This window comes from Nocardioides dokdonensis FR1436, from assembly GCF_001653335.1.
Classification (GTDB): Bacteria; Actinomycetota; Actinomycetes; order Propionibacteriales; family Nocardioidaceae; genus Nocardioides; species Nocardioides dokdonensis.
In genome coordinates, this window is record NZ_CP015079.1 from 1,589,560 (window position 1) to 1,645,457 (window position 55,898).

Annotated in this window: 56 protein-coding genes, 2 tRNA genes and 1 other RNA gene (2 of these 59 only partly in view); 34 read left to right on the forward strand and 25 right to left on the reverse strand. The window is 73.8% G+C overall.

The window, feature by feature from the left end; genetic code table 11:
• Window positions 1-573: the 5' end (the start) of a type VII secretion protein EccCa gene (gene eccCa, locus I601_RS07515; RefSeq protein ID WP_068107883.1), read on the reverse strand. It extends 3,453 nt beyond the left edge of the window; 573 of the gene's 4,026 nt are visible here — the first part of the coding sequence; its start codon is at window positions 571-573; its stop codon lies beyond the left edge, outside the window.
• 196 nt (window positions 574-769) lie between these two features.
• On the opposite strand from eccCa, the gene I601_RS07520 reads away from it, so the two are divergent.
• From I601_RS07520 to I601_RS07545, 6 genes are all read left to right on the forward strand, one after another.
• A complete protein-coding gene (locus tag I601_RS07520) occupies window positions 770-2,179 on the forward strand; it encodes a ubiquitin family protein (protein ID WP_068107885.1) in 1,410 nt (469 codons plus the stop codon).
• Between the two features lie 149 nt (window positions 2,180-2,328).
• Window positions 2,329-2,652 carry a WXG100 family type VII secretion target gene (locus I601_RS07525; protein WP_084527303.1) on the forward strand — a complete coding sequence of 108 codons (324 nt, stop codon included), beginning with the start codon at window positions 2,329-2,331 and terminating at the stop codon, window positions 2,650-2,652.
• Window positions 2,653-2,701: 49 nt separating this feature from the next.
• Window positions 2,702-2,995 carry a WXG100 family type VII secretion target gene (locus I601_RS07530; protein ID WP_068114545.1) on the forward strand — a complete coding sequence of 98 codons (294 nt, stop codon included), beginning with the start codon at window positions 2,702-2,704 and terminating at the stop codon, window positions 2,993-2,995.
• A 137-nt stretch (window positions 2,996-3,132) separates the two neighbouring features.
• Window positions 3,133-4,509: a type VII secretion integral membrane protein EccD gene (eccD, locus tag I601_RS07535; protein WP_237089581.1), complete on the forward strand. Its 1,377-nt coding sequence runs from the start codon at window positions 3,133-3,135 to the stop codon at window positions 4,507-4,509.
• A gap of 6 nt (window positions 4,510-4,515) precedes the next feature.
• Complete coding sequence (locus I601_RS07540) at window positions 4,516-5,964, forward strand: type VII secretion protein EccB (protein WP_068107886.1); 1,449 nt, start codon at window positions 4,516-4,518, stop codon at window positions 5,962-5,964.
• Complete coding sequence (locus tag I601_RS07545) at window positions 5,961-7,355, forward strand: S8 family serine peptidase (protein ID WP_157519955.1); 1,395 nt, start codon at window positions 5,961-5,963, stop codon at window positions 7,353-7,355. Before I601_RS07540 ends, I601_RS07545 begins: the two co-directional genes overlap by 4 nt.
• A 121-nt stretch (window positions 7,356-7,476) precedes the next feature.
• Here the strand turns inward: I601_RS07545 and I601_RS07550 are convergent.
• A tRNA-Ser gene (locus tag I601_RS07550) sits at window positions 7,477-7,564 on the reverse strand.
• Between the two features lie 115 nt (window positions 7,565-7,679).
• Between I601_RS07550 and ffs the strand changes: the two genes are divergently transcribed.
• The 7 genes from ffs (at window position 7,680) to I601_RS07585 (ending at window position 14,328) form a co-directional block, all read left to right on the forward strand.
• Window positions 7,680-7,769: signal recognition particle sRNA small type (gene ffs, locus I601_RS07555), an RNA gene on the forward strand.
• Window positions 7,770-7,859: 90 nt separating this feature from the next.
• On the forward strand, window positions 7,860-10,127 hold the full coding sequence (locus I601_RS07560) for a DNA polymerase III subunit gamma and tau (protein WP_068107890.1): 2,268 nt from the start codon (window positions 7,860-7,862) through the stop codon (window positions 10,125-10,127).
• Window positions 10,128-10,223: 96 nt separating this feature from the next.
• On the forward strand, window positions 10,224-10,616 hold the full coding sequence (locus I601_RS07565) for a YbaB/EbfC family nucleoid-associated protein (RefSeq protein WP_068107892.1): 393 nt from the start codon (window positions 10,224-10,226) through the stop codon (window positions 10,614-10,616).
• 9 nt (window positions 10,617-10,625) lie between these two features.
• On the forward strand, window positions 10,626-11,222 hold the full coding sequence (gene recR / locus I601_RS07570) for a recombination mediator RecR (protein ID WP_068107894.1): 597 nt from the start codon (window positions 10,626-10,628) through the stop codon (window positions 11,220-11,222).
• On the forward strand, window positions 11,219-11,881 hold the full coding sequence (locus tag I601_RS07575) for a DUF5063 domain-containing protein (protein WP_084527307.1): 663 nt from the start codon (window positions 11,219-11,221) through the stop codon (window positions 11,879-11,881). The genes recR and I601_RS07575 overlap by 4 nt, the downstream gene beginning before the upstream one ends.
• A 69-nt stretch (window positions 11,882-11,950) precedes the next feature.
• Window positions 11,951-13,285, forward strand: coding sequence for an aspartate kinase (locus I601_RS07580; RefSeq protein WP_418303089.1), 1,335 nt, complete (start codon window positions 11,951-11,953; stop codon window positions 13,283-13,285).
• Window positions 13,282-14,328 (forward strand): aspartate-semialdehyde dehydrogenase, encoded by a 1,047-nt coding sequence (locus I601_RS07585; RefSeq protein WP_068107898.1) that lies wholly within the window; start codon window positions 13,282-13,284, stop codon window positions 14,326-14,328. The genes I601_RS07580 and I601_RS07585 overlap by 4 nt, the downstream gene beginning before the upstream one ends.
• A gap of 146 nt (window positions 14,329-14,474) precedes the next feature.
• Here the strand turns inward: I601_RS07585 and I601_RS07590 are convergent, their stop codons facing one another.
• From I601_RS07590 to I601_RS07600, 3 genes are all read right to left on the reverse strand, one after another.
• Window positions 14,475-15,332 carry a hypothetical protein gene (locus I601_RS07590; protein WP_068107900.1) on the reverse strand — a complete coding sequence of 286 codons (858 nt, stop codon included), beginning with the start codon at window positions 15,330-15,332 and terminating at the stop codon, window positions 14,475-14,477.
• Between the two features lie 76 nt (window positions 15,333-15,408).
• A tRNA-Pro gene (locus tag I601_RS07595) sits at window positions 15,409-15,482 on the reverse strand.
• A 125-nt stretch (window positions 15,483-15,607) separates the two neighbouring features.
• On the reverse strand, window positions 15,608-16,546 hold the full coding sequence (locus I601_RS07600) for a metallophosphoesterase (RefSeq protein ID WP_084527309.1): 939 nt from the start codon (window positions 16,544-16,546) through the stop codon (window positions 15,608-15,610).
• A 26-nt stretch (window positions 16,547-16,572) separates the two neighbouring features.
• Between I601_RS07600 and I601_RS07605 the strand changes: the two genes are divergently transcribed.
• On the forward strand, window positions 16,573-17,031 hold the full coding sequence (locus tag I601_RS07605; protein WP_068107902.1) for a GatB/YqeY domain-containing protein: 459 nt from the start codon (window positions 16,573-16,575) through the stop codon (window positions 17,029-17,031).
• 43 nt (window positions 17,032-17,074) lie between these two features.
• Here the strand turns inward: I601_RS07605 and I601_RS07610 are convergent, their stop codons facing one another.
• On the reverse strand, window positions 17,075-19,447 hold the full coding sequence (locus I601_RS07610; RefSeq protein WP_068107904.1) for a penicillin-binding protein: 2,373 nt from the start codon (window positions 19,445-19,447) through the stop codon (window positions 17,075-17,077).
• A gap of 258 nt (window positions 19,448-19,705) precedes the next feature.
• On the opposite strand from I601_RS07610, the gene I601_RS07615 reads away from it, so the two are divergent.
• Window positions 19,706-20,002, forward strand: a complete 297-nt coding sequence (locus I601_RS07615) for a WhiB family transcriptional regulator (protein ID WP_068107906.1) — start codon at window positions 19,706-19,708, stop codon at window positions 20,000-20,002.
• Window positions 20,003-20,057: 55 nt separating this feature from the next.
• Here I601_RS07615 and bagB read toward each other — a convergent pair whose 3' ends face one another.
• Both bagB and bagA read right to left on the reverse strand, forming a co-directional pair.
• Entirely contained in the window at window positions 20,058-21,242 is a 1,185-nt protein-coding gene (bagB, locus tag I601_RS07620; protein WP_084527311.1) for an ArsA family ATPase, read from the reverse strand.
• Window positions 21,239-22,240, reverse strand: a complete 1,002-nt coding sequence (bagA, locus tag I601_RS07625) for an ATPase BagA (protein ID WP_068107908.1) — start codon at window positions 22,238-22,240, stop codon at window positions 21,239-21,241. Before bagA ends, bagB begins: the two co-directional genes overlap by 4 nt.
• Before the next feature lie 186 nt (window positions 22,241-22,426).
• On the opposite strand from bagA, the gene I601_RS07630 reads away from it, so the two are divergent.
• From I601_RS07630 to I601_RS07645, 5 genes are all read left to right on the forward strand, one after another.
• Window positions 22,427-24,154 carry a BCCT family transporter gene (locus I601_RS07630; RefSeq protein ID WP_068107910.1) on the forward strand — a complete coding sequence of 576 codons (1,728 nt, stop codon included), beginning with the start codon at window positions 22,427-22,429 and terminating at the stop codon, window positions 24,152-24,154.
• Between the two features lie 158 nt (window positions 24,155-24,312).
• A complete protein-coding gene (locus I601_RS21345) occupies window positions 24,313-24,471 on the forward strand; it encodes a DUF4177 domain-containing protein (RefSeq protein ID WP_169834669.1) in 159 nt (52 codons plus the stop codon).
• A complete protein-coding gene (locus tag I601_RS07635; RefSeq protein ID WP_068107911.1) occupies window positions 24,471-24,947 on the forward strand; it encodes a RidA family protein in 477 nt (158 codons plus the stop codon). Before I601_RS21345 ends, I601_RS07635 begins: the two co-directional genes overlap by 1 nt.
• Complete coding sequence (locus I601_RS07640) at window positions 24,947-25,816, forward strand: NUDIX hydrolase (protein ID WP_068107913.1); 870 nt, start codon at window positions 24,947-24,949, stop codon at window positions 25,814-25,816. The genes I601_RS07635 and I601_RS07640 overlap by 1 nt, the downstream gene beginning before the upstream one ends.
• The gene (locus I601_RS07645; protein WP_068107915.1) at window positions 25,813-26,640 is read left to right on the forward strand and encodes an MBL fold metallo-hydrolase; all 828 of its coding nucleotides are present in this window, start codon (window positions 25,813-25,815) and stop codon (window positions 26,638-26,640) included. The genes I601_RS07640 and I601_RS07645 overlap by 4 nt, the downstream gene beginning before the upstream one ends.
• Here the strand turns inward: I601_RS07645 and I601_RS07650 are convergent.
• The 3 genes from I601_RS07650 to I601_RS07660 form a co-directional block, all read right to left on the reverse strand.
• Window positions 26,619-27,995: a hypothetical protein gene (locus I601_RS07650; RefSeq protein WP_068107918.1), complete on the reverse strand. Its 1,377-nt coding sequence runs from the start codon at window positions 27,993-27,995 to the stop codon at window positions 26,619-26,621. The genes I601_RS07645 and I601_RS07650 overlap by 22 nt on opposite strands.
• Window positions 27,992-28,531: a SigE family RNA polymerase sigma factor gene (locus tag I601_RS07655; RefSeq protein WP_068107920.1), complete on the reverse strand. Its 540-nt coding sequence runs from the start codon at window positions 28,529-28,531 to the stop codon at window positions 27,992-27,994. The genes I601_RS07650 and I601_RS07655 overlap by 4 nt, the downstream gene beginning before the upstream one ends.
• Before the next feature lie 107 nt (window positions 28,532-28,638).
• Complete coding sequence (locus tag I601_RS07660) at window positions 28,639-29,316, reverse strand: Crp/Fnr family transcriptional regulator (RefSeq protein WP_068107922.1); 678 nt, start codon at window positions 29,314-29,316, stop codon at window positions 28,639-28,641.
• A 161-nt stretch (window positions 29,317-29,477) separates the two neighbouring features.
• On the opposite strand from I601_RS07660, the gene nth reads away from it, so the two are divergent.
• From nth to I601_RS07680, 4 genes are read left to right on the forward strand one after another with little or no spacing between them, the layout of a single operon-like run.
• A complete protein-coding gene (nth, locus tag I601_RS07665) occupies window positions 29,478-30,182 on the forward strand; it encodes an endonuclease III (protein ID WP_068107924.1) in 705 nt (234 codons plus the stop codon).
• Window positions 30,179-30,796: a TlpA family protein disulfide reductase gene (locus tag I601_RS07670; protein WP_068107926.1), complete on the forward strand. Its 618-nt coding sequence runs from the start codon at window positions 30,179-30,181 to the stop codon at window positions 30,794-30,796. Before nth ends, I601_RS07670 begins: the two co-directional genes overlap by 4 nt.
• The gene (locus tag I601_RS07675; RefSeq protein WP_169834670.1) at window positions 30,793-31,548 is read left to right on the forward strand and encodes an NUDIX hydrolase; all 756 of its coding nucleotides are present in this window, start codon (window positions 30,793-30,795) and stop codon (window positions 31,546-31,548) included. Before I601_RS07670 ends, I601_RS07675 begins: the two co-directional genes overlap by 4 nt.
• A 6-nt stretch (window positions 31,549-31,554) precedes the next feature.
• The gene (locus I601_RS07680; protein WP_068107928.1) at window positions 31,555-32,727 is read left to right on the forward strand and encodes a MarP family serine protease; all 1,173 of its coding nucleotides are present in this window, start codon (window positions 31,555-31,557) and stop codon (window positions 32,725-32,727) included.
• 209 nt (window positions 32,728-32,936) lie between these two features.
• On the opposite strand, the gene I601_RS07685 is transcribed toward I601_RS07680, so the two are convergent.
• The 5 genes from I601_RS07685 to I601_RS07705 form a co-directional block, all read right to left on the reverse strand.
• On the reverse strand, window positions 32,937-33,341 hold the full coding sequence (locus tag I601_RS07685) for a phage holin family protein (RefSeq protein ID WP_068107930.1): 405 nt from the start codon (window positions 33,339-33,341) through the stop codon (window positions 32,937-32,939).
• Between the two features lie 88 nt (window positions 33,342-33,429).
• Window positions 33,430-34,773: a Na+/H+ antiporter NhaA gene (gene nhaA, locus I601_RS07690; protein ID WP_068107932.1), complete on the reverse strand. Its 1,344-nt coding sequence runs from the start codon at window positions 34,771-34,773 to the stop codon at window positions 33,430-33,432.
• A gap of 168 nt (window positions 34,774-34,941) precedes the next feature.
• Complete coding sequence (gene acs, locus I601_RS07695) at window positions 34,942-36,927, reverse strand: acetate--CoA ligase (RefSeq protein WP_068107934.1); 1,986 nt, start codon at window positions 36,925-36,927, stop codon at window positions 34,942-34,944.
• Window positions 36,928-37,083: 156 nt separating this feature from the next.
• The gene (locus I601_RS07700; RefSeq protein ID WP_068107936.1) at window positions 37,084-38,751 is read right to left on the reverse strand and encodes a sodium:solute symporter family protein; all 1,668 of its coding nucleotides are present in this window, start codon (window positions 38,749-38,751) and stop codon (window positions 37,084-37,086) included.
• The gene (locus I601_RS07705) at window positions 38,748-39,026 is read right to left on the reverse strand and encodes a DUF4212 domain-containing protein (RefSeq protein ID WP_068107939.1); all 279 of its coding nucleotides are present in this window, start codon (window positions 39,024-39,026) and stop codon (window positions 38,748-38,750) included. Before I601_RS07705 ends, I601_RS07700 begins: the two co-directional genes overlap by 4 nt.
• 310 nt (window positions 39,027-39,336) lie before the next feature.
• On the opposite strand from I601_RS07705, the gene I601_RS21115 reads away from it, so the two are divergent.
• A complete protein-coding gene (locus I601_RS21115) occupies window positions 39,337-39,774 on the forward strand; it encodes a hypothetical protein (protein ID WP_157519957.1) in 438 nt (145 codons plus the stop codon).
• Window positions 39,775-39,781: 7 nt separating this feature from the next.
• Here the strand turns inward: I601_RS21115 and I601_RS07715 are convergent, their stop codons facing one another.
• The 7 genes from I601_RS07715 to I601_RS07745 form a co-directional block, all read right to left on the reverse strand.
• Window positions 39,782-40,297 carry a metallophosphoesterase family protein gene (locus tag I601_RS07715; protein WP_068107942.1) on the reverse strand — a complete coding sequence of 172 codons (516 nt, stop codon included), beginning with the start codon at window positions 40,295-40,297 and terminating at the stop codon, window positions 39,782-39,784.
• 74 nt (window positions 40,298-40,371) lie between these two features.
• Window positions 40,372-41,112, reverse strand: coding sequence for a fibronectin type III domain-containing protein (locus I601_RS07720; RefSeq protein ID WP_068107944.1), 741 nt, complete (start codon window positions 41,110-41,112; stop codon window positions 40,372-40,374).
• A 200-nt stretch (window positions 41,113-41,312) separates the two neighbouring features.
• Window positions 41,313-42,857 carry a sodium/solute symporter gene (locus I601_RS07725; protein WP_068107946.1) on the reverse strand — a complete coding sequence of 515 codons (1,545 nt, stop codon included), beginning with the start codon at window positions 42,855-42,857 and terminating at the stop codon, window positions 41,313-41,315.
• Window positions 42,854-43,261 (reverse strand): hypothetical protein, encoded by a 408-nt coding sequence (locus I601_RS07730; RefSeq protein WP_068107948.1) that lies wholly within the window; start codon window positions 43,259-43,261, stop codon window positions 42,854-42,856. The genes I601_RS07725 and I601_RS07730 overlap by 4 nt, the downstream gene beginning before the upstream one ends.
• Before the next feature lie 10 nt (window positions 43,262-43,271).
• Window positions 43,272-44,018: a LytR/AlgR family response regulator transcription factor gene (locus I601_RS07735; protein WP_237089582.1), complete on the reverse strand. Its 747-nt coding sequence runs from the start codon at window positions 44,016-44,018 to the stop codon at window positions 43,272-43,274.
• Entirely contained in the window at window positions 44,015-45,139 is a 1,125-nt protein-coding gene (locus I601_RS07740) for a sensor histidine kinase (RefSeq protein ID WP_068107949.1), read from the reverse strand. Before I601_RS07740 ends, I601_RS07735 begins: the two co-directional genes overlap by 4 nt.
• 12 nt (window positions 45,140-45,151) lie before the next feature.
• Window positions 45,152-46,078 carry a class I SAM-dependent methyltransferase gene (locus I601_RS07745; protein WP_084527317.1) on the reverse strand — a complete coding sequence of 309 codons (927 nt, stop codon included), beginning with the start codon at window positions 46,076-46,078 and terminating at the stop codon, window positions 45,152-45,154.
• 35 nt (window positions 46,079-46,113) lie between these two features.
• Between I601_RS07745 and I601_RS07750 the strand changes: the two genes are divergently transcribed.
• On the forward strand, window positions 46,114-46,845 hold the full coding sequence (locus I601_RS07750) for a Fic family protein (RefSeq protein ID WP_068107952.1): 732 nt from the start codon (window positions 46,114-46,116) through the stop codon (window positions 46,843-46,845).
• Between the two features lie 316 nt (window positions 46,846-47,161).
• Here the strand turns inward: I601_RS07750 and I601_RS07755 are convergent, their stop codons facing one another.
• A complete protein-coding gene (locus I601_RS07755) occupies window positions 47,162-47,947 on the reverse strand; it encodes an HAD family hydrolase (protein ID WP_068107955.1) in 786 nt (261 codons plus the stop codon).
• Between the two features lie 161 nt (window positions 47,948-48,108).
• Here I601_RS07755 and ssd point away from each other — a divergent pair, with 161 nt between their 5' ends.
• The 7 genes from ssd to I601_RS07790 all read left to right on the forward strand — a co-directional run bounded on the left by ssd (window position 48,109) and on the right by I601_RS07790 (window position 53,077).
• On the forward strand, window positions 48,109-49,239 hold the full coding sequence (gene ssd / locus I601_RS21560; RefSeq protein WP_157519959.1) for a septum site-determining protein Ssd: 1,131 nt from the start codon (window positions 48,109-48,111) through the stop codon (window positions 49,237-49,239).
• Window positions 49,236-50,420, forward strand: coding sequence for a TadA family conjugal transfer-associated ATPase (locus tag I601_RS07765; RefSeq protein WP_068107957.1), 1,185 nt, complete (start codon window positions 49,236-49,238; stop codon window positions 50,418-50,420). Before ssd ends, I601_RS07765 begins: the two co-directional genes overlap by 4 nt.
• Entirely contained in the window at window positions 50,417-51,274 is an 858-nt protein-coding gene (locus I601_RS07770; protein WP_084527321.1) for a type II secretion system F family protein, read from the forward strand. The genes I601_RS07765 and I601_RS07770 overlap by 4 nt, the downstream gene beginning before the upstream one ends.
• A 28-nt stretch (window positions 51,275-51,302) precedes the next feature.
• Window positions 51,303-52,031: a type II secretion system F family protein gene (locus I601_RS07775; RefSeq protein ID WP_237089583.1), complete on the forward strand. Its 729-nt coding sequence runs from the start codon at window positions 51,303-51,305 to the stop codon at window positions 52,029-52,031.
• A gap of 157 nt (window positions 52,032-52,188) precedes the next feature.
• Window positions 52,189-52,374, forward strand: a complete 186-nt coding sequence (locus I601_RS07780) for a DUF4244 domain-containing protein (RefSeq protein ID WP_068107959.1) — start codon at window positions 52,189-52,191, stop codon at window positions 52,372-52,374.
• Entirely contained in the window at window positions 52,371-52,730 is a 360-nt protein-coding gene (locus I601_RS07785; RefSeq protein WP_068107960.1) for a TadE family type IV pilus minor pilin, read from the forward strand. The genes I601_RS07780 and I601_RS07785 overlap by 4 nt, the downstream gene beginning before the upstream one ends.
• A complete protein-coding gene (locus tag I601_RS07790; protein WP_068107962.1) occupies window positions 52,727-53,077 on the forward strand; it encodes an Rv3654c family TadE-like protein in 351 nt (116 codons plus the stop codon). Before I601_RS07785 ends, I601_RS07790 begins: the two co-directional genes overlap by 4 nt.
• On the opposite strand, the gene I601_RS07795 is transcribed toward I601_RS07790, so the two are convergent.
• Window positions 53,050-55,428 (reverse strand): DEAD/DEAH box helicase, encoded by a 2,379-nt coding sequence (locus I601_RS07795; protein ID WP_068107964.1) that lies wholly within the window; start codon window positions 55,426-55,428, stop codon window positions 53,050-53,052. The two genes, I601_RS07790 and I601_RS07795, sit on opposite strands and share 28 nt — an antisense overlap.
• Before the next feature lie 185 nt (window positions 55,429-55,613).
• Between I601_RS07795 and I601_RS07800 the strand changes: the two genes are divergently transcribed.
• On the forward strand, window positions 55,614-55,898 hold the 5' portion of the coding sequence (locus tag I601_RS07800; protein WP_068107966.1) for an anti-sigma factor antagonist. The gene runs 54 nt beyond the window's last position; the window shows 285 of its 339 coding nt (coding positions 1-285); its start codon is at window positions 55,614-55,616; the stop codon falls past the right edge of the window.

Consider the following 55,898-nt stretch of genomic DNA (forward strand, 5'->3'; position numbering starts at 1 on the left):
CAGCGCGGAGGCGGCCACCGGGTCGACCTGGTCGATGGGTGCGCTGTCGGGCGGCACCAGGCTCAGCGCCAGCTCCTGGCTGCAACGCCCGTACCGCACGTGCAGGAACTCGGCGTCCCCCACGCCGTGCTCCCAGACCCGCGAGCGGTCCTCGGCCAGCGCCGGGAGCGCGGAGGGGTCGGGGTGGTGCCAGGTCAGCGCCTGGCGCTGCTGCTCGGCGGCGTCCCGGGCGACCTGGCGCACGGTCCCGAGGTAGCGCAGGTACTCGGTGCGCGAGCCGGTCACGCTCTGGGCCCGCTGTTTCCGCTGCCGGTCGATCTGGACCACGATGAAGCCGAGGGTGGCGAAGAGGAACATGCCCGCGGCGATGAAGCTGCGCCCGCCGTTGCCCGAGGACTGGCCCATGGTGGCGACCAGGACGATCGAGCCGAGGCTGCCCAGCATCGGGATGGCATTCATCAGCACCCCGGCCGCGCCCTCCGAGCGGTCGAGCTCCGGTGGCGGCTGGAGCCGGATCTCACCGGACGGCATCTCCGGCTGGTCGAGGCGCTGGCCCCGCAAGGTGGTCGTCACTGCTCTCCTCGTCGGTGCTCACGGGGGGGGTGCCCGGCCGGCAGCAGCCCGGCTACAGGGTGGCCCCGGCGCCCGCGCCAAGCACTACCCTGCCTCACCACGGGCCAAACCGGGCGTCTTCCCGCGCTCGCCGCGCCCTCGGTACAGACTCGGCACAGACTCGCGCAGACATCGGGGCAGGGAGCAGGAGGCGGTCATGACGGTGGGCAGCGAGGCCCCCGACCGGGTGGCCCTGACGGTGCACGGTCCGGCCGGCGCCGTGGACCTCCTCGTCCCGCTCGGTGCCAGCGCCGCCGACGTCGCGCTCGAGTACGCCGCCCAGGCCGGCCTGCCGGGCACCCCCGCGCTCGGCACGAGTGCGGGCCGCCGCCTCGACCCGGACGCGCCCCTCGCCGCGGCCGGGGTGCGCAGCGGGTCCCTGCTGGTCGTGCTCGACCTCGGCGGGCCCGACGGGCCTGACGGGCCCGGCGGCCCGGGTGGTGCCGTGGGCCCGAGCGGCCCCGGCCGCCGTCGCCGCACCCGCCCCGAGGTCGCGGCGACCGCGCCGGGCCCGGGCGCCGGGGCCTGGACGGGCGTCGCTGCGGGCCTCGCAGGCCTCGCCGGGTGGAGCGCCGCACAGGTCGACGGGGCGTTGCACCAGGCCAGCGTCGTCGTGCTGGTCGTCGCCGCGGTCCTGGGGGTGGTCCCGGTCGGTCGCCTGGCGGCGTACCGGGTGCTGGCCGCGCCGGCCTTCGCCGCCGCTGCCGCCTTCGCCGTCGTCTGGCAGCCCGACCTGGTCCTGCGGCCCACCGTGGTGGGGGTGACCGCTCTGGTGGCGGCCCTGGCCGCCGCGGTCGGACGGGCGCTGGGCCGGGCCCAGGAGGAGGCGCTGCGGGTCTGGGTGGTCGTCGGCACCGCCGTCTTCGTCGTCACCGTCGCCGGTGCCCTCGTGGGCGCGCCCACCCAGCTGGTCTGGGGGGTGCTGCTGGTGCTGGCGGTGCTCGCGCCCCGGTTCGTGCCGGGGCTGGCCGTCGACGTGCCCGACCAGCTGCTGCTCGACCTCGAGCGGCTCGCCGTGACCGCGTGGTCGGCGCGGGAGCGCCCGGCAGGTCGTCGGGGTCGCACGATCGTGCCCCAGGCCGCGGTGGCCGCGGTGGCCACCAGCGGTGCCCGCACCATCACCGCGGCCTGCGCCGGTGTGCTGCTGGTCGTGGCGGTGGCCGCGCCCAGCCTGCTCAGCGCCGCCGACGTCACCGTCGACGTCATCGGGGCGCGGGTGATGGTGCTGACGTCCGGCGCCGCGATCCTCCTGGCCGCCCGCAGCTACCGCCACCGTCCCGCCCGGGCCCTGCTGCGCCTGGCCGGCCTCGTGTGCTGGGCGGCCCTCGGCGCCTCGATGGCACCGGCGCTGCGCGAGGGCGCCGGGCTGGCCCTGGCCGTGGCGGCCGTCGTGGTCGCCGCGCTGGTCGTGCCGGTCGCCGTGGCGACGGGACGCGGGTGGCGCTCGGCCTGGTGGGCGCGGCGCGCCGAGGTGGCCGAGGGGTTGTCCTCGGCCCTGGCGCTGGCCTCCCTGGTGGTGGCCTCCGGCTTCTTCCGGAGCCTGTGGGAATCCATCCCGGATGTTTAGCAGGTAAAGACAGGGGTACACCTTGGGCTGTACAGCACCTTGCCGGGTCCGCGATCACGTCACGTACTGGCCCGCAGGCTGACGAGACCGAAGCGATTCCACGCAGATTCTCGTGGGCGGCAGCCGCCGCGGCGAGGAAGGAGCAGGCAGTGAGCAACGAGTACGGACAGGGCGAGAAGACCCTCTCGAGGGCAGCGGGCATGGTCAACCAGGCCCGCGGCGAGTTCGACACCATCAGCAAGAACCTCATGGGCAACGTCGAGGGACTGCGCTCGCAGTGGGGCGGCCAGGGATCGGTGGCCTTCCAGGCGCTGGCCATGGCGTGGAGCGAGAAGCAGCAGAAGATCGTCAGCGCCCTCAACGAGTTCGAGTCCAACCTCATCACCACCGAGAAGGACAACATGGCCACCGACGACTCGCAGTCGACCGCCATGACCTCGCTGCAGAACAGCCTCGGCCAGCTCCCCGGCTGACCGGCACCGCTCGCCACGCACGCACTTCGACGGACCTGGAGACAAGATGATGAACGACGGCATCCGCGTCAACCACGCGGGACTCGACACCGGCTCGAACGACCTCGCCACCGGGGTCAAGCAGATCGAGGACCGGATGAACCGCCTCGAGGACGACCTCAAGGAGCTCAAGGGCGCCTGGGTCGGTAGCGCCAAGGACTCCTACACGGTCGCCAAGGCCAAGTGGGACCAGGCGATCCTCGAGATGAAGGACCTCCTGCAGAAGACCAGCGTCGCCGTGGCGCAGGCCAACCAGGACTACCGCTCGGCCGACCAGCGCGGCGCCGCGCTGTTCAACGGCTGACCCAGCACGCCCAGCACGACCCAGCACGACCCCGAGCACCACGAGACCAGGGGGCCGGCACCGCGAGGTGTCGGCCCCCTGGTCTCGCAGCGCAGTAGCATCGCCGTCCGGTCGAGACCTCCGATGAGGAAGACGAGATGAGCCCCCAGATGAGTCAGGCACCCACGCGCGCAGCCGGCCTGGTGCGGGTCACCGTCGCCTCCGGCACCCGACGGGTCGACCTGGTCCTGCCGGGCTCGGTCCCGGTCGCCGAGCTGGTGCCCGAGCTGGCCCGCAGCGTCGGCGTCCTGGACGCCCTGACCGTGCACGGCGGCTACCGCGTGGTCACCTCCGACGGGCGGCTGCTGGCCACCGACGTCGGACTGGTCGTCCAGGGGGTCGAGGACGGCGCCCTCCTCACCGTCACCGCCGGGGTCGACGAGGAGGCTCCCCGCGTCTACGACGACGTCGTCGAGGCGATGACCGACGTGGTCGAGCGCGACCTGCGCCCCTGGTCGCCCGCCTCCGGTCGGCGTACGGCGCTCGGCGCCGCCGGGCTGCTGATGGCCCTGGGGGCCGCGGCCCTGCTGGTCCAGAGCGACACCCGCCTGGCCGGGACCGCCGCCGCCGTCGTGGCCGCGGTGCTGGTCGCGGGCGGCATCGTGCTCTCGCGCGCCCAGGACGAGCCGGAGGCCGCGGTCGCCGTCGCCTGGATGGGCACGGCGTACGCCGCTGTCGCGGGCCTGCTGCTGGCCCAAGACGGCGACCCGCTCGCGGGGCTCGCCGGCCTGCCGGTCGCGAGTGCCGGTCTCGGCGCGGTGCTCGCGGGGCTGGTCGCCCTGCTCGGGCTCGGCGACGGGCGCGCCCTGGTGCTGCCCCCCGTGGTGGTCGGTGCCGCGTTCTGCGTGGTGGGCCTGGTGCTGCGCACCGGCGACGTCGACGCGGGCGTCGTGCTGGCCACGGTCCTGGTCCTGGTCGTGCTGATGGGCAGCCTGTTCCCGTGGCTGGCGCTGGGCGTCACCGGGGCCCGCGTGGAGCAGATCTACAGCGTCGCCGACATCACCGCCGACCCCGAGACGATCGACGCCTCGGAGGTCGGGCGAGAAGCGCGGCTGGCCCACGAGATCCTGCTGGCGATCACCGCGACCGTCGGTCTGCTGCTCGTCCTGGTCGCGCCGGTCGCGGTCGGGCTGGGCCTGTCCGGCACGCTCCTGGCGCTCGTGTGCTGCCTGGTCGTGATGCTCCGCACCCGGCAGTACCGCACCGGCAGCGAGGTGCTGGTCGGCCTCGTCTCGGGCATCGCCGGTCTGGTCTCGGTGGCGCTCGCGCTGCTGTGGGTCCAGCCGCAGTGGCGACCCACCACCGCCGTCGTGCTCGCAGTCGCCGGGGCCGTGCTGCTCGCCGTGACGCTGCTGCCGTCGGCCCCCTCGGTGCGACGGGGGCGGCTCGGCGACGTCGCCGAGAGCATCTGCCTCCTGGCCCTGGTCCCGCTCGCCCTGGTGGCGACCGGCGTCTTCTCGGCGATCGCGGGCTGAGCCCCGGTGGCCACCAAGCGCGACCTCGTCGAGGCCCACGCCTTCAGCCGCCGCCGCCTGGTGACGGCCTTCGTCTCCGGCGCGCCCGGCGGGCGCGAGGTCGAGCCGGCGCGGCCGGGTCGCACCATCGTCGGGGGGGTCGCGCTGGGGGTCCTCCTGGTCGCGGGCGCGGCGATCACCGGTGTCTTCACCGGCAACGCCCCGACCGACTGGGACGAGCCCGGGCTGATCATCAGCAAGGAGCAGGGGGCGGCCTACGTCATCCTGGACGAGGGCACCGAGGACGAGGGCCCCGAGCTGCGGCCCGTCCTCAACATCACCTCGGCCCACCTCATCCTGGGCGCCGACGGCCTCGAGCCCCGGATCGTGTCGCAGGAGACCCTCGAGACCCGTCGCCTGGGTGCCGACATCGGCATCCTCGACGCGCCCGCCAGCCTGCCCGGGACCGACTCCCTGGTCGAGACCGGCTGGTCCGCCTGCACCGGTGACGGGCTGGGCCTGAAGGTCGCGATGACCACGGACCCCGAGGTCACCCCTGCGCCCGGCACCGCGTTCGTGGTGAAGGTCGCCACGAAGAGCCGCACCGACCCGGCGTACTGGGTCGTGGGCACCGCCGAGCGCACCATCGACGAGGAGGCGCAGGCCTACCGCTACGCCCTGACGATGCCGGGACAGGTGCAGCGCAACGCGTTCCTCTCCGCCCTCGACCTGCCGCTGCTCGACACCGCCACCAAGGTCCCCACCGAGTGGCTGTCCCTGTTCCCCCGGGGCGCCGACCTCGACGTCGGGAGCTTCGACGTGCCCGACCTCGGCGAGCCGCTGCCCGGCGGTGCGGGCCGCGTCGGCGACTACGTCCTCGACGAGGGCGGCGGTGGCTTCCTGGTCACCGCCGACGGCGCCGAGCAGCTGTCCGAGTTCGCCCTGCGGGTGCTCGTGAACGCCGAGCGTCGCGACGGACGGTTGCCCGAGCAGCTCGACGAGCTGCCCTTCGGGAGCACCGGCTCGTCACTCGTGAGCGGCAACCACTGGCCCGAGGACGTCCTCGACAGCGAGCCCGGCCAGCACTGCGCCCTCCTGGAGGCCGCGGCGGGGGAGCGCCCGCGGGCCCAGATCGCGCTCAACCCGGTCGGGGAGGCCTCGGCGACCGAGGTGGGCGCGGCCTCGCAGCGCGACGTCTTCGTCGAGTCCGGGGGCGGCGCCTACGTGATGAGCGGCGACTGGGGCGACACCGAGAGCGGCAGCCGCTGGGCCCTGGACCAGAAGGGCCGCGCCAACGCCCTCGTCGGCGCCGAGACCCCCGAGCTGCTCGGCTACGGCGACTACGACCCGGTGCTGGTGCCCGACGCCTGGCTCGAGCTCTTCACCACCGGCGTGCCGCTCTCGCAGGCCGCCGCCCTGTGTCCGCCCGACCGGGGCACGGGTGCGGACCCCGACCCCGGTGCGGACTGCTCGTGAGCGCTCGTACGTCGCCCCGGCGCGACGTCCGCGTCGGGTGGGCGGGACTTCCGGGCCGGCTCGGCGCAACATCTGGGCCGGGTCGCGGGGCGCTGGCGGGGGGACTGCTCGTCCTCGCGGTGAGCGCCGGTCCTGCGCTAGCGGCACCTGCCCTCGCCGCGTCGGGCGCCGCTCCCGAGACCCGGGCGTGCACCGAGATCGCCTTCACCGACCCGCCGGCGGGACCGTGGGCCGCGACCAGCGCCCCGCTCGAGTCGATGGGGGTCGTGGCCGCCCAGCAACGCCTGGCGCGCCGCGGCCTGCTCCCCGGGGCGGGCGTCACCGTCGCGGTGCTCGACACCGGCATCTCCTCGAAGGCTGGCCTGCGCGTGGCGGCCGGGGTGCGGCCCTCCGGCCCGTCCGGGCCACCGGTCGACCCGCACGGCACGATCGTGGCCGGGCTGGTCGCGGCCCCGGCCCGCCCCGGCGGCGAGCCGGTCGGCGTCGCGCCGGGCGCGAGCCTGGTCGACGTACGGGTGCTGGACTCCTTCGCTCCCCAGGAGGGCCAGGCGGGACCGTCCGCGGTCCGGGTGGCCGAGGGGCTGGAGCACGTGCTGGCCGAGGTCCGCGGGGCCGGCGGCGGGGGCGGGCCGGTGGTCGACCTCGTCAACGTCTCGCTCGCCGTGCCGGCCGACCCGCGCATCGATGCGGCGGTCGCGGCGCTGTGGCAGGAGGGCGTCGTCGTGGTGGCCGAGGCGGGCGACCGGCCCGCCGACGAGTCCGACCCCCTCTTCACCGAGCTGGGGGCCTGGTCGGTCTCGGAGGACGCTGCGCCCCTCGTGCACCCCGCGGGCGCCCGCGGCGGCCCCGACGACGAGCCGGGACACCACGTCGTCGGCGTCGGCGCCGTGCTCGACGGCACCGACCCAGGCAGCCGCGAGCTGCTGAGCAGCAGCGCCGTCGACGTGGCCGCCCCCACCGGCGGCGCGGTCTCGCTGGGCCTGAACGGCGGCAGCTGCGGGGTCAGCGCCGTCTCGACCTCCTGGGCCGCCGCCGAGGTCACCGGGGTGCTGGCGCTGCTGATGTCGGCCTACCCCGACGACAGCCCGGCGCAGGTCGTGGACCGCCTCGTCGGCACCGCCGACGGCCGCCCCGACGTCCGCTCGCCGCTGCTCGGCGCCGGGGTGGTGCAGGCCGAGGAGGCGCTGGCCCGCGGGCTGCAGCAGATCGGGCCCGACGGCACCGGCAGCACCCGTGCCGAGGTCGGCGGCGACCCCGCCTCGGCCCCCCGGCCCGAGCCGGACCTCCTGGCAGCGATCCGCGACGACGCGGTGTGGTGGGGCGTGCTCGGCGGCGGGGCCCTCCTGCTGGCGCTCGTGCTGCGCCCGGTCCTGGCCCGCCGCACCCCCTGACCCGGCGCAGATGTCTCGCCGACCCGGCCCGGATCTCTCGCCGACCCGGCCACAATGTGCGGTCCGGGCGAGGGCAGGCTGGGAAAACACGGACGGCGCCGCTCTCGCGACGCCGTCCGGTTGGCGGAGGATAGGGGATTCGAACCCCTGAGGGCGTTAACCCAACCCGCTTTCCAAGCGAGCGCCATAGGCCACTAGGCGAATCCTCCGCCGAGGAGCGTACCGGTGCCCTCGCGCGCCGCGAAATCGCCCCTCGAAGGTCACCGCGGAGCCGCCTGCGAGTCCCGTGTTGGTGGCCCCGGCTCCCTCACCTACACTCGTGCCAACCCCCCGTGTGGCGACATCTTGCCCAATCCCCCAGGGCCGAAAGGCAGCAAGGGTCAGCGAGCTCTGTCGGGTGCACGGGGGGCCTTTTCATGTCCTGGCGCGGTCGTGGACGGGTGCTGCTCCCCAGGTCCGGTCCTGGCGATGGCCAGTGTCGGACCTGCTGGTTAGGGTCACTGTGTGGAGTCCCCCCTAGCCCTGTACCGCCGCTACCGGCCCGAGACGTTCTCGGAGGTCATCGGGCAGGACCACGTCACCGAGCCCCTGCGCGCCGCGCTGGCCAACAACCGCGTCAACCACGCCTACCTCTTCTCGGGGCCGCGCGGCTGTGGCAAGACCACCTCGGCGAGGATCCTGGCCCGCGCGCTCAACTGCGAGCAGGCGCCGGTGGCCGACCCGTGCGGGCAGTGCGACAGCTGCCGGGACCTGGCCCGCGGGGGACCGGGCTCGATCGACGTCATCGAGATCGACGCCGCCAGCCACGGTGGCGTGGACGATGCGCGGGACCTGCGCGAGAAGGCGTTCTTCGCCCCGGTCCGCAGCCGCTACAAGGTCTACATCATCGACGAGGCGCACATGGTGACCACGCAGGGCTTCAACGCCCTGCTCAAGCTCGTCGAGGAGCCACCTCCGCACCTGCGCTTCATCTTCGCCACCACCGAGCCGGAGAAGGTGCTGCCGACGATCCGCTCGCGCACCCACCACTACCCGTTCCGGCTGATCCCGCCGCGTCTGCTTTCCTCCTACCTGACCGAGCTCTGCGAGCTCGAGGGCGTGCCGATCGCCCAGGCCGCGTTGCCGCTCGTGGTGCGCGCCGGCGCCGGCTCGGCTCGCGACACGCTCTCGGTGCTCGACCAGCTCCTCGGCGGCGCCGGGTCCGAGGGGGTCACCCACGCCCTGGCCACCGGCCTGCTGGGCTACACCCCCGACTCGCTGCTCGACGAGGTCGTCGACGCCTTCGCCGCGGGTGACGGTGCTGCGGTGTTCGGGGTGGTCGACAAGGTGATCGAGACCGGCCAGGACCCGCGCCGCTTCACCGAGGACCTGCTGCGTCGGTTGCGCGACCTCGTGATCGTGGCGGCCGTGCCCGACGCTCCGGCCACCGGGCTCATCGACGTCAGCGAGGACGCCGGCGAGCGGCTGGTCGCCCAGGCCGCGCGCTTCGGCGCCACCGAGCTGACCCGCGCCGCCGACCACGTGGCCGCGGGTCTGACCGAGATGCGCGGTGCGACGGCGCCCCGCCTGCTGCTGGAGCTGATCTGCGCCCGGGTGCTGCTGCCCGGTGCCGACCACTCCACCGACGGGCTCACCGCGCGGCTGGACCGGATCGAGAAGCGGATGTCGGTGTCCGGAGTGCCCGCCAGTGCCCCGGCCCGTCCGCAGACCCAGGTGCCCGGCCAGGACCGCCCCGCCCCGACGTCGACGACCCGGGCGCCCGAGCAGGTCGCCGAGGCCCCTGCGGGCGCCGCGGTCGCCCCCTCGGCGACCGCCCCCACCGCGACCCCTGCACCCGAGCCGGTGCCGGCCCCGGCGCCCCGGGCGACGCCGCCGACCGCGTCCCCGGTCCAGCCCGACACCCCGCAGCCCGCCTCGCCGCCCGCCCAGCAGCCTGCGGCACCGGCCGCCCAGGAACCGGCCCGGGAGCGCCCGGCGCCGGAGCCCGCCCCGGCCGCGGCGGCCGAGCCCGCGCCCGGCGCGCTGAGCCTGGTCGACGTACGCCGCCTGTGGCCGGACATCGTGGAGGCGACCAAGGTCCGCCGGCGCGTCACCTGGATCCACCTGACGCAGAACGCCCAGGTGGTGGCCGTCGACGCCAAGACGCTGACCCTCGGCTTCGCCAACGCGGGGGCGAGGGACTCCTTCGACGGCAACGGAAGCGCCGAGATCGTGCGCCAGGCGGCCATCGACGTCGTCGGCTCCGACTGGCGCATCGAGACGATCGTCGATCCCGGCGCCACCCCCGACTCCACGCCCGTCGTGACCCGACAGGCAGCCGCGCCCGCGGCCCCGAGTCCGGCCCCGAGCCCGGTCCAGAGCGCGGAGCAGGGTGCGGCACCGGCCGAGCAGGCGCCGGCGGCACCACGGCCCCCCACGAGCCAGGTCGAGGCCCCCGCACCGCCCTCCGCGGTCGAGCGGCCGCCGGCCTGGGCCGACGAGGCGCCCCCCGACGACGACCCCGGCGAGCCCGGGGCGCCGTCCGCGGCAGCCGGCGAGGGGGCGCTCCCGCCCCGCCCGCAGGCCGGGCCCGGCTCGATCGCGGCCGCTCGGGGCGCGATCCAGCAGACCCGCGTGGGCGGACCCGACACCTCGCGCTCCGACGGTCTCCGGGAGGCTGACGCCGACGCGCACCCCGACGACCTCGACGTCGAGGACGATCCGCTCGCGGGCGCGGCGCTGCTCGAGCGCGAGCTCGGTGCCCGTGTCATCGAGGAGATCCGGCACCAGTGACCACCGGCAGGACACACTGGCTCCCGTCCGGCCCCCAGCCACAGACCCAGATCCAGACCCACGACATCCCGCACCACGACACCCAGAGGTGACCCCATGAGCCAGAACCCCTTCGAGGCCCTCGGCGGCGCAGGCGGCGGCCTCGACATGAACGCCCTGCTCCAGCAGGCCCAGCAGATGCAGGAGCAGCTCCAGCAGGCCCAGGAGCGTCTCGCCGAGGCCGAGGTCGAGGGCACCGTCGCCGGCGGCACGGTCACCGTGCGCGTCAACGGCGTGGGCGAGCTGACCGGCGTGAACATCAAGACGGGCGGCTTCGACGGCACCGACGCCGACGACCTCACCGACCTCGGCGACATGATCGTCGCGGCCTACCGCGACGCCAAGTCCCAGGCCGACGCCATGGCCGGTGAGGCCCTGGGGCCGCTGGCCGGCGGCGGGCTGCCCGGCGCGGGCGGGTCCGGCGACCTGCCGGGCCAGCTCGGTTTCTAGGCCGCGACCTTGTACGAAGGCGTCGTCCAGGACCTCATCGACGAGCTCGGGCGACTGCCCGGGGTCGGGCCGAAGGGCGCCCAGCGCATCGCGTTCCACCTGCTCCAGGCCGACCCCACCGACGTACGCCGCCTGGCCGACGTGCTGATCGAGGTCAAGGCCAAGGTCAAGTTCTGCGAGGTGTGCTTCAACGTCTCGCAGGACGACCGGTGCCGGATCTGCCGCGACCCGCGCCGCGACCCCTCCGTGCTGTGCGTGGTGGAGGAGTACAAGGACGTCGTGGCGATCGAACGCACCCGGGAGTACCGCGGTCGCTACCACGTGCTGGGCGGGGCGATCAGCCCCATCGACGGCATCGGTCCCGACCAGCTGCGCATCCGTGAGCTGATGGCTCGCCTGGCGAGCGCGGAGGTCACCGAGGTCATCCTGGCCACCGATCCCAACCTCGAGGGCGAGGCCACCGCGACCTACCTGACCCGGATGCTGAGGGTGATGGACTTGCGCGTGACGCGGTTGGCGAGTGGACTGCCGGTGGGTGGGGACCTGGAGTACGCCGACGAGGTCACCCTCGGTCGGGCTTTCGCAGGAAGGCGGGCAGCAGAATGACCAGCAGCGCGACAGGCGGCACCGGCACGGACGAGACCGGCTCGCTCGAGCCCGCGGAGGCCGCGGGCGGCGATCCGCTCGCCGCGCTCGAGCTCGACGCCGAGACCGAGGAGTTCGCCCAGCAGATCGCCGACCAGGTGGCCAGCTTCCTGCTGGCACTGCGCGCGATCGCCCGCGAGGCCGACGGTGGCAGGGCGATCTCGCTGCTGCTGCTCGAGATCAGCCAGGTCCTGCTGGCGGGAGCCCGTCTCGGCGCCCAGCAGGACTTCACGCTGCACTCGCGCTACCAGCCCGACGTGGGCCCGGAGCCGGACCTCGACGAGATGCGCATGCGCCTGGCGCTGATGCTCGACAACATCGACACGTACAGCTTCGTCTTCGATCCCTACGTGCCCGAGGTGGTCGAGAGCCAGCTCTCCGACGACCTCGCTGCCATCGCCACGGACCTCGACACCGGTCTGCGCCACTACCGCCTCGGCAACGTGGGTGAGGCGCTGTGGTGGTGGCAGTTCTCCTACGTCTCCTCGTGGGGCAACCTCGCCGGCGCCGCGCTCAACGCGCTGCTCTCGGTGGTCGCCCACGACCGGCTCGACGTCGACCTGGACCTCGACGCCGACCAGGTCGCCGCCGCCGACGCGATGCTCTCCGACCCGGAGTAGGAGCCGAACCCGGCCGGTGAGATGGGCCCGCAGGTCCTGGAGGGCCCCCGGTAGACTCTGGCTCCGGTCATGGTGCGCCGTTCGCGGCCACACTCCTCACACCGGAACGGGACTCTTGTCGTGGGCATTGTCGTGCAGAAGTACGGCGGTTCGTCGGTCGCTGACGCCGAGGCCGTCAAGCGAGTGGCCCGTCGCATCGTGGAGGCCAAGAAGGCCGGCAACGACGTGGTCGTAGCGGTCTCCGCCATGGGTGACACCACCGACGACCTGCTGGAGAAGGCGCAGGCGGTCAGCCCGCTGCCCCCGGCGCGCGAGCTCGACATGCTGCTCACGGCCGGTGAGCGGATCTCGATGGCCTTGGTGGCGATGGCGATCTCCGACCTCGGCTACAGCGCGCGCTCCTTCACCGGTTCGCAGGCCGGGGTCATCACCGACTCGGTGCACGGCAAGGCGAAGATCATCGACGTCACGCCGGGGCGCATCACGACCGCGCTCGAGGAGGGCCACATCGTCATCGTGGCCGGCTTCCAGGGCGTCTCCCAGGACACCAAGGAGATCACCACCCTGGGGCGGGGCGGCACCGACACCACCGCCGTCGCGCTGGCCGCGGCGCTCCAGGCCGACGTCTGCGAGATCTACACCGACGTCGACGGCGTCTTCACCGCCGACCCCCGCATCGTGCCCACGGCTCGCAAGCTCGACCGCGTCACCTACGAGGAGATGCTCGAGATGGCGGCCAACGGCGCGAAGATCCTGCACCTGCGCTGCGTGGAGTACGCACGGCGCTTCAACATCCCGATCCACGTCCGGTCCTCGTTCAGCAAGCTCGACGGCACCATCGTCAGCGGCAGCATCGACGACCCCGCGCCCGAGGAGGGCACCATGGAGCAAGCGATCATCGCCGGCGTCGCGCACGACCGCAGCGAGGCCAAGATCACCGTCACCGGCGTCCCGGACAAGATCGGTGAGGCGGCGCGGATCTTCGTGGCCCTCGCCGAGGCGCAGATCAACCTCGACATGATCGTGCAGAACGTCTCCGAGGCGGCCACCAACCGCACCGACATCTCCTTCACCCTGCCGCACACCGACGGCCAGACCGCGATGAAGACCCTCGCGGCCCTGAAGGACGAGATCGGCTTCGAGTCGCTGCTGTACGACGACCGGGTCGGCAAGGTCTCGCTGATCGGCGCGGGCATGCGCAGCCACCCGGGCGTGACGGCCAAGTTCTTCTCGGCCATCGCCGAGGCCGGGGTCAACCTCGGCATGATCTCCACCTCCGAGATCCGGATCAGCGTGGTCGTGGCCGACGTCGACGTCGACGCGGCCGTCATCGCCACCCACACCGCCTTCGACCTCGACGCCGACGACGTCGAGGCGGTCGTCTACGGCGGTACCGGGCGATGAGCGGCCTGCGCGTCGGCATCGTCGGCGCCACCGGTCAGGTCGGGGTGGCCATGCGCCAGATCCTGGCCGAGCGCGGCTTCCCCGTCGAGGAGATCCGGTTCTTCGCCTCGGCCCGCTCGGCCGGCAGGATCCTCGACTACGACGGCCGCGAGGTCGTCGTCGAGGACTCCGAGACCGCCGACCCCCGGGGGCTCGACATCGCCCTGTTCTCCGCCGGCGCCACCGCGTCGCGGGCCCTGGTGCCGCGGTTCGTGGAGGCCGGGGTCATCGTGGTCGACAACTCCAGCGCGTTCCGCAAGGACCCGGCGATCCCGCTGGTCGTCTCCGAGGTCAACCCGGAGGCAGCCGCGGAGGTCATCACGGCCGGCCGCGGGATCATCGCGAACCCGAACTGCACCACGATGGCCGCGATGCCGGTCCTCAAGCCGCTGCACGACGAGGCCGGCCTGGTCCGGATGATCGCGTCGACGTACCAGGCCGTCTCCGGTTCCGGCGTCGCCGGCGTGGAGGAGCTGGCCGGGCAGGTCGAGACGGCCGGCGAGAAGGCGCGCGAGCTGGCCTACGACGGCCGGGCTGTCGACTTCGGTGAGCCCGGCGTCTACCGCCGCACCATCGCCCACAACGTGCTGCCCTTCGCCGGCAGCCTGGTCGACGACGGGCTCGGCGAGACCGACGAGGAGCAGAAGCTGCGCCACGAGTCGCGCAAGATCCTCGGACTGCCCGACCTGGCCGTCTCCGGCATCTGCGTGCGGGTGCCGGTCTTCACCGGTCACTCCCTGGCGCTCAACCTCGAGTTCGCCTCCGAGCTGAGCGTCGCGCGCGCCACCGAGCTGCTGGGTGCGGCCCCCGGGGTCGAGCTCAGCGAGATCCCTACGCCGTTGCAGGCCGCCGGCACCGACCCGTCGTACGTCGGGCGCATCCGGCAGGACGAAGGTGCTCCCGCCGGTCGGGGCCTGGCGCTCTTCGTCTCCAACGACAACCTGCGCAAGGGTGCGGCCCTGAACACCGTGCAGATCGCCGAGCTGGTGGCCGCGGCCCGCTGATCCTCGGCCTCGGCTGCCCCCGCAGGGGTGATTCCGGTTGCCGTTTGGTCACCAACCACAACGGATCACCCCTCGGCGGTGCCGTTTGGTCACCAACGGCAGGACCCCGTCGGCCACGTCAGTCGACCCCGGGCGGGGTCGGTAGGTCAGTCGCGGGCCGGCTCGATCACCGCGGTGGTGAGCCAGTGCGAGAGCAGGAACGTGCCGATGGCGACCAGCGGGATGACCAGGGCCATCCACGGCGACATCAGGGCGTCGACCAGGAACAGCAGCGCGATCACGCAGAGCAGGCCGACGGCCAGGAACGCCGTGCTGGTGGGGTCGGGGACGCCGAAGGCACGCAGCAGCGCGCCGCCCAGCACGACCATCGAGACCATGATGGCCAGCAGCAGGAAGAAGCCGGGGTTGCCGCACGAGGGAGTGCCCTGCAGGACCTCGCACAGGCGCAGCGAGAGCCAGGTCAGGATCACGACTAGCACTCCGACCACCAGGCCGGTGACGACGGCGGCGGTGCGGCCCTGGAGGCCGGTCAGCGTCGTGCGCACCCGTGAGGGGCTGCGCGGTGCGGGCTCGGCCCCGACAGCCTCGGTGTCGGAGGGCGGGCGTACCTCAGGGGCCGAGATCACGGTCGTGTCGTCCCGGGCCGGCCGCGGCGTGGGCTCCGGCGCCGGGCGGCGCACGCGGACGGGGGCCGGCGCGGCCACGGGAGCGGGCTCCGAGGTCGGCTCGGTCTCGACCACGGGTTCGGTCTCGACCACGGGAGCGGTCTCGACGGCGGGCTCCGGCTCGTCCTCGACCTCGGGCACAGGGGCGACCAGGGGTGCGGCCTCGACCACGGGTTCGTCGACCGGGTCCGTCAGCGGCAGCGTGGTCGTCGGGTCCGTTGAGGCGGTCTCGGGGGCCGGCTCAGCGGCGGTGTTCCTCTTCTTGCGTCCCCAGCGGCCCAGTCCCAGCGAGGGCGGCTCCAGGGACGGGGTGTCCGCGGAGCGGTCGTCGTCTGCCATGGCTGCAGTCTGTCACGGGAGGACCTCCCAGGAGACGGCTGAGGCCCGGATCCGCTGGGGATCCGGGCCTCTGCTGTCGGGCTGACAGGATTTGAACCTGCGGCCTCCTCGTCCCGAACGAGGCGCGCTACCAAGCTGCGCCACAGCCCGATGTGAGGCTCAGCCAAGGCTGACCCCACGAGCACCGGAGCATACCGGAGCCCGCGGGACGTGCCCCAATCGGGTCTGGCTGCCGGACCCGCAGCGCGATCCGAGGAGCGACCCGCGGCGGGGCGTCAGGGCGCGAGCGGCAGGAACGTGAGCAGCGTGGCCTCGGGGCGGCAGGCGACACGGACCTGCGCGTAGGGGCTGGTGCCCAACCCGGCGCTCACGTGCAGCCACGCGGCGCCGCGGTCGCCCGGCTCCGAGTCGGCGGGGTGGCGGTGCAGGCCCCGGGCCCGCTCGGGCTCGAGGTCGCAGTTGGTGGTCAGCGCCCGTCCCCCGGGCAGGCAGACCTGGCCGCCGTGGGTGTGGCCCGCCAGGATCGCGTCGTGGCCGTCGGCGGCGAACTGGTCCAGGACGCGCAGGTACGGCGCGTGCGCGACCGCGAGGCGTACGTCGGCCCCGGGGTCGGCCGGTCCGGCGACGGCCGCCAGGTCGTCGTACTCGAGGTGCGGGTCGTCGACGCCCACGAACGCCAGGTCCAGGCCGTTGACCTCGAGCCGCCCGCGGGTGTTGGTCAGGTCGAGCCAGCCGTGCTCGACGAAGCGGGCGGTGAGGTCGCGCCACGGCAGCTGGGGCACGTCGGTGTGGCGAGTGCCGTCGTCGGGCAGCACGTAGCGCAGCGGGTTGCGCAGCCGCGGCTCGTAGTAGTCGTTGGACCCGTGCACGAACACGCCGGGCACGTCGAGCAGCGGCCCGAGGGAGTCGGTGACCGCCGGCACGGCGCCCTGGTGGGCCAGGTTGTCCCCGGTGTCGACCACGAGGTCGGGCCGCAGCGTCGCCAGCCCGGCCAGCCACTCCTGCTTGCGGTGGTGGCGCGGGGTCATGTGCACGTCGCTGAGGTGCAGCACGCGCAGCGGGTCCGCGCCGGGGGGCAGGAGGGGCACCTCGACCCGCCGCAGCGTGAACTGCCGGGTCTCACGCACGGCGTACGCCGTGACGGCGGCACCGCCGACGGCCGCGGCCCCGAGGAGGGCGGCGCTGCCACGGGCGAGAAGCGGGGTCAGGCTCACCGGGACAGGCTGTCACAATGTCGGGCATGAGCACCCTCAAGGACCAGCTGCGCGCCGACCTGACCACTGCGATGAAGGCCCGGGACCAGGTGCGTTCCTCGACGCTGCGGATGGTCATCTCCGCGATCTCGAACGCCGAGGTCGCCGGGAAGACCGCGCGCGAGCTCTCCGACGAGGAGGTCGTGGCCGTCCTGGCCGCCGAGGCCAAGAAGCGCCGCGAGGCCGCGACCGCGTTCGCCGACGGCGGTCGCGAGGAGAGTGCCGAGAAGGAGCGCGTCGAGGCCGAGGTGATCGCGGTCTACCTGCCCGAGCAGCTCGACGCCGCCGAGATCGAGCGGATCGTCACCGAGGCGGTCGCCTCCACCGGCGCCGCCGGCGAGGGCATGAAGGCGATGGGCAAGGTGATGGGCGTGGTGCAGCCCCAGGTCAAGGGTCGCGCCGACGGCGGCGTCGTGGCGGCCGAGGTCCGTCGCCAGCTCGCCTGAGCCCGCTCACGCGCCCCGGCGGGCCGGTCCAGCGGTGGGGCGGTCAGCGCCGCCCGTTCCCGTTCCCGGTGCCGTTGCCGTTCTTGTTGTTCTTGCCGCCGCCGTTGCCGCCCCCGTTGCCGCCGCCACCACCGTTGTTGCTGGACGGCGGGGGCGGGGGAGGCACCGGGGTCCCGTTGGACTGGTAGAGCGTGATCTGCGATCCCGAGGGCGCGGTGCCGCTCGGCGAGCTGTAGGCGACGGTGCCGGAGGAGTACGAGGAGTTCACGTAGCCGCCGTAGCTGACGCCGAAGCCGGCGTCCTCGAGCACCTGGCGGGCGCCCTCGACACTCATCCCGCTCACCGCAGGCACCGAGATCGTCACGCCGTTGACGACGGTGGCGTCGGGTGAGGAGAAGGGCGTGTTGGCCAGGTCGTCGTCGATGGCCTTCATCGCATCGCCCCAGATCGGGCCGGCGTACCCGGAGCCCGAGGCGGCCGAGATGTACTGCCCGCCGACGAACTGACCGGTCAGGCTGATCGGGGTGCCGAGCTGGTTGGCGCCGGCGATCATCGCGGCAGCGGCCATCTCGGGGGTGTAGCCCACGAACCAGACGGAGCGCCCGTTCTGCGTGGTGCCGGTCTTGCCGCCCGCGGGGCTGTCCAGCGCCTCGTTCTGGGCGAAGCCACCCGGGGCGATCACGCCGGTCAGGATGTCGTTGACCGCGTCGGCCGTGGAGGTCTTGAGGACCTGGCGGCACTTGGCGGGGTACTCCTTGAGCACGTTGCCGTTGGCGTCCTCGATCGAGGTGACCGGTCGCGAGGCGCAGTGCTGACCACGCGCAGCGAACGTCGCGTAGGCCTCGGCCATCTCCAGCGGGCTCACGTCGGCGACGCCGAGCGGGAAGGAGGGCACCATCTCGCGGGACTTGTCGGTGAGCTGGATGCCCATCTTCTTGGCCAGCTGGTAGGGCTGGCACAGGCCGGTGCGCTGGGCCAGCTGGATGTAGAAGGTGTTCACCGACTTCTGGGTGCCGGTGTAGAGGTCGAAGGTGCCCTCGCCGGTGGAGTTCCCGACGGGGTAGGTGTCGGTGGACTGGTAGCTCTGCCCGCCGCACACCCGGAACGAGCTCTGCGCCACCTCGATCTGCTGGGGGCTGTTGATCTGGGTGTTGAGCGGGATGCCCTGCTCGATGGCGGCCGCGAGCACGAAGACCTTGAAGGTCGAGCCCGGCTGGAAGCCGCCCGAGTCGCCGTACTTCTGCGGCACCACGTAGTTGAGGTAGGTCTGCCCCGGGCCCTTGCCGATCGGGCGCGACTGCGCCAGCGCCCGCACCTGGCCGGTGCCCGGCTCGACCATCGCGAGGCCGCCGATGGCCTGGTCGGTGGGGTAGACGTGCGCGCTGACGGCCGCATCGGCGGCGCTCTGGTAGTCCTGGTCGAGCGTGGTGCGGATCGTCAGGCCGCCGGACTCCAGCAGCGAGCGACGCTCCTTCTTGGTCTCGCCCAGGGCCGGGTCGGTGACCAGGTAGCGCAGCACGTAGTCGCAGAAGAAGGGGGCGGCGGTGAACACGCACCCGTTGGAGGTCTTCTGCGTCTTCAGGGCCAACGGCTTGTCCTGCAGGCGCCGGGTCCGCTTGTCGTTGAGGACCCCCAGGTCCGCGAGGCGGCCCAGCACCACGTTGCGGCGCTCGGTGGCCCGCTCGGGGTTGTCGGTGGGGTCGTAGCCGTTGGGGTTCTTCACCAGGCCCGCGAGCAGCGCCGACTGCTGCATGTTCAGCTTGGAGGCGTTGACGCTGAAGTAGTGCTGCGCCGCGGCCTGCACGCCGTAGGCACCGTCGCCGAAGTAGGCGATGTTGAGGTAGCGCTCGAGGATCCAGTCCTTGGAGTGGCGCTGCTCCATGGCCACGGCGTAGCGCAGCTCCTTGAGCTTGCGGGCGTACGTCGTCGCGGTGGCCGCCTTCAGCTCCTCGGGGGTCTTGGCCTGGGTCACGAGCGTCTGCTTGACCAGCTGCTGGGTGATCGAGGAGCCGCCCTGGACGTCGCCGCCCTCGGCCTGGTTGGTCACGAAGGCGCGCAGCGTGCCGCGCACGTCGAGCGCACCGTGCTCGTAGTAGCGCGCGTCCTCGACCCCGACGATGGCCTTCACCATCTTGCGGGACACCTGGGCCAGCGGCACCTCGACCCGGTTCTGGTCGTAGAGCGTGGCCAGGGTGCCGCCCGAGGCGTCGAGGATGGTGGTCTTCTGGGCCAGCGTCTCGGTCTCGAGCTCGGCGGGCAGCTGGTCCATGGTGTCGGCGATGTTGCGCGCGCCGATGCCGACGATGCCCGCGAACGGGATCGCGAGGCCGGCGACCACGACGCCGAGCACGGCGGAGATCGCGACCATCACCGCGAGGTGGGAGAGGACGCGGCTGGCTGGGCGGGGCGCGGGCATGGCTCCCAGAGTACGGGAGCGGCCGAGGCCGGCTCCATCGCCGCGACCCCGCCCCCATACACCCGATCCACGCCCCGGATGGTCCGGACCACGCGCATCTAGTCATTTTGGACTACGTCTTAACAGTCGAAATGACCTGTCCCCCTGCGAGCTGCACCCCTTTACTGTCTACAGGGACATGAGATCGCGATCACACCGACCCCAAGGACGTCTGGGAACGAGGTGGTCCGGTCTCGCGACAAGGATGGGGACATTGTCATGTGGGTTGAAGACTGGACTCCGCGCGCCGCCTGCAGGGCGGCGCAGCCGGATCAGCTGTTCGTGCGAGGCGCCGAGCAGAACAAGGCCAAGCAGCTGTGCCAAGGCTGCCCGGTGCGCACCGAGTGCCTCGCCGAGGCGCTGGACAACCAGATCGAGTGGGGCGTGTGGGGCGGCATGACCGAGCGTGAGCGCCGAGCGCTGCTGCGCCGGCGTCCGGCCGCCTCGTGGCGCTCGGTGCTGGAGAACGCCCGCACCCGGGGCACGGTCGAGGCGGCGCCGGTCAGCGCCCGCTGAGGCGCCTCGAGCAGCACGGGACCCAGCACCGGGCCCAGCACGGGGCCCGATCCACCTAGGCCGACGTCGGCTCGCTGCCCAGCAGCGAGCCGATCCGGCGCAGTCCGTCCAGGTCGTGCACGTCCCCTGCGAGCGCAGGGACCACGGTGGTGGCCACGTCGGGGTGCGCCGCTGCGAAGCGACCGCACAGCTCGGCCTCGCGCTGCACCAGGCGCACGCGATCGGCGTGCAGGCGCAGCAACCCCGCGCCGAGGTCATGCGAGTCGTCGGCGCGCAACCGCTCGGAGGCGGCCATCGCCTCGTCGGCCGACAGGTCGCCGCACGCCGCCGGGCTCGCGCGGTTGACCACCAGCCCGGCCAACGGCATGTCGTCGCCGCGCAGCCGCTCGACGAAGTACGCCGCCTCGCGCAGCGCGTCCGGCTCGGGCGCGGCGATCACCACGAACGCGGTGCCCTCGGCCTGCAGCAGCGCGTAGGTGCGCTGCGCCCGCTGGCGGAACCCGCCGAAGACCGTGTCGAGGGCGGTGACAAAGGTCTGCAGGTCGGTGAGCACCTGGGCGCCCAGGATCTTGGTCAGCGCCCCGGTCACCACACCCAGGCCGGCGGTCACCAACCGGGCCGGGCCCTTCGCGGGCATCAGCATCAGGCGGATGAAGCGACCGTCGAGGAAGCGGGAGAGCCGCTCGGGGGCGTCGAGGAAGTCCAGCGCCGAGCGCGAGGGCGGGGTGTCGACCACGATCAGGTCGTAGGTGCCGTCACGCCGGGCGGCGGCGTGGATCTGGCCCAGCTTCTCCATCGCCATGTACTCCTGCGTGCCGGCGAACGAGCTCGACAGGGCGACGTAGAAGGGGTTCTCGAGGATCTGGCGGGCCTTCTCGGGGGTGGCCTGGCTCTCCACCACCTCGTCGAAGGTGCGCTTCATGTCGAGCATCATCGCGTCGAGGTGGCCCTCGCCCTCGACGCCGGCCACCGGGCGCGGGGTGTTGTCGAGCTCCTCGATGCCCATCGACTGCGCCAGGCGCCGGGCCGGGTCGATGGTCAGCACCACGACCTTGCGACCCCGCTCGGCGGCCCGCAGCGCCAGCGCCGCCGAGGTCGTGGTCTTGCCCACCCCGCCGGAACCGGTGCAGACGATGATGCCGGTCGTGGGGTCGTCGAGCAGGGCGTCGACGTCGAGGTGGGGGGCCTGGGCGGGGTGCGCGGCCAGCGGACCCACGCGGGGGCGCGGTCGTGGGCTCATCCGAGACCCTGCTCCTTCAACGTCGCGGCGAGGTCGTAGAGCCCGCCGAGGTCCACGCCGCCGGGCAGCCGGGGGAGCTCGACCGACGGCAGCCCGAAGTCGGCCACCAGGGCGCGCTGGGCGTCCTCGAGCGCACGGCGCTCGGCGTGGTCGTGCGCCTCGGTGACCAGACCGTCCAGCAGGCTCGGCGTCGGCAGCACGCCGCCGGCCTCGAGGTCCGCGGCCAGCACCTGCCGGTCGAGCCGGCCCGCCAGGGCGGCGGCCAGGTGGTCCTCGTCGAGGTCGCGGGGCCGGACCCGGTTGACCACGACCGCGCCCACGGGCAGCCCGGCCGCGCGCAGCTGGGCGATCCCGTCGGCCGTCTCCTGGACCGGCATCTCCTCCAGCACCGTCACCAGGTGCACCGCCGTGCGCGGGGAGCGGAACAGGGTCATCATCGTGTCCGCCTGGGTGCGCACCGGGCCGACCTTGGCCAGACCGGCCAGCTCGTCGCTGACGTTGAGGAACTGGGTGATCCGTCCGGTCGGCGGGGCGTCGAGCACCACGGCGTCGTACTGCTGGGCGCCCTTGTTGCGGCTGTTGCGCTGCACCGCCTCGTAGACCTTGCCGGTCAGCAGCACGTCTCGCACGCCGGGCGCGATGGTCGTCGCGAACTCGATGACACCGAAGCGGTCGAGGGCACGTCCGGCCCGACCCAGCCGGTAGTACAGCGCCAGGTACTCCAGGAGCGCGGCCTCGGGATCGATGTGCAGCGCGTGCACCGTCCCGGGCGTGCCGTCCCCGGTGAGACCGGTGGCGATGCGCCGCTCGGCGTAGGGCAGCGGGTCGACGTCGAACATCCGGGCGATCCCCTGGCGGCCCTCGACCTCGCACACGAGGACGTGGCGGCCCTCCGAGGCCAGCGCGAGCGCGAGCGCCGCCGCCACCGTCGACTTGCCGGTGCCGCCCTTGCCGGACACCACGTGCAGCTGCACGCGGGAGAGGTCGGGGGCGTCCACGGCGACAACCCTAGTGCGCCCGCGCCCACCCGTCCGGCCTCCGGGCGAGGCGAAGGTGTGACGTGCGGGCGTGGCTACCGGTAACGTCGATCCCTGCTTCCGAACCGGCCTCGGGGTCCGGGCGACCCCACGTGGCCGCAGCCGGCAGCACGACCGACTCACCACGATCCCGATCGAGAGGCAGTCATGACGTCCAGCCCGCCCACTGAGCGATCCCCGCAACCGGGCCAGCAGCCCACCGGGTCCCAGTCCGGTGCTTCCCGGCTGCGCAGCACCTTCCCGATGGCCACCCCCCGGGTCTTCATCCCTGCCGCCGTGCTGGTGGTGCTCTTCGTCGGCGTCGCCGCGATCTTCCCGACCAGGATGGGCGACTGGCTGGCCTCGGCCAACAGCACCGTCGTCGGCAGCCTCGGCTGGTGGTACATCGCGGTGGTGACGTCGTTCGTCTTCTTCTCGATCTGGATGGCGCTCTCCCCGATGGGCGCCATCGTCCTGGGCAAGGACGACGAGGACCCCGAGTTCAGCCTGAAGTCGTGGTTCGCGATGCTCTTCGCCGCGGGCATGGGGATCGGCCTGGTCTTCTGGGGCGTCGCGGAGCCGCTCAACCACTTCGCCAGCCCGCCGCCGGGCACCGACGTGGCGGCCGGCCAGGAGCAGGTGGCCCGCACCGCGATGGACACCACGTTCCTGCACTGGGGTCTGCACGCCTGGGCGATCTACGTGGTCGTCGGACTGGCGATCGCGTACGCCGTGCACCGCAAGGGCCGTCCCGTCTCGATCCGGTGGGCCCTCGAGCCCCTGCTCGGCAAGCGCATCCTGGGCTTCTGGGGTGACGTCGTCGACGTCGTCGCCATCATCGGCACCCTCTTCGGCATCGCCACCTCGCTGGGCTACGGCGTCAAGCAGGTCGGTGCCGGCCTCGGCTTCCTGGGCATCGTCGACGAGGCGTCCACGCCGCTGCTGCTGATCCTGATCACGGTCATCACCGCGATGGCGCTGGTCTCGGTCGTGACCGGGGTCGACAAGGGCATCCGGATCCTCTCCAACCTCAACATGGGTCTGGCCGCACTCCTGCTGGCCGCGGTCCTGGTCCTGGGCCCGACGGTGTTCCTGCTCAGCGACTTCGTGACCCAGATCGGGTCCTACCTGCAGAACTTCTTCCGCCTCGCCTTCGACGTGCGCCCCTTCCAGGGCCAGGCCGGCGAGGACTGGCTCGGCGGCTGGACCACGTACTACTGGGGCTGGTGGATGAGCTGGGCACCGTTCGTCGGTGTCTTCATCGCTCGCATCTCCCGGGGCCGCACCGTCCGCGAGTTCATCCTCGGGGTGCTGCTGGTCCCCACGATGGTGACCTTCCTGTGGTTCTCGGTGCTGGGCGGGACCGCGATCTGGACCGAGATGTTCGGTGGTGGCGGCCTGGTCGGCGAGGACGGCGTGAGCACCGACCTCGCGCTCTTCCAGCTGTTCGACACGCTGCCGTTGAGCGCCGTGCTGAGCGTCGTCGCCATGGTCCTGGTCGTGGTCTTCTTCGTGACCAGCTCGGACTCGGGCTCGTTCGTGGTCGGCATGCTGGCCGAGGGCGGCGACCCGAACCCGCCGGTGTGGAGCCGCGTGTTCTGGGCCGCGCTCGAGGGCATCGTCGCGGGCGTGCTGCTGCTAGCGGGCGCCGGCGGGCTGGCGGCCCTCCAGACCAGCGCCATCCTGGTGGCCGCCCCCTTCAGCGTCATCATGGTGCTGATGATGATCGCCACCGCGAAGGCGCTGCTCGCCGAGAACCGCGTCATCCAGCGCAAGAAGCGTCAGTGGCTGGCCTCGCAGATCGCCGACGAGGTGACCGAGGGGCTGCACGAGACCGGGGTGGTGGTGGCCGCCGAGGGCGACCGCACCCCGCGGGCGGGCCGCCGCAAGCGCTGACCCGCTCCCGCTCGCACGACGCCGCACGACGACCGACCCCGCACGCGCACCGCGCCTGCGGGGTCGGTCGCGTCGGTGGTCGCAGCGTCCGCCACCGGGGTCGGCGGGGTCGCGGTGGTCCCCGTGAGAAGCGGCGGCGCCGCGAGTAGGGTGCCGACATGACCAAGTGGGAGTACCTGACAGCGCCGATCCTGACGCACGCCGCCAAGCAGATCCTGGACAACTTCGGTTCCGACGGGTGGGAGCTGGTGCAGGTCGCGCCAGGGATGAACCCCGAGAACCTCGTGGGCTACTTCAAGCGCCCGGTGCAGGGCTGATGGCCGCCGAGCACACCGAGCACCCCGAGGAGCGGCTGGCCGCGCTCGGCCTCTCGGTGCCGGAGGTCGCCGTCCCGGTGGCGGCGTACGTGCCCGCCGTCCGCTCGGGGCAGCACGTCTACACCTCGGGCCAGCTGCCGATGCGCAGCGGCGAGCTGATGGCCACCGGCAAGGTCGGGGGTGAGGTCACCGCCGAGGAGGCCCAGGCCTGCGCGCAGCAGTGCGCGCTGAACGCCATCGCCGCCGTCAAGGCCGAGATCGGCGACCTCGCCCGGGTCGTGCGGGTCGTGAAGGTCGTCTGCTTCGTCGCCTCCACCCCCGACTTCACCGGTCAGCCCGGGGTCGCCAACGGCGTCTCGGAGCTGCTGGGCAAGGTCTTCGGCGAGGCCGGCGTGCACGCCCGCTCGGCCGTCGGCGTGCCGGTGCTCCCGCTCGACGCGCCCGTCGAGGTGGAGCTGCTGGTCGAGGTCGGCTGATGCAGGTCCCGCTGCCGCCGGTGCCGCTGCCGGCCCAGGTGGTCACGCTGGCGCAGGAGTTCGCCGACGGTGCCCGTGAGCCCGCCGAGCCGCGCAACGCGGCCACGGTGATCCTGATGCGTGCCGGAGCCGCCGGGCCGGAGGCCTACTACCTGCGCCGCCAGTTCTCGATGGACTTCGCCGCCGGGATGGCGGTCTTCCCCGGGGGCGGGGTCGACAAGCGCGACTTCGACGCCGAGGTCGGCTGGGCCGGGCGTACGCCCGCGGAGTGGGGCGAGCGCCTCGGCTGCGACGAGGAGACCGCCCGGGCGCTGGTGTGCGCCGCGGTCCGCGAGACCTACGAGGAGTCCGGCGTGCTGCTGGCCGGGCACTCCGACGGCGAGGTGGTCGCCGACACCACCGGCGCCGACTGGGAGGCCGACAGGGTCGCCCTGGAGACCCGTGAGCTGGCGATGACCGAGTTCCTCAACCGCCGCGGGCTGGTGCTGCGCACCGACCTGCTCGGCGTCTGGGACGCGTGGCTGACCCCGGCGTTCGAGCCCAAGCGCTACCGCACCTGGTTCTTCGTGGCCGAGCTGCCCGACGGGCAGCGCACCCGCGACGTCTCCACCGAGTCGTCGTCGGTGCACTGGCTGCCCGCTCGGGTCGCCGCGGACCAGGCGGAGGCGGGCGAGCTGGCGATGATGCCACCGACCTACCTGACCTCGATCGAGATCGGCGCCCACGACGACCCGGCGGCGGTGCTCGAGACCGCGCGGGGACGCTCGGTGCAGATGTTCACCCCCACCGTGGAGCCGCTCGGCGACGGGTGGACGCTCACGATGCCCGACCGGCTGCGCCCGCTGCTGGCCCAGCGCAGGCAGGCATGAGCGTGGTGGCGCCCTCGGGCTGGACCGGTGGCACCTTCGGCGAGCGGGCCCGCTGCGTGCTGGCTCCGAACGCCGACCACATGACCCTCGACGGCACCAACACCTGGGTGCTGCGCGAGCCGGGCGCCCGCCGCTCGGTCGTGGTCGACCCGGGCCCCTCGATCCTGAGCCACCTCGACGCGGTGGCCGACGTGGCCGGCGAGGTCGCCGTGGTGCTGCTGACCCACCACCACCACGACCACGCCGAGTCGGCCCGCGAGTTCGCCGAGCGCGTGGGCTGCGGCGTACGAGCCCTGGACCCGGCGCACCGCCTGGGCTCCGAGGGTCTCGACGACGGCGACGTCGTCGAGGTCGACGGGCTCGAGGTGCGCGTGGTCGGCACCCCGGGTCACACCGCCGACTCGCTGTCGTTCGTGCTGCCCGCGGAACGGGCCGTCCTGACCGGCGACACCGTCCTGGGGCGAGGCACCACGGTCGTGGCGCACCCCGACGGCCGGCTCGGGGCCTACCTCGACTCCCTGGGCCGGCTGCACGCGCTCGCCGAGGCGCAGGAGGTCGGGACCATCTGGCCGGGCCACGGGCCGGTCATCGACGACGCCGTCGGTGCGCTCACCTACTACCAGGACCATCGCCGCGAGCGGCTCGAGCAGGTCGAGGCGGCGGTCGACACGCTGCGCCGGGCACCGCACCCCGAGGGGATCGCGGTCGAGGAGCTGCCCCAGCGCGTCGTCGAGGTCGTGTACGCCGACGTCGACCCGGTGCTGTGGGGCGCCGCCGAGATGTCGGTGCGCGCCCAGCTGGCCTACCTGGCCGAGCGCCGCTGACGCCAGCGCGCCAGTCCACCGGCGAGTGCGCCCAGGACGAGCAGCACCCCGCCGACGTACCACCACGTCCACGACCGGCGGGCCTCGGCGAACGCGGGGAGCGGACGCTCGACCGCGGACGCCCCGTCGGTGAGCAGGCCGGTCGCCACCGTGACCGGGCCGGGCAGCTCGCCGGGGTCGCTGCGCGCCACCTGCTCGTAGGTGGCACCGTCGCCAGCGAGGGTGACGACGCCGATCTGCGTCTCGACGGTGGTCTCGTCGTCGGAGATGTCCGCACCCACCACGGCGTGGGCGGCGTCGATCCACTCCAGCACCCGCCAGTCGGTGCCCGCCAGCGGTGCAGGTGTGGCGAGCTGTCGCAGGGGCGTGTCCGGCTCCGTGCGGCTCGCTGTCACCCAGCGCAGGGAGTACGCGCGGTCGTCGCCGGGGGTCCAGGTGTTGACCAGGCTGCTGACGGACCGGGCGTCGAGGCCGCCGCTCAGCACGACACCCCGGGTGGCCGGGACGGTGAGGGTGTCGGCACCTGCACGCAGCAGGCGGGTCGAGCGGCTGCCGACCCGCGCGACGGTGGCATCGTCGTCCACGGCCACCGCCAGCGTCTCGTCCTGTCGCCGGCCCGGGAGCGGCGCCGACCTCGACGACCCCGGGGCGATGAGGCCGCCCGCGGTCTCGTCGCCGTAGGAGCGGCCGCCCCCGTCGTCGCCGAGGACGGGCTGACCCGTCCAGAGGACGGTGCGTCCGTCGGGGGAGAACCACACGCTGCGCACCAGCACGGGTCGGCCGGCGTCCTCCAGGGGGATCTCCCGCACCTGGCCCGTGCCCAGGTCGACGAGACCGAGCCCGGTGCGCAAGGTGTCCACCGAGCGCCGGCCGCGCACCCGCGGGTAGGCCAGGGTGGTCCCGGCCGGGGACAGGGCCAGCGGGTGGACGGTCCCGGTGAGGTCCCGGCCGGTCGCGGCGCCGAAGTCGGGCAGGAGCAGCCGCTGGTACGCCCCGGTGCGGGCGTCCACCACGACGACCCGCCGCTGGCCCACCACGCTCCTCGGGGCCATCGCGACCGCCTGTGCGCCGACGGCGAGGCCGTCGGTCGGGTTCATCGGCTCGCCCTCGCCCGGGACCGGCAGGTACGCCGGCAGCGCACCCCGGTCGCCGTCGGCCGGGGCGACCCCGTCCCGGTCGGGCAGCCACGCGAGCGCACCCGCGACCAGGGCGACCACCACGGCCACGGCCGCCACGACCGCGGCGGTGTCGCGCCGCACGCTGCGCCGGGCGCGGTCCCAGGTGTCGGCCGGCACTCCGGCCACGGGCGCGCCCTCGGCGATGCGAGCCAGCTCGGACCGCAGCTGCTCGCTCATCGGGCCACCCCCTCGTTGCCGACGGCCCCCGGGTGCCCGGCGGGCCCCACCAGCTCGGCGAGCTCGGGGGCCAGCGTGCGGATCCGCGCCAACGCCTGCCGGGTCAGCGACTTGGCGGTGCCGGGGCGGATGCCCAGGGCGGCGGCGGTCTGCACCTCGGTGAGGTCCTCGAAGTAGCGCAGCACCAGCACCGTGCGCTGGCGGCTGGTCAGCCGGGCCAGCGCCTGCTCGAGGGTGAGGCGCAGGTCGGGGTCCGAGCCGCCCGGCGCGGGGGCGTCGTACGCGCCGAGCGCCTGCTCGGTGAGGTGGCGCCGGGAGCGCCACCACGAGACGTTCTGCGTGTAGAGGATGCGCCGGACGTAGGGCTCGGGGTCACCGGCCAGGCGCGGCCAGGCGCGGGCCGCCTTGAAGAGCGCTGTCTGCACGAGGTCCTCCGCGAGGTGGGCGTCCCCCGTGAGGAGGTACGCGGTCCGGGAGAGGGCCGGTGTGCGGGCGCGCACGAACGACTCGAAGTCCACGTCCGGTCCCGAGATCACCCGATCACCCCTCTCTCACCCAGGCATACGCGCCGGAGGCAGGGTGCGGGGGTCGGTCGGCCCGGACTTTCTCGACGGAGGCGGTGTCGCTCCTGCAGGGGGACGCGTCAGCGGGCCCGGCGCGACATCCGCTCGACGTCCATGATGACGACCGAACGGGGCTCCAGGCGCAGCCAGCCGCGCGAGGCGAAGTCGGCGAGCGCCTTGTTGACCGTCTCGCGGGAGGCGCCGACCAGCTGGGCGAGCTCCTCCTGGGTGAGGTCGTGGTGGACGTGCACGCCGTCGTCGGCGGTGCGCCCGAAGCGGTCGGCGAGGTCGAGCAGCGCCTTGGCGACCCGGCCGGGCACGTCGGAGAAGACCAGGTCGGCCACGACGTCGTTGGCCTTGCGCAGTCGGCCGGCGAGCTGGTTCAGCAGGCCGCGGGCCACGACGGGGCGCCCCTCGAGCCAGCGCAGCAGGTCCTCGTGGGACAGCGAGGCGAAGGAGGCGTCGGTGACCGCAGTGACGGTGGCCGAGCGCGGGCCCGGGTCGAAGAGCGACAGCTCGCCGAACATCTGGCCGGGGCCGAGGATCGCCAGCAGGTTCTCGCGCCCGTCGGAGGACGTGCGGCCCAGCTTCACCTTGCCCTCGAGCACGACGTAGAGCTTGTCGCCGGAGTCGCCCTCGCGGAACAACACGTCACCGCGACGCAACCGGCTCTCGGTCATGGACGTGCGCAGCGCGGACGCGGCCTCGTCGTCCAGAGCGCTGAAGAGTGGTGCCTGACGCAGTACGTCGTTGTCCACCGGACCTCCTGGAGTACGTGCGGTGATGTGCCGTCACCCGCGCAGGATGCACGGACCTGGGCATCCTATCCAGTGGACTTGGTCACACGTGCCACCGGGACGGTCGTGGCGCGGCGACCGCGGCGGCCACAGGTGTCGGTCTCGTCTCGTACCCTTGCCGCGTGCCCGACCCCGAGACCCCCACCGCGCTCGTGCGCCGCGCGCGCAAGACGGACCGGGTCCTGGCCGAGACCTACCCCGAGGCGCGCTGCGAGCTCGACTTCGAGGACCCCTTCCAGCTCCTGGTGGTCACCGTGCTGTCCGCCCAGACCACCGACCGACGGGTCAACGCCGTGCGGCCCACGCTCTTCGCGGCCTACCCCGACGCCCCGTCGATGGCGGCCGCAGACAGGGCCCGGCTCGAGGAGATCGTCGGTCCCCTGGGCTTCTTCCGGGCCAAGACCGAGTCCCTCCTCAAGCTCTCGGCCCACCTCGTCGAGCACCACGACGGACAGGTGCCGCCGCGGCTGGTCGACCTGGTGAAGCTGCCCGGCGTGGGGCGCAAGACCGCCAACGTGGTGCTCGGCAACGCCTTCGACGTCCCCGGCATCACCGTCGACACCCACTTCGGTCGCCTGGCCCGGCGGCTGGGCTGGACCGAGGAGACCGATCCGGTCAAGGTCGAGCACGCCGTCGGGGCGCTGTTCCCGAAGAAGGACTGGACGATGCTCAGCCACCGCCTGATCTGGCACGGACGGCGGCGCTGCCACGCCCAGCGTCCTGCGTGCGGTGCCTGCCCGGTGGCGCGCTGGTGCCCGTCGTACGGCGAGGGCCCGACCGACCCCGAGACCGCGGCGAAGCTCGTGAAGACCGAGGCGCGCCGATGACCCGACGTCCCCTCGCGATCGTCCTGGCGACGGCCGCGCTGGTGCTGGGCGCCTGCGGGGGAGGGGACGGCTCGTTCGTCCCCGCCCCGGGTCCGGCCCGGATCGACGTCGAGACCCCGGCCCTGCGCGACATGAAGGCCGAGGCCGGGATCGAGGACTGCCGACCGGGCACCGGCGCGCCGGTCGAGGGAGGGCTCCCCGAGCTCGAGCTGGCCTGCTTCGGCGGCGGCCCGGGCGTCGACCTGTCCGCGCTGCGCGGACCGCTGGTCCTCAACGCCTGGTTCGCCACCTGCGCCCCCTGCAAGCGCGAGCTGCCGGTGCTGCAGGACTTCTACGAGCAGCACGGCGACGAGGTGGACGTCCTCGGCGTCGACTACGCCGACCCGATCACCGAGGGCGCGATGCAGCTGCTGACCCGCAGCGGCGTGACCTACCCCCAGGTGGCCGACACGCAGGGAGACCTCAGCGTCGACCCGGTCGTGCGTGCCGTCGCCTTCCCCACCACGGTCCTGGTGGGCGCGGACGGCACCGTCGAGGCGGTGCTGCCGATGGAGATCCGCAGCGTCGAACAGCTCGAGGACCTCGTGGCCGAGCACCTCGGGGTGCGGCTGTGAGCGGCCACAGCGGTTCTGTGGCCCCGCTGCCGCAGTGGCTGCTGCCGGTGCAGGAGGGCGCGCAGGCGATCACCGCCGACCGCCTCTCCCGCTTCACCCCGCCGGCCGACGGCAGCGCCCGGCCCGGGGCGGTGCTGATGCTGTTCGCGGAGGGACCGGCCGGTCCCGAGCTGCTGCTGACCGAGCGTGCCCACGACATGCGCTCCCACCCCGGCCAGGTCTCGTTCCCCGGCGGCGGGGTGGACCCCGGCGAGACCGCGGTGCAGGCGGCGCTGCGGGAGGCGGAGGAGGAGGTCGGCCTCGAGCCGGCCGAGGTCCGGGTCTTCGCCACCCTGCCCGACCTGTGGCTGCCCCCCAGCAACTTCGCGGTCACCCCGGTCCTGGGCTGGTGGGCGCACCCCAGCGGCGTGCACATCGCCAGCAGCGCCGAGGTGCACGCGATCCACCACGTGCCGGTCAGCGAGCTGCTCGCCGCCGAGCACCGCGTCACGGTGCGCCACCCCCGGGGCTTCGAGAGCCCCGGCTTCCTCATCGGGCCCGACAACGACGTGATCCTGTGGGGCTTCACCGGCGGCATCATCGCCAAGCTCTTCGACTTCCTGGGCTGGACCACGCCGTGGGACGAGTCGCGGATCTGCGAGCTGCCGGACTACATGCTCGCCGCCGACCCACGCCCCCGACCGGACCACCCCACGACCGGTGGGCTCCTCGACATCGAGGACGTCCCCGACCGACCCGACGAGGACATCTGAGGCCCGATGAACCTGCTCGACTGGCTGCTGGCCCTCCTCGTCCTCGCCTACGCCCTCTCCGGCTACTGGCAGGGCTTCATCACCGGTGCCTTCGCGACCGCCGGGCTGCTGGCCGGCGGGCTCTTCGGGATCTGGCTGGCACCGATCGCGCTCGGTGACGCCAACCCGTCGCTGCTGGTCACGCTCGGCGCGCTGTTCATCGTCATCCTGGCCGCCTCGCTGGGCCAGGCGACGCTGCAGTACGTCGGCGCCCGCCTGCGCTCGCGCATCACCTGGCAGCCGGTGCGCGCGCTCGACGCCGTCGGCGGGGCCGCGCTGAGCGCCGTGGCGGTGCTGCTGGTGGCCTGGGCGCTCGGGGTCGCCGTCTCGGGGTCACGGATCGCCGGGGTGACGCCGATGGTGCGGTCCTCGACGGTGCTGGCCAAGGTCGACAACGCCCTGCCGCAGTCGGCCGGCGGCCTGCTGCAGGCCTTCAACACCGTGGTGGGCACCAGCTTCTTCCCCCGCTACCTCGAGCCGTTCGCCCCCGAGCGCATCATCGAGGTCGCGCCCGGTGACGAGCGGATGCTGCGCCGTCCGGCGGTGCAGCGGGCAGCCCCCAGCGTGCTCAAGATCCGGGGCGCCAACTCCTGCGGCAACGGGGTCGAGGGCAGCGGGTTCGTCTACGCCCCCGACCGGTTGATGACCAACGCCCACGTCGTCGCCGGCGTGGACGCCCCACAGGTCCAGCTCGAGTCCGGTCCCGTCGAGGGGCGCGTCGTCTACTACAACCCCGACGTCGACGTGGCAGTGGTGTCCTTCGACTCCGGGTCGCTGCCGGCGCTCGAGTTCGCCCAGGCGGCCCCCAAGGACGCCGTGGCGGTGCTCGGCTACCCCCTGGACGGTCCCTACGACGTCCGCGCCGCCCGAATCCGGGCCGAGCAGCGGCTGCGCTCACCCAACATCTACGGCGACGGGGCCGTCATCCGCGAGGTGTTCTCGCTGCGCGGCCTGGTGCGCCCGGGCAACTCCGGTGGCCCGATCATCTCGACGCGCGGCGACGTGGTCGGGGTGGTCTTCGCGGCCTCGGTCACCGACGGCGACACCGGCTACGCGCTGACCACCGACCAGGTCGAGCAGGCCGCCGACCAGGGCCGCGCGGCGACGTCGCCGGTCTCGACAGGCGCCTGCGCGGGGTGAGCGCGCCGCCCTGACCGAGGAAGGAGGTCAGGGCGGCGCGCGAAGGTCGAGCAAGCCCCGCGTCCGAGGAACGAGGGCGCGCAGGGGCGGGTCGAGACCCAGCCGGGCCGGGGGGCGAGCCGGCGAGGTGGCGGGCGTACCCACAGGCGGCCGTGAGCAGCCCGGACACCCACGGCGATCCGAGCGCCAGGCGATCGAGCGATGAAGCCTCAGGCGGTGTGCTGGCCCTTCAGGGCGGACGGGATCTGCTTGCCCTGGGCGATCGCCTTCTCCGGCGCACGCACCTGCTTGACCTTCTTGATGCCGATGAGCACGAGCAGGCCGGCGAGGGCGACGTACAGGCCGAAGACGATCAGGAAGGACCAGTGCAGCCCGAGGCCGGCCCAGTGGATGAAGTAGGCGATCGCGACCGAGAGCATGATGATCGCGAGCACACCCAGGAACCCGGCGGCGGCGAAGAGCCCGGCGCCGATGCCGCCGGCCTTGACGCTCACCTTGAGCTCGGACTTGGCGAGCGCGATCTCCTTCGAGATCAGGCTGGAGATGTCGCGGCTGGCGTCGGTGACCAGGCGTCCGATGGTGGGATCGGTGTCCTTGACCGGCTCGATGGCCATGCGGTTGCTCCCCTGGTGGTGTGTGCGTGCTCCGGGCTCCGACCCTACAAGCCCGTAGCCCCACCCGCGCCGCCAGTGGGGGTGAGCCTCAGTAGGGCGGGGTGGCGGGGTCGTTGTCCCCGGCCTGGTAGACGTCGGGGATGTCGTCGCGGTCGGTGTCGACCTGCTCGGCCTCCCACAGCTTCTTGTAGACCCGGTTGCGGGAGCGGAGCACGATCGTGGCCAGGACGACCGCCAGGGCCGAGCCGATCAGCACCCCGACCTTGACGTGGTCGTCACGCTCGGAGCCCTGGCCGAAGGCCAGCTCGCCGATCAGCAGCGAGACGGTGAACCCGATGCCCGCCAGCATGGACAGCCCGATCACGTCGATCCAGGCCAGGTCGTCGTCGAGGTCGGCCTTGGTGAACTTCGACAGCAGCCACGTCGAGCCGGTGATGCCGATGGCCTTGCCGGCCACGAGACCGGTGACGATGCCCAGCGCGACGGGGTCCTTGAAGGAGTCGACCAGGCCGCTGAAGCCGCCGACGGTGACGCCGGCGGCGAAGAAGGCGAAGACCGGGACCGCGATACCCGCTGAGATGGGTCGCACCAGGTGCTCGAGGTGCTCGGCGAGACCCGGCTTGTCGGAGTCCTTGTCCTTGCGCAGCACCGGCACCGTGAAGCCCAGCAGCACACCGGCGACGGTGGCGTGCACGCCGGACTCGTGCACCAGGACCCAGGCGAGGAGCGCCAGGGGGATGAGCAGGAAGCCGGGGAAGATCCGCTTCTGGGCCAGGAACCCGAACACCAGGATCGGCAGGATGCCCAGCGCCAGGAAGAGCAGGTCGAGGTCCTCGGTGTAGAAGATCGCGATGATTGTGATGGCCAGCAGGTCGTCGACGACGGCCAGGGTCAGCAGGAAGGTGCGCAGGCCCGAGGGCAGGTGGGTGCTGATGACCGCGAGGATCGCGACCGCGAAGGCGATGTCGGTGGCCGTCGGGATCGCCCAGCCCCTCGGCGCGCCGTCGGCGGCGGCGAAGTTCCAGGCCAGGTAGAGCAGCGCCGGCACGGCCATGCCGCCGACCGCGGCGGCCATCGGCAGCGCCGCCCGCTTGGGGTCCCTCAGGTCTCCGGCGACGAACTCACGCTTGAGCTCGAGGCCGACGACGAAGAAGAAGATCGCCAGCAGCCCATCGGCGGCCCAGGTGCCGATCGAGAGGTCGAGGTGCAGGGTGAAGGCACCGAGATCGAGGGGCGCGGAGAGCGGCTTGAAGTCGCGGATCGCCTCGTAGGTGCCGGCGAAGGGGGTGTTGGCCCACACGATCGCGATCAGGGCACCGACGATGAGCAGCAGACCGCCGGTGGTCTCGGCGCGCAGCACCCCCGCGATGCGGGAGTCCTCGAGGAAGCTCCCTCGGGAGAAGAGGCGGGGTGAAGAGGTGCTGGAGTTCACGAGGGCTCCTCGGATCGATCAGCGGTCATGAGCGAGGTCGTCGACAGGGGTCGACAAGACAGTTGCCGACCAGACTTCCCGGCGCACCAGTCAGTCATCGTAGCGGCGCACGCGCTCACCCCGCACGGTCGACCCGGCCGGAGAGGACCGGCCGGGTCGCCACCGGGACTACTCGTCGCCCCGGCCTCCGGAGACGCCCGAGGAGATCAGGTCCATCACCGAGGAGTCGGCCAGGGTCGTGACGTCCCCGACCTCGCGGTTCTCGGCGACGTCGCGCAGCAGGCGGCGCATGATCTTGCCGGAGCGGGTCTTGGGCAGCTCCGGCACGATCATGATCTGGCGCGGCTTGGCGATCGGGCCGATCTCCTTGCGCACGTGGGCGCGCAGCTCCTCGACGATGTCCGCGCCGCCGTCGCCGGCCTCGTCGCGCAGGATCACGAAGGCGCACACGGCCTGGCCGGTGTCCTCGTCCTGGGCGCCGACCACCGCCGCCTCGGCCACCTTGGGGTGCGAGACCAGCGCCGACTCGATCTCGGTGGTGGAGAGCCGGTGGCCCGAGACGTTCATGACGTCGTCGACGCGGCCGAGCACCCAGAGGTCACCGTCGTCGTCGAGCTTGGCGCCGTCCCCGGCGAAGTAGTAGCCGAGCTTCTCGAAGCGCGCCCAGTAGGTCTCCTTGTACCGCTCGTCGTCGCCCCAGATCGTGCGCAGCATCGCGGGCCACGGCTTGGTGAGCACGAGGTAGCCCCCGCCGCCCTTGGCGACCTCGCGGCCCTCCTCGTCGACCACGGCCGCCGAGATCCCGGGGATCGGCACCATCGCCGACCCGGGCTTGCCGGCGGTGACGCCGGGCAGCGGCGAGATCAGGATCTGGCCGGTCTCGGTCTGCCACCAGGTGTCCACGACCGGGGTGCGGTCGCCGCCGATGACGTGGCGGTACCAGACGTAGGCCTCAGGGTTGATCGGCTCGCCGACCGAACCCAGCAGGCGCAGGCTCGACAGGTCGTGGCGGTCGGGGATCTCTCGCCCCTGCTTCATGAACGAGCGGATCGCCGTGGGCGCGGTGTAGAGGATCGTGACGCCCTGCTGCTCGATGATCTGCCACCAGCGGCCCTTCTCCGGTGAGTCCGGGGTGCCCTCGTAGAGCACCTGGGTCACGCCGTTGGCGAGCGGGCCGTAGACGATGTAGGAGTGGCCGGTGACCCAGCCGATGTCGGCGGTGCACCAGAAGACGTCGTCGGGCTTGATGTCGAAGACCGCCCAGTGCGTGTACGCCGCCCCGGTGAGGTAGCCGCCGGTGGTGTGCAGGATGCCCTTGGGCTTGCCGGTGGTGCCCGAGGTGTACATGACGTAGAGCGGGTGCTCGGCGTCGAAGGCCTCGTGGGCGTGCTCTGTCGAGGCCCGGTCCACGCTCTCGTGCCACCACACGTCGACGGCGTCGTCCCAGCTGTCGGCGCCGAGGTCCTGGCCGGTGCGGCGCACCACCAGGACCTTCTCCACGGTGTGCCCCAGGCCGGCGGCCTTGACGCGGGCCTCGTCGACGGCGGGCTTGAGCGCGGAGGGTGCCCCGCGGCGGTAGCCGCCGTCGGCGGTCACGACGACCTTGGCCTGGCAGTCCTCGAGCCGGGACGCGAGGGCGTCGGAGGAGAAGCCGCCGAAGACCACGGTGTGCGGGGCGCCGATGCGGGCGCAGGCCAGCATCGCCACGACGGCCTCGGGGATCATCGGCATGTAGATCGCGACCCGGTCGCCTGTCTGCACGCCCAGGTCGATCAACGTGTTCGCGGCCTGGCAGACCAGGTCCTGGAGCTCGGCGTAGGTGATGTCACGCGTGTCGTCGACGGGCTCGCCGACGAAGTGGAACGCGACCTTGTCGCCGCGCCCGGCCTCCACGTGGCGGTCCACGCAGTTGTACGCCGCGTTGAGGCGACCGCCCTCGAACCACTTGGCGAACGGCGGGTCGTCCCAGTTCAGGACCCGGTCCCAGGGGGTGGCCCAGGTCAGGCGCCCGGCCTGCTCGGCCCAGAACGCCTCCGGGTCGGCCGCGGCGGCGTCGTACGCCTCCGCGGTGACGTTGGCGTTCGCCGCGAGCTCGGCGGGCGGCTCGAACCGGCGGTCCTCCTTGAGCAGGTTCGACAGGGTCTCGTCGCTCACGGTCTCTCGTCTCCTGGGTCGGGGTGCAGTGAAGGGGTGAAGGGTGGTGCAGGTGGTGTCGGCCACACTAGGCCGCGGCGGGGAGCAGCGGAACGGCCCCCGGTGCGCGGGTGCCGGGTCGGCGCCCGGTGGCGCCGACCCGGCGGGTGCGGCGTCTCAGATCTCGCCGGCCTGGTGCTGGGCGACGAGCTTGGTCTTGCCGGGGTAGCGGATCTCCTCGACGAGCTCCTGCATCAGCGGGGAAGGCTTCGCGGTGAACTGCGAGACCGCGATCGTGACCGCGAAGTTGATCAGCATCCCGATCGTGCCGAAGCCGGTCTCGGGGATGCCGAGGAGGCCGTCGGAGTTCCCGTAGATGTCGATGGTCCAGATCATGTAGGCCATCGTCACCGTCAGTCCGGTCACCATGCCGGCCACGGCGCCCTTCGCGGTGCAGTTCTTCCAGAAGATCCCGAGCACCAGGATCGGGAAGAAGCTGGCCGCGGCGAGCCCGAAGGCCAGCGCCACCACCTGCGCCACGAAGCCGGGCGGGTTGATGCCGAAGTAGCCGGCGACCAGGATCGCGCCGCCCATGGCGATGCGACCGACCAGCAGCTGCTTGGCCTCGGTGGCCCGCGGGTTGATCTTCTTGTAGTAGACGTCGTTGGCCACCGACGAGGAGATCACCAGCAGCAGCCCGGAGGCCGTCGACAGTGCCGCCGCCAGGGCCCCCGCCGCGACCAGGCCGACGATGGGGGCCGGCAGGCCGCCGATCTCGGGGCTGGCCAGCACGATGATGTCGTTGTTGATGACCGTCTCGGTGGCGAAGTCGATGATGCCGTTGCCGTTGGCGTCGGTGGCCGAGACCAGCCCGACCTCCGACCAGGTGTTGAACCAGCCCGGCTCGGAGCCGATCGCGGTGCCGTTGAGGTCCTGGAGGATCTGCAGCTTGGTGAACGCCGCCACCGACGGGGCGGTGGTGTAGAGCAGGGCGATGAAGAAGATCGCCCACAGCGCGCTGTAGCGCGCCGCCCGCACGCTCTTGGCGGTGTAGAAGCGCACGATGACGTGCGGCAGGCCGGCGGTGCCGAACATCAGCGCGGCGGTGATGAGCACCATGTTGGGCATCGAGGTCTGCGTGAAGGCCTCGCTGTACGCCGCCAGGCCGAGGTCCTGCTGCAGCCCGTCGAGCTCGGCGAGGATGTCACCGAACCCGATCTGCGGCAGCGGGATGCCGGTGACCTTCGTCGAGACCGCGAACGCCGGGATCATGTAGGCCACGATCAGCACGGAGTACTGCGCGACCTGGGTCCAGGTGATGCCCTTCATGCCGCCGAGCACGGCGTAGAAGAACACGATCGTCATGCCGATGATGACACCGGTCGTGGTGCCCACACCCAGGAAGCGGGTGAAGACCAGCCCGGCGCCGGCCATCTGCCCGGCGACGTAGACGAACGACACGACGATCGCGGCGAGCACGGCGACCAGCCGCGCGGTCTCGGAGTACCGGTCGCCGACGAAGTCGGGGAGCGTGTACTTGCCGAACTTGCGCAGGTACGGCGCGAGCAGCAGCGCCAGCAGCACGTAGCCGCCGGTCCACCCCATCAGGAAGACGCCCCCCGCGTAGCCGTTGTAGGCGAAGGCCACGATGCCGGCCAGCGAGATGAACGACGCGGCGCTCATCCAGTCGGCCGCGATCGCGGCGCCGTTGGCCACCGCCGGGATGCCGCCGCCGGCGACGTAGAAGCCGGAGGTGGTGCTGACCCGGCTGGCGTAGGCGATGTAGATGTAGACGCTGAAGGTGATGACCGTGAAGATCAGGGTCCAGAGCTGGATGTCGCTCACGAGTGGTGCACCTCCTGCTCGTACTCCTCCACGCCGAACTCCGCGTCGAGCTTGTCCATCCGCCACACGTAGACCGCGATGATCGCGACGAACGTGAGGATCGCGCCCTGCTGGGAGAACCAGAAGCCGAGCGGGAACCCGGCGACCACGATCTTGTTGAGCGGCTCCACGAACAGGATCCCGGCGCCGAACGACACCAGCGCCCAGATCGTCAGCAGCACGGCCATCAGCCGCAGGTTCCGGCGCCAGTACTGCTGGCGCGCTGCGTCATCCATCGCTTCCTCCTCGTCTCGACGTCGCGAGCGGTGGACCCCGCGGCGATAGCGTCAGGACGGGATGCAAACGCCTCGGTACGGGCCGCGACAAGAGGTCGAGGTGACCCCGGTCACACTGTGCGGCGAGTGGTGGGCGGGGTGCGACGAGCGGCGGCCGCTCGCCCACCGCGGCGCGTCGATCGGGCTCTCGAGCGCCCGGTGGACCGCTCGTCGTGGCTGGCCGACCGCTCGGCGCACGGCGTACGACGCTCGGCCGGTGGCCGCCGGCCGAGCCTGCCGTGACGGGGGTCACCCGCCCTACTGTCGGCGCATGGCCACCTCGACCCGCCCCACCCCAGCCCCCGCAGGCACCGCCCCTCGGGCGGGCGTCGGCCCCCGTCGGGGCGCCGAGCCCGGGCGGCGGATGCTCCTGGGAGCCAGCTTCCTGGTGCTGGTCGGCTCCTTCATGCCGTGGATCGACACACCTCTCGGCACCGTCCTCGGCGCGCAGGGCGCGGGGCTGTGGACCTTCTACACCTGCATGCTCGGCTTCGCCGGGGTGATGGTGCCCGCCCGGCGCCTCGCAGCAGCCCAGGCCGCGCTCCTCGGGGCGGTCGCGGTCGTGCTGCCGCTGTGGCAGGTGGTGCACCTGCTGGGCCTGGTCGGCACCGCGGGCTGGATCCCCGGGCCGGGCCTGGTCCTCGTCGTCGGAGGCGGGGTGCTCGCCGGGGTCAGCGCCGTGCGGCTGTTCCGGGGCCCGCCCGCCTGAGGGTCTCTCAGCGCCCCTGTCTCGGGGGGAGGCGGTGCAGGGTCACGTCGTGCAGCGCGCCGTCGGCGGCGACAGCGGTGAGGTAGGTGCAGTGCGGCTGCCGGCGCCGGTCGGTCGGCGACCCCGGGTTGAGCAGGCGCAGGCCGCCCTGCGTGGTGGTGTCCCACGGGATGTGGCTGTGCCCGAAGACCAGGACGTCGAGGTGCGGGTACGCCGCGTCGCAGCGCCGCTCGCGCCCCTGCTTGTCGCCGGTCTCGTGCACCACCCCGAGCCGGACGCCCTCGATCTCGGCCTCGGCCACCAGCGGCAGCCGCTCGCGCAGCACTCCGTGGTCGTTGTTGCCGTGGACGCCCACCAGGCGCCGGCTGCGCTCCTCGAGCTCGTCCAGCAGCGCCACGTCGACCCAGTCGCCGGCGTGCACCACCACGTCGGCGCGCTCGACCTGCTGCCACAGCTCCTCCGGCAGCGCCTTGGCGCGCTTGGGCAGGTGGGTGTCGGCGGTGATCAGCAGACGGGTCGGCACCCGACCAGCATCTCACCGGGTCGTGCCCCTCAGGGTGGTGCAGGGGCCACCCTGAGGGGCACGACCCGGCGCGGTCAGGGTCGGTGGAGGTAGGCGCGGACGCGGGAGGCCCGGCCCTCGCCGATCCCGTTGGTGGCGCGCACCCGGAAGGTGTGCCAGCCGGGCTCGAGGCCGGACCACACCAGGCGGGTGGCGGGGCTCTCGGGGACGCCGCCCCGGGTCGTGCGGTCCTCGCGTCCGTGGCGGATCCGGTAGGTGTGGACGTGCGACCCGTTCGGGTCAGCGCCGTCCCAGCGGAGGACGAAGCCCCCGCGACGGGGCCGCGCCTCGGCGCGCAGGCCCTGGGGGCGTCCCGGCGCGTCGGCGCCGATCACCGTCGTGGTGCGCGAGCTCTCGTTGCCCTCGAGGTCGCGGGCGTAGAAGGTCACCTGGTGCTCGCCCTCGGGCACGCCGACCACCATCGCGTAGTCGACCTCCTCGACCGTGTCCTGGCCCGGCGCGGTGAACGGGCCGTGCGGCTCGAAGCCCGACCCGTCGTCGTACACGCGCTCGGCGACCGGCTCGCCGTCGAGGAGGGCGCCCAGGACGGCCAGGTCGTCGCCGTCGTCGAGCCGCCCGGCGACGTACGCCGCCTCGCGCTGGCAGGGCTCGGATCCGAAGCACGGGTCGAGGTCGATCTGCGGCGGTGTGGTGTCGGTCGGGGTCCCCGCCGACGTCGACGCCATCGCCGGCGGAGCGCCTGCGACCGGGAGGGCGGGCAGCAGGGCCAGGGGGACGCACAGCAGCAGGGCCGCGGGCAGGGTCCGAGTTCGCACCCCCGGAGCATCCCACGTGGGTCGTGGCCCCGGGTCGTGGTTTGCGATGCGGCCCGGGTGGTGGTTCGGGTCGTGGCCCGGGTCGTGGTTCGGGTCGTGTGGCTCAGGACGCGCCAGGGCGCGTCGACAGGCCACGACCCAGGCCACGACCCAGGCCACGACCCAGGCCGGAGCCGGAGCAGGGCTCGGGCCGGCGGGGGTCAGCCCCGGTCGAGCTCGACGGCCTCGGGCGTGTGCAGGCGCACCATGAAGCGCCGCACGTGCAGCGGCGCGCGGGCCCGGGTGGCCCGGCTGACACCGACCATCGCCAGGACCGCCAGCGGCACGCTCCAGGCGGCCGGGCGCTGGAGCAGGATCTCGACCCAGCCGTCGGCCCGGCCGGGGAAGAGGGTCAGGACGGCGGCGAGCCCCGAGCCCAGGCCCCCGACGAGGAGGCCGGCCAGGGCGCCGGCCGCGGTCAGCCCGCGCCACCAGATCCCCAGGAGCAGCAGCGGGCAGAACGTCGAGGCCGAGACCGCGAAGGCCAGCCCGACGGTGGTGGCCACACCCACCTGCGGCTCGCTCAGCGACACCGCCGCCGGCACCACGACCGCCAGCACCGCACCGACCCGGAAGGCCGCGACCCCGCCGAGCCGGCGACCGGCGTACGCGCGCCCGGTGACGTCCTGGCTCAGCACCCCCGCGATGGCGATCGCCAGTCCCGAGGAGGTCGACAGGAAGGCGGCGAACGCCCCGCCGACGACCATCCCGGTGAGCACGTCGCCGCCGAGCCCGGGCAGCATCAGGCGCGGCAGCTCCAGCACCAGGACGTCGGAGCGGCCGGTCGCGGCCAGCTCGGCGGCGTACACACGACCGAGGGCGCCGTAGATCGGCGGGACCATGTAGAAGATCCCGATCAGCACCAGCACCACCAGCGTCGTACGCCGCGCGGCGCGGCCGTCGGGGTTGGTGTAGAAGCGCACCACCACGTGCGGCAGGCCCATAGTGCCCAGGAAGGTCGCCACGATCAGCGAGTAGGTCAGGTAGAGGCCCATCGGGCCGGACTCCGCCAGCGGGCTCGACCAAGGCAGCGGGCCGCCGCCGCCCGCGTGCCCGATCGCGGGGTCCGCGCCGGGCCGGCCGTCGCCTGCCCACACCACCAGCAGCACCGCGGCCGGGACGAGCAGGGCGGTGAGCTTGAGCCAGTACTGGAAGGCCTGGACCAGCGTGATGGAGCGCATCCCGCCGCCGATGACGTTGACGAGGACCACCGAGCCGACGACCAGGGATCCGATCCACGTCGGGCCGCCGACGGCGCTGGCCAGCGTGATGCCCGCCCCCTGGAACTGGGGGAGGAGGTAGAGCCAGCCGATCGCGACCACGAGCAGCGAGCAGACGCGGCGGACCAGCTGCGAGTCCAGCCGTGCCTCCGCGAAGTCCGGGAGCGTGTAGGCGCCGGAGCGGCGCAGCGGGGCCGCGACCAGCGTGAGCAGGACCAGGTAGCCGGCGGTCCAGCCCACGGGGTACCAGAGCATGTCGGCGCCGAAGCCCAGCAGCAGGCCGGCGACCCCGAGGAAGGAGGCGGCCGAGAGGTACTCGCCGCTGATCGCCGAGGCGTTCATGCCCGGGCGCACGGTGCGCGAGGCGACCATGAAGTCGCTGGTGGTGCGCGAGAAGCGCAGCCCGTAGGTGCCGATCGCCAGCGTCGCGACGCTGACCAGCACGATCGCGACGATGCCGGGGGCGGCGTCGAGGTCGGGGTTCACCGGCGCGACCGATCCTCGGGGCCGGGGCCGGGCTCGGGCTTGCGCTCGGCCCCCATCAGCTCGACGAACGCCTCCTCGTTGCGCTCGGCGCGCAGCACGTAGCGCCAGCCCAGCAGCACCAGGAACGGGTAGACCAGGACCCCCAGCAGGAGCCAGGGCAGCGGCAGGCCCAGCACCGCGATCTCGTCGAGCCCCGGCACGAGCACGAACAGCACCGGCAGCAGGCCGAGGGTCAGCGCGAGCACCAGCAGCGTGCGCAGCGCCAGCCAGAGCTGTTCGCGCAGCAGCGACCCGAGGTAGAGGCTGCCCAGCGGGGTCTCGTCGTCGACCTCGCGGGTGCGCGCCAGCGGCGTACGCCGCCGCGGCGGGCCGGTGACCCGCACCCGTGGCTGCGGGTCGCTCACGGCTGGTGCCTCACGACTGGGCCCGGCGCAGCAGGAGGTCGCGCAGCTGGCGCGTGTGCCGGCGGCTGACCCCGAGCTCGACCCCCGGCTCGCCCTCGGCGCCGGTGACCACCACCGAGCAGCGCCCGGCGTCCATCCGCACCTCGCTGACGTGGGCCAGCGAGACCAGCAGCGAGCGGTGGATCCGCACGAACCCGGCCGCGCCCCACTCCTCCTCCAGCGTGGACAGCGGGGTGCGCACCAGGTGCGACCCCGTGGGGGTGTGCAGGCGCGCGTAGTCGCCGTGCGCCTCGACGTGGGTCAGGTCCGAGCGGTGCACGAACCGGGTCACCCCGCCCAGCTCCACCGGGATCTGCAGGTCCTGGTCGGCGGGGGCCCGCGGGTCGCCGCCGCGCACGCGGCGCACGGCCTCGGCGAGGCGTTCGGCGCGCACCGGCTTGAGGACGTAGTCGACGGCCTGGAGGTCGAAGGCGTCGACGGCGTGGTTGTCGTGGGCGGTGACGAAGACGATCGAGGGCGGTTGCTTGAAGCGCATCAGCACCTGGGCCAGCTCGAGGCCGCTCAGGCCCGGCATCTGGATGTCGAGGAAGAGCGCGTCGACCTCCTGCTCCTGCAGCACCCGCAGCGCCTCGGTGGCCGAGTCGCAGGTCAGCACCTCACCGATCCGGTCGTCGCGCTGCAGGAGGTAGGCCAGCTCGTCCAGTGCGGGCCGCTCGTCGTCGACGACGAGCACCCGCATCCGGGTCGCGGGGCTCACGCGTGCACCCCCGGCGCGAACTTCGGCAGCCGCACCACGACCTTGGTGCCGGCCCCGGGCGCGGTCTCGACGACCAGGCCGTAGGCGTCGCCGTAGACCGCGCGCAGCCGGCCGTCGACGTTGCCCAGGCCCACCGAGTCGCCCGACTGGTCACCGGCGAGCACGCGCCGGATGTGCTCGGGGTCCTCGCCGGCGCCGTCGTCCTCCACCTCGATCACGCACTCCTGACCCTGGTCGATGGCCACGATGCGGAGGTGGCCGCCCCCGGCAGCGGACTCCAGACCGTGCCGCACCGCATTCTCGACCAGTGGCTGGAGGCAGAGGAAGGGCACGGCGACGCCGAGGACCTCGGGCGCGATCGAGAGGGTCACCTGCAACCGGTCGCCGAAGCGGGCCTGCTCGAGCAGCAGGTAGCGCTCCACCGAGCGCAGCTCCTCGGCCAGCGTCGTGAACTCGCCGTGCCTGCGGAAGGAGTAGCGGGTGAAGTCGGCGAACTCCAGCAGCAGCTCGCGGGCGCGGTCGGGGTCGGTGCGCACGAAGCTCGCGATGGCGCCGAGGGAGTTGTAGATGAAGTGCGGGCTGATCTGGGCACGCAGCGCGCGCACCTCGGCCTCCATCAGCCGGGTCCGCGAGCTGTCGAGCTCGGCCAGCTCCAGCTGCCCCGAGACCCAGCGGGCCACCTCGTCGGCGGCCCGCACCAGGCCCGCGGAGGCGTAGGGCCCGAAGACCTGCAGGGTGCCGATCACCCGGTCCTCGACGACCAGCGGGCTGATCACCGCGGCCCGCACGGGGCACGAGCCCTGGCGGCACGGCAGCTCGCGGCGGGCGACGACCTGGGTGCCGCTGCGGGCGAGCGCCTCGGCCACCAGCGCCGGCACCTGGGCGGCGTGGTGGTGCCCGGCGCCGTCCCAGGCCAGCAGGTCGGCGGTGTCGCTCAACGCGATCGCCGGGGTGCCGAGCAGGGCGCGCAGGTGCTTGATCGAGCGTTCCGCGCTGTCGGCGGTCAGGCCCGCGCGCAGGGCCGGGGAGGCCAGCGAAGCGGTGTGCAGGGTGCGGAAGGTGGCGCGGTCGGCGTCGGTGCCCAGGTGCGTACGCCGCCAGGGTCGCGGCAGCCGCGCCATGTCAGGCCCCGCTCACCGGAAGTCGATCAGCAGCATCGCGTTGTCGTCGTCGGCGACCGCGGACCGGGGAGCCTTGAAGATCTCGTCCTCGATGCGGGGCATGCTGCCCGTGGTGACCGTCCACGGCGGGTCCGGCGGGACGTCGTCGCCCGTGCCACCGGCCTCGGCCAGCTGGCGGGCGGGTGCCGGCGGCGCGGCCTGCGGGCGCACCTGGGCGCGGAAGCAGGAGGTCACGTGCGGCAGCTGCATGCCGTCCATGCCGCGCCCGTAGTCGTCGTAGAGCGCCAGGACGTCGGCCAGGACGCTCTCGCGCTCGGCCTCGCCGAGCACCGCCACGGTCGACAGGGAGGCGACGTAGTCGAGGATCGTCTCGCGGTCCAGGACCTGCCAGTGCTTGAACGCCTGCTCCTCGGCGTCCGCGAAGAGGTCGCTGTCGGCCAGCGGCCGGGTCAGCTCCTCCAACGGGTGCTCGGGACCGAGGATGCGGCTGAGCTTGCGCACCCACGGGATCCGCACGTCGCGCTGGTGCCAGACCAGGGCCAGGTGGCCGCCGGGCTTGAGCACCCGGGCGAGCTCGGGCAGCGCCCGGTCGTGGTCGAACCAGTGGAAGCTCTGGGCAGAGACCACCACGTCGTAGCCGCGGTCGGCGGCGGGCAGCTCCTCGGCTCCCGCCACGCTGGTGCGCACCTGCGGCAGCCGCTCGCGCAGCACGGCCACCATCTGCTCGTCGGGATCCGTGGCGTGCACCACGTGGCCGAGCGCGACCAGCTGCTCGGTGAGCTTGCCGGTGCCGGCGCCGACCTCGAGGACGGTGAGGCCGCCACGCTCCGGTCCGCCGCACATCCAGGCCGCGACGTCGCGCGGGTAGGACGGTCGGCCCCGGTCGTAGGCCGCCGCCACCTGCCCGAAGGATCGCGCGTGGGGGAGGGGATCACTCATCGGGTCGAGGGTATCGGCTCGATACCCTCGGCGGCGTGACCACTGATCCGTTGTCCTGGCTGGTGTCGCTCGAGGGCGTCCCCAGTGGCCTGGCCGCCGCGCGCGACAGCATCGACGTCGTGCTGCGCGACCGCGGGCTGCGGCGCACCAGCCCCGAGACCACCGCCGAGTCGCTGCTGCGCGGCGCCCACGCCAGCGCGGTGCTGGAGGGCTCCGTCTCGTCGGTGGCGCAGGTGCGCGCCGGTGAGGGCGACGCGCTCGCCCGCGACGCCGTACGCCTCTCCTCGGAGCTGTTGTCGCTGGTGCCGACCCTGCGTCTGGCCCCGCTGCAGGCCCTGGCCCGCCTGCACGCGCTCGCCGCCGGCAGCACCCTGCCCGCCGAGGAGCTGGGTCGCCCGCGTGACGCCGCGGCCGCGGACCGGTTGCGCGGCCTCGCCGACCTGCTCACCTCCAGCGCCGACTCGCCCGGCCTCCTGGTCGCGGCCGTCGTGCACGCAGACCTCGCCACCTCCACCCCCTTCGCCTCCCACAACGGTCTCGTGGCCCGGGCGGCCGAGCGGCTCGTGCTGGTGGCGCGCGGCGTCGACGAGAAGTCGCTGATCGTGCCGGAGGCCGCCCACCTGGCGCTGCGCGAGCAGTACGAGTCGAACCTGCGCGGCTACGCCACCGGTGGCGACTCCGGCGTGCACTCCTGGCTGCTCTACGTCATCGAGGCGTACGCCACCGCCGCCGAGGCCTCGCCGCTGCGGCGCGACGCCGAGGGCTGAGGGGGCGCCCTCCGGCCGTGGTCGGCCGGCAAGCAGATGGCCCCCGGAGCAGAGCTCCTGGGGGCCATCGCTGACACGTGTCCTGGCTGGCTACCAAGCGTGCTTTCTCTATGCTGCCTCGGAAGTTTTCCGTTGACATGCGCCCTATCGGAAGGGTGGGTCGCCGCGTGGGTACCCCGGGTCACGTGTACGTCTGTTGAGTTCTGGTACCCCCTTGTGTACGCCGTTGTGACGCACGACACAAGGGCTCCGGAGGAAATTCATCGCCGGCCCCGGCGGGTCCTGGCGTTTCCCCGGGGCGACCGGAAGCGGTGTCTCAGATCGCCGGGCCGCGGCGCCGGGCACCGGCCCAGACCACCCCGCCGACGGCCACGGCCCCGCCCACGGCCACGGCGGCCAGGGTGGGACGCACCCGCAGCCGGCTGCGCAGCGCGACCGGGCGCATGAAGACCAGCACCGGCCAGCCCCGCTCGCCGGCGATCCGACGCAGCTCCTTGTCGGGGTTCACCGCGAAGGCGTGCCCCACCGCCTCGAGCATCGGCACGTCGGTCACGGAGTCGCTGTAGGCGTAGCTCTGGGCCAGGTCGTAGCCGCGGCGCTCGGCGAGCTCGCGGATCTCGACGGCCTTCTGCTCCGCGTAGACGTAGGTGGCGATCTCGCCGGTGTAGCGACCGTCCTCGACCTCCAGCCGGGTCGCGACCACGGTGTCGGCGCCCAGCATCTCCCCGATCGGCTCGACCACCTCGGTGCCGGAGGCGGAGACGATGACGATGTCGCGCCCGGCGGCCCGGTGCTCCTCGATGAGCGCCACGGCCTCGTCGTAGACGATCGGGTCGACGACGTGGTGCAGGGTCTCGGCCACGATCTCGTTGACGGTGGTCACGTCCCAGCCGGTGCACAGCTGCGACATGAACTGCCGCAGCTTCTCCATCTGGTCGTGGTCGGCGCCGCCGACCAGGTAGACGAACTGCGCGTAGGCCGAGCGCAGCACCGCCCGTCGGGAGATGAGGCCCCCGGCCTGGAAGGGCTTGCTGAAGGCGAGCGTGCTCGACTTCGCGATGATGGTCTTGTCGAGGTCGAAGAAAGCCGCGGAGGCGGTCATGGCACGAGCCTAGGCGCTCGGGCACCCGGAGCGGGGGGCGCACGCCCCGTCCGGGCGTGGGATGCGCCACCCGCCGCCCACAGCACGACCCCGCAGCGCACACCTCCACAACGCCGCACGACCACGCCGTACGCCGCCGCCGGCACGGGGAGCGTGGGCCCATGAGATCCCTGCGACCCGTCCCCGACCCCTCGACCGCGACCGGGGCGGCCGGGCCCGACCCCGGGGGTGCCGGCACCGGACCGGCGGGCGCGGCGCCGCTGGTCGTCACCCGGGACCCCGACCTGCTCGACCAGGTGGGCCGCCTCGCCGCGGCCGCCGGGACGTCGCCTGCGGTGACGGGCGAGCCGGCCCAGGCCCTGCGGCGGTGGACGCGCGCACCCCTGGTGCTGCTGGGCGCCGACCTCGTCGGCGAGATGGCCGTGCTCGGCCCACCGCGGCGCCCCCGCGTGCACGTGGTCAGCACGCGGGTGGTGCCCGACGACCTGTTCCGGCTGGCCCTGGCGGTCGGCGCCGCGGACGTCTCCGACCTCCCGGCGTCGGCCGGGTGGCTCACCGAGCTGCTCACCGACCTCGGTGAGGCCCGGGTGCGCCCGGCCAGGGTCGTCGGGGTCGTGGGCGGCTCCGGCGGCGCCGGGGCCACCACCCTGGCCTGCGCTCTCGGGCAGGGCGCCGCCCGGCGGGGGACCACGCTGGTCGTCGACACCGACCCCGCCGGCCCGGGCCTCGACCGGGTGCTGGGCCTCGAGGGCGTCGACGGCATCCGGTGGGACGCCCTGGGGCGCACCACCGGGCGGCTCAGCGCCCGCTCGCTGCGCGACGCCGTGCCCCGCAGGAACGGCCTGGGGGTGCTGACCTGGGCGCCGGGCGCCGTCGACCTGGTGGCGCCCTTCGCGGCACGTGAGGCGCTCTCCGCGGCCCGGCGCGGTCACGAGACGGTCGTCGTCGACCTGCCCCGGGTGCTGGGCCCGGTGCCCGAGGAGGCCGTCGCGCACTGCGACCTGATCCTGGTCGTGGTGGTGCCGACGGTGCCGGGGCTCTCGTCCGCGGCCCGGGTCTGCGCCCGGCTGGCCGACCCCGGGCGGGTCCGGCTGGTGGTGCGCGGCGGGGCGGACGCCGCGCTGGTGCGGCGTGCGGTCGGGGCGCCGGTGCTGGCAGCGATGGGCGACCAGCGCGGCCTCGACGAGGCGGTCGACCTGGGCCTGGGGCCGGTGCGCTCCCACCGTGGCGTGCTCGGTCGCACCGCCGCCGGGCTGCTCGACCGGCTCGAGCTCTTGGGGGAGGCGGCGTGAGCGACGTGCTGGCTGCCACGCCGGTCGAGGACGAGGTCGCCGCCCTGGTCGAGGTGGTCCGCGACCACTTGGCCCGCGAGCCCGGACCGCTGACGCCGCACCGGGTGGCGACGGCGCTGCGGGCCACCGGGCGACCGGTGGGCGACACGACCGTGCTGGCCGTGCACGAGGCCCTGCGCCGCGACGTCGTCGGGGCCGGACCGCTCGAGCCGTTGCTGCGGCGTCCCGGGGTCACCGACGTCCTGGTCAACGGCCCCCACCAGGTGGTGGTCGACCGCGGCCAGGGGCTCGAGCCCACCGGGGTGCGGTTCCCCGACGACGCAGCCGTGCGCCGGCTGGCGCAGCGACTGGCGGCCGCCGCGGGGCGCCGCCTCGACGACGCGACGCCGTACGCCGACGTGCGGCTGCCCGACGGCACCCGCCTGCACGCCGTGCTCGCCCCGGTCGCCCGGCCCGGCACGTCGATCTCGCTGCGGGTGCCACCGACCCGGGCCATCCACCTCGACGACCTGGTCGCGGCCGGCACCCTGGCGCCCGACGGAGCACGGCTGCTGCGCGCGGTCGTGGCGTCGCGCTGCGCGTTCCTGGTCACCGGCGGCACCGGGAGCGGCAAGACCACGCTGCTGGCCGGGCTGCTGGGGCTCGTCGACCCGACCGAGCGGCTGGTGCTCGTCGAGGACTCCTCCGAGCTGCGACCCGACCACCCGCACGTCGTGGGCCTCGAGGGGCGGCCCGCCAACATTGAGGGCGCCGGGGCGGTCGACGTGCGCACCCTCGTGCGCCAGGCGCTGCGGATGCGCCCCGACCGACTCGTGGTCGGGGAGGTGCGCGGCGCCGAGGTGGTCGATCTCCTGGCTGCGCTCAACACCGGTCACGAGGGCGGCTGCGGCACCCTGCACGCCAACTCCGCCGCCGACGTCCCGGCCCGGGTCGAGGCGCTGGCCCTGGCCGCCGGGCTCGACCGGGCCGCCACCCACAGCCAGCTCGCCTCCGGGGTGCAGCTGGTGGTGCACCTGGCGCGCGGGCGCGACGGCGTACGCCGCATCCGCGAGGTCGCGGTGCCCGAGCGCGGTCGTGACGGGCTGGTGCGGATGCTGAGCGCCGCGCGCCTCGACGGCGACGACCTCGTGGACGGTCCGGGCGCGGAGCGGCTGGCGGTGCTGTTGGCGGGGGCGCTGTGAGCGGGCCGGTCCCGGTCGACGCGGCGGTCACCGACGTCCGGGTCGTCCTGGCCGTGCTGGGTGCCGCCGGGGCGGCCGCCCTGCTGGTGCGTCCGCGCCGGGTCGTCCTGCCCCGTCCCGGTCCGGGGCGGGGTCGGGGCGCCACCCGTCCCGGGTCGGTCCGGGCGGTGGGGCCGGTGGCGACGGCGGTCGCGGGGACGGTGGCGGCGTTGGCGCTGGGCGGGACCGCGCTGCTGCGGGTGCTCGCGCCGGTCGGGGTGGGCCTCGCCGTGGCGCGGGTGCTGCTGGCGCTGCACCGTCGCCGTCGCGCGGACGTCCGGGCCACGGCGTGCGCCGAGCGCGTGCGGGAGACCTGCGAGGCGCTGGCCGCGGAGCTCGCAGCGGGGCGGCCGCCGGGCGCTGCTCTGGAGCGGGCCGCGCAGGAGTGGCCGGTGCTGGCCCCGGTGGCCGAGGCGCACCGGGTCGGGGCCGACGTGCCGGCCGCGTGGCGGGTGGCGGCCGACGAGCCCGGAGCCGGCGACCTGCGGCTCGTCGCGGCCGCGTGGCAGGTGGCGCACCGCACCGGCCACGGCCTCGCCCACGCGGTGGCCCGGGTGGCCACCGACCTGCGCCGGGCCCGCGGCACCCGTCGCATCGTGGCCGGCGAGCTGGCCTCGGCGCGGGCGACCGCGCGGCTGGTCGCGGCCCTGCCGGTCGCCGCGCTGCTGATGGGGTCCGGGGTCGGCGGGGACCCGGTGGGATTCCTCCTCGGGCACCCGGTCGGGCTGGCGTGCCTGGCCGCGGGAGCGGCGCTCGGGCTCGCCGGCATCGCCTGGATCGAGGCACTCGCCCGCGAGGCTGGACGCGCGTCGTGAACCCCGCGCGGGCCCGGGGCCGGACGCCGTGCTGATCGTGCTGGTGGCAGGGCTGGCCGCCATGGCGGCCGCTGCCTGGACGCCGCCGCCCCGGGCCCGCCCCCGCGCCGGCGCGGCGGGCACCGCCGGAGCACCTGGCAACGCCGCTGAGCCGACCGGCTGGATGCGTCGCCACCGGCCCCTGTGGGCCGGGTGCGCGGGCGCCGCGGGGCCCACGCTGATCGGTGGCGGCACCGGCTTCGTGGCCGGGCTCGGTGCGGCCGTGCTGGTCTGGGTGCTGGTGGCGCGCGCCGAACCGCCGGCGCTGCGGCGACGGCGCGAGCAGGTGCGCCGCGACCTGCCGCACCTCGTCGGTCTGCTCGCGGTCGCGCTGCGTGCCGGCGCGGCCCCGGGCGAGGCGGTCTCGGTGGCCTGTGCCGCCCTGCCCGGGCCTGCGGCCACGCACCTGGGCGCCCTGACGGCGCGGCTCGGGCTCGGGGTGGACCCGGGGACGGTCTGGTCCGACGTCGCCCGCGACCCGCTGCTCGCCCCGCTGGGCCGGGCGCTGGCCCGGGCCCACAGCAGCGGCTCCTCGGTCGTCGAGGCCGTCGAGCACCTCGCGGACGACCTGGCCCGCGAGTCCCGCGCCGCGGCCGAGGACCTCGCCCGGTCGGTGGGCGTGCGGGCCGCGGTCCCGCTGGGCATCTGCCTGCTCCCGGCGTTCGTGCTCATCGGGATCGTGCCGCTGGCCGCCGGTCTGATGAGCACCCTGCTGTGAGGGACCGGCGACGTGCCGCGCCACCGACCCTCCACACCCCTGGCGCGCGTACGGCCCCGCCCACAGCCGTCGAGCGAGCGCCGCCGGGCCGGGCGGTCTCCGCACATCCTCGGAGCACCGACCGCGACCCCGCGGCCGCTGACAGGAAGGACGACCCATGACCCACCCCCGCACGCCCGAGAACCGGGCCGAGGACGGCATCACCACCGCGGAGTACGCCGTCGGGACCGCCGCCGGCGCCGGCCTGGCCGGTCTGCTCTACGCGATGCTCACCGGTGGCTTCGGCGACCGGCTGCTGACCACCCTCTTCGACCACGTGCTCGGTCTGCTGGGCATCGGGTGAGCAGTGGGTCGCGACGCGAGCGTGGCGCGGTCACCGCCGAGCTGGCGATGGTGCTGCCGCTGCTGCTGGCCGTGGTGGTGGCGATGACCTGGCTGCTCAGCGTCGGCCTCGCCCAGGTGCGCACCGTCGACGCGGCCCGGGAGGCCGCCCGGGCGCTGGCCCGGGGCGAGGACGAGGCCCGGGCCACGTCCCTGGCGGTGCAGGTGGCGCCGGCGGGGAGCCGGGTCAGTGTCGGTCGCACCGACGGGACCGTGGTGGTCACCGTGCGCGGCACGGTGCAGGGCCCGGGCGGGCTGTTCGGTGGGCTGCCGGGAGCCGAGGTCTCGGCGAGCGCGACGGCGCTGGCGGAGCAGTGAGGACTTCTCCCCGGGCCGCCGGGGAGCGGGGCGCGGCCACGCTCCTCGGCGTCGCGCTGGCCGGGATGCTCCTGCTGGTCGGCGTCACCCTCGCGGAGATCTCTGCCGTCGTGGCCGCCCACCGCCGGGCGCAGGCCGCGGCCGACCTCGCGGCGCTCGCGGGGGCCACCAGCCCGGGGGAGTCGTGCGCCGCCGCGGACCGGGTCGCCACGGCCAACGGGGCCCGGTTGACCGGCTGCCTGCTGGAGGGGGCGGACGTGCTGGTCAGCGTGCAGGTCGACCCGCCGCCCGGCCTCGACCGGCTCGTCACGATCCAGGGTCAGGCCCGCGCCGGTCCGGCGCCGTGACCGTCGCTGGCGGCCTCCTCCAGCAGCACCTCGAGCAGCCGGGCGGCGCCGGCCTTGTCGAGCGGGTTGTTCTGGTTGCCGCACTTGGGTGACTGGATGCAGGAGGGGCAGCCCGACTCGCACTCGCAGGACACGATCGCCTCGCGGGTGGCGCCGAGCCACTCGCGGGCGGTGCGGTAGCCGCGCTCGGCGAAGCCGGCGCCGCCGGGGTGCCCGTCGTGCACGAAGACGGTGAGCACCCCGGTGTCGGGGTGCCGGGCGGTGGAGACACCACCGATGTCCCAGCGGTCGCAGGTCGCGAAGAGCGGCAGCAGCCCGATCGAGCAGTGCTCGGCCGCGTGCGCGGCGCCGGGCAGGTCGCCGGGGTCGAGCCCGCTGTCCTCGAGCACCTCGTCGGGCACGCTCCACCAGACCGCGGTGGTGCGCAGCGAGCGCTCGGGCAGGTCGAGCGGCTCCTCGCCGACGACCTCGCCGCCCGGCTGGCGCCGGCGCAGGAAGGAGACGACCTGGTGGGACACCGCCACCTCGCCCAGCGAGAGCCGGCACCGGCTCCAGGCGGTGTGCTCGCGCTCGCCCAGCACCGTGATGTCGGTGATCTCGCGCGCCGAGGTGGAGTAGTCGGGATCGGCCCGTTCGATGACCGCGACCGCCTCCTCGAGGTCCAACGACTCCACCAGGTAGGTCTCGCCGCGGTGCAGGTAGACCGCGCCGGGGTGGGCGGTGCCGTGCGCGCTCGCGGCGTCGACGGTGCCCACCACCCGCCCGGTCGTGGCCTCGACCAGCTGCACCGGCCGGCCCCCGGCGGAGCGGAGGTCGGCCAGGTCGGAGGCACGGCGCCGGTCGGTCCAGAACCAGCCCTGCGGACGGCGCCGCAGCAGCCCCGCCGCCACGAGCTGGTCGAGGACCGCCCGGCTGGTCGGACCGAACAGCGCGAGGTCGGGCTCGGTGAGGGCCTGCTCCTGCGCCGCAGCGCACAGGTGCGGGCCCAGGACGTAGGGGTTGGACTCGTCGAAGACGGTGGCCTCGACCGGGCGCCCGAAGATCGCCTCGGGGTGGTGCACGAGGTAGGTGTCGAGCGGGTCGTCGCGGGCCACCAGCACGGCGGCGGCGTCCCGGGCGCCGCGACCGGCCCGCCCGACCTGCTGCCACAGGGCGGCCCGGGTGCCGGGGAAGCCGGCCATCAGCACCGCGTCGAGCCCGCTCACGTCGATGCCGAGCTCGAGGGCGTTCGTGGCGGCCAGGCCGAGCAGCTCGCCCGAGCGCAGCTGCTGCTCGATGGCGCGCCGCTCCTCGGGCAGGTAGCCACCCCGGTAGGACGCCACCCGGGCCGGGAGGGAGGGGTCGACCTCGCCCAGCTGCGCGGCCGCGGTCAGCGCCACCTGCTCCGCGCCGCGCCGCGAGCGCACGAACGCCAGGGTGCGCACCCCCTCGACGACGAGGTCGGTGAGCAGGTCGGCGGTCTCGGAGGAGGCCGCGCGGCGCACCGGCGCGCCGTTCTCGCCGGCGTACGACGTCAGCGGCGGCTCCCACAGGCCCAGCGTCACCGCGCCCCGGGGCGAGGCGTCCTCGGTCACCGCGTGCACCGGCAGCCCGGTGAGCTGCCCGGCCGCGGTCGCTGGTTCGGCCACGGTCGCCGAGGCGAGGACGAAGGTGGGGCTCGCGCCGTGCAGCGCGCACACCCGGCGCAGCCGGCGCAGCACCTGCGCGACATGGGCCCCGAAGACGCCGCGGTAGTGGTGGCACTCGTCGACCACCACGTAGCGCAGCGCCCCCAGGAACCGGTGCCAGTGCTCGTGGCCGGGCAGCAGGCTGTGGTGCAGCATGTCGGGGTTGGTCAGCACGTACTCCGCGTGGTCGCGGGCCCAGTCGCGCTGGTCGCGACCCGAGTCGCCGTCGTGCGTGGTCACCCGCAGACCGACCTCGAGGGCGCGCAGCGACGCCAGCTGGTCCTGCGCCAGGGCCTTGGTGGGCGCGAGGTAGAGCGCGCTGGCCCCGCGCTGGCCCCGGCGCCCGCGGGCACCCAGAAGGGTGGTCAGCGCCGGCAGCTGGAAGGCCAGCGACTTGCCCGAGGCGGTGCCGGTCGAGACCACCACGTGCCGCCCGCCGTACGCCGCCTCCGCGGCCTCGACCTGGTGCTCCCAGGGTCGCTCCACGCCGCGTCGCCCGAACGCCGCGACCACCTCGGGGTCGGACCAGGCGGGCCACGCCGCGGGGCGCCCGGGCCGCGGTGCCAGGCGTTCCAGGTGGGTCAGCCGACCCTCCCGCGCCGGCAGCGCCGCCAACCGCTCGACCACGCCCGCGACGCTGCCGCCGACCGGGGTCGGGTGGCGGGCGGAGGGGGGCGGCGGCATGCGACCATGGTCCCAAAGAGCGCCGACAGCGCTCTGCTCGGGCAACGCCCCGACCATCCGCGGTGCGACCAGCCTTTTACTCTGGTGTGCGCGACGCTGGTGGTCGTGGTTTCATATCACTGATCAACGGCCGGACGGGGGCCCCTGAAGTCCCCGGGTGCCACCGCAGCTGACAGGGAGTACACGTGGACCTCACCCTTGCGACACGCGACGCCGATGGCAAGACCATCGTTGCGGTCGGCGGGGAGATCGATGTCTACACAGCACCGAAGCTCCGGGACAAGATCACCGAGCTGGTCGCTGCGGGCGTCTACGACCTCGTCATCGACATGGAAGCCGTCGAGTTCCTCGACTCCACCGGCCTGGGCGTCCTCGTGGGCGGGCTGAAGAAGGTCCGCGCGCACGACGGGTCGCTGCACCTGGTGTGCACCCAGGACCGCCTGCTGAAGATCTTCCGCATCACCGGGCTG

Coding starts and splice junctions, on each gene's coding strand:
- I601_RS07610 (WP_068107904.1), bottom strand. CDS start 19,447: ATGCCCGCGCCCCGCCCAGCCAGCCGCGTCCTCTCCCACCTCGCGGTG.
- I601_RS07530 (WP_068114545.1), top strand. CDS start 2,702: ATGAACGACGGCATCCGCGTCAACCACGCGGGACTCGACACCGGCTCG.
- I601_RS07565 (WP_068107892.1), top strand. CDS start 10,224: ATGAGCCAGAACCCCTTCGAGGCCCTCGGCGGCGCAGGCGGCGGCCTC.
- I601_RS07520 (WP_068107885.1), top strand. CDS start 770: ATGACGGTGGGCAGCGAGGCCCCCGACCGGGTGGCCCTGACGGTGCAC.
- ssd (WP_157519959.1), top strand. CDS start 48,109: ATGAGATCCCTGCGACCCGTCCCCGACCCCTCGACCGCGACCGGGGCG.
- eccD (WP_237089581.1), top strand. CDS start 3,133: ATGAGCCCCCAGATGAGTCAGGCACCCACGCGCGCAGCCGGCCTGGTG.
- I601_RS07650 (WP_068107918.1), bottom strand. CDS start 27,995: ATGAGCGAGCAGCTGCGGTCCGAGCTGGCTCGCATCGCCGAGGGCGCG.
- I601_RS07780 (WP_068107959.1), top strand. CDS start 52,189: ATGACCCACCCCCGCACGCCCGAGAACCGGGCCGAGGACGGCATCACC.
- I601_RS07635 (WP_068107911.1), top strand. CDS start 24,471: ATGGCCGCCGAGCACACCGAGCACCCCGAGGAGCGGCTGGCCGCGCTC.
- I601_RS07615 (WP_068107906.1), top strand. CDS start 19,706: ATGTGGGTTGAAGACTGGACTCCGCGCGCCGCCTGCAGGGCGGCGCAG.
- I601_RS07590 (WP_068107900.1), bottom strand. CDS start 15,332: ATGGCAGACGACGACCGCTCCGCGGACACCCCGTCCCTGGAGCCGCCC.
- I601_RS07670 (WP_068107926.1), top strand. CDS start 30,179: ATGACCCGACGTCCCCTCGCGATCGTCCTGGCGACGGCCGCGCTGGTG.
- I601_RS21115 (WP_157519957.1), top strand. CDS start 39,337: ATGGCCACCTCGACCCGCCCCACCCCAGCCCCCGCAGGCACCGCCCCT.
- I601_RS07755 (WP_068107955.1), bottom strand. CDS start 47,947: ATGACCGCCTCCGCGGCTTTCTTCGACCTCGACAAGACCATCATCGCG.
- I601_RS07645 (WP_068107915.1), top strand. CDS start 25,813: ATGAGCGTGGTGGCGCCCTCGGGCTGGACCGGTGGCACCTTCGGCGAG.
- I601_RS07605 (WP_068107902.1), top strand. CDS start 16,573: ATGAGCACCCTCAAGGACCAGCTGCGCGCCGACCTGACCACTGCGATG.
- I601_RS21345 (WP_169834669.1), top strand. CDS start 24,313: ATGACCAAGTGGGAGTACCTGACAGCGCCGATCCTGACGCACGCCGCC.
- I601_RS07745 (WP_084527317.1), bottom strand. CDS start 46,078: ATGAGTGATCCCCTCCCCCACGCGCGATCCTTCGGGCAGGTGGCGGCG.
- I601_RS07705 (WP_068107939.1), bottom strand. CDS start 39,026: ATGGATGACGCAGCGCGCCAGCAGTACTGGCGCCGGAACCTGCGGCTG.
- bagB (WP_084527311.1), bottom strand. CDS start 21,242: ATGAGCCCACGACCGCGCCCCCGCGTGGGTCCGCTGGCCGCGCACCCC.
- I601_RS07630 (WP_068107910.1), top strand. CDS start 22,427: ATGACGTCCAGCCCGCCCACTGAGCGATCCCCGCAACCGGGCCAGCAG.
- I601_RS07640 (WP_068107913.1), top strand. CDS start 24,947: ATGCAGGTCCCGCTGCCGCCGGTGCCGCTGCCGGCCCAGGTGGTCACG.
- I601_RS07575 (WP_084527307.1), top strand. CDS start 11,219: ATGACCAGCAGCGCGACAGGCGGCACCGGCACGGACGAGACCGGCTCG.
- I601_RS07580 (WP_418303089.1), top strand. CDS start 11,951: ATGGTGCGCCGTTCGCGGCCACACTCCTCACACCGGAACGGGACTCTT.
- I601_RS07585 (WP_068107898.1), top strand. CDS start 13,282: ATGAGCGGCCTGCGCGTCGGCATCGTCGGCGCCACCGGTCAGGTCGGG.
- I601_RS07795 (WP_068107964.1), bottom strand. CDS start 55,428: ATGCCGCCGCCCCCCTCCGCCCGCCACCCGACCCCGGTCGGCGGCAGC.
- I601_RS07685 (WP_068107930.1), bottom strand. CDS start 33,341: ATGGCCATCGAGCCGGTCAAGGACACCGATCCCACCATCGGACGCCTG.
- I601_RS07740 (WP_068107949.1), bottom strand. CDS start 45,139: ATGGCGCGGCTGCCGCGACCCTGGCGGCGTACGCACCTGGGCACCGAC.
- I601_RS07680 (WP_068107928.1), top strand. CDS start 31,555: ATGAACCTGCTCGACTGGCTGCTGGCCCTCCTCGTCCTCGCCTACGCC.